The following is a 57,671-nucleotide window of genomic DNA, read 5'->3' as shown; positions in this document are numbered from 1 at the left end:
GGGAATCATCTTTGTCGTGGAATTATTGAAATATAAGATCGAGAATCGTGGCGATGTGGAGCAATTGACGAATGTTCCGATTTTGGGCGAATTGCCCTTGTGTGGTCATAAATCCTCCGATAAGGGAGCGATCGTGGTGCGCGAGAATAAGAACGACATGATGGAGGAGACCTTCCGAGGTTTGCGGACCAATCTGCTCTTTATGCTCCGGAAAGATCAAAAGGTCATACTTTTCTCTTCTACGCAGCCCGGAGAAGGTAAGTCTTTCGTGACTGGAAATCTCGCTGTCAGCTTGGCTTATTTGGGAAAGAAGGTGGTAGTGGTTGGTATGGACATCCGTAAGCCGGGCTTGAATAAGGTCTTCGATTTATCGAAAAGGCAGGAAGGAATATCTAATTATCTGATGGATCCGGAGGATAAGGATCTTTTTGATCTTGTGCAGCCTTCCGGCATCAGTCCGAACCTGGATATCCTTTTAGGAGGAACGATTCCCCCGAACCCGACGGAACTGGTAGCCCGTGATACCTTGGAGAAGGCGATAGAGCAATTGAAATCCCGTTATGACTACGTGTTGCTGGATACAGCCCCGATCGGTATGGTAACTGATACGGCCATAATAAGCCGTGTGGCCGACATGTGTGTTTATGTCTGCCGTGCGGACGTGACCCCGAAAGCCGCTTTCTGCTACATTAATGTTCTTAGGGACGAGCATAAATTTGACAAGTTGGCGGTAGTGATCAATGGAATCGACCTGAGCAAACGTAAGAACACCTATGGTTACGGTTATGGTAAGAAATACGGTTATGGCTATGGTAAACATTATGGTTATGGATACGGCTATGGGTATGGTTTTGAGGCGGAGAATAAGAAAAAGAAATAATAAGGAAATTTATAAAGAGTCATGAGACACGTATTATTTAGTCCCCCTGATATAACAGAGGCAGAGATCAGTGAAGTTGTTGATGCTTTGAAGTCCGGTTGGATAACTACCGGACCTAAAACTAAAAAATTAGAACAGCTGGTAGCAGAACGTTGTCATACCTCAAAAGCTGTTTGTTTGAATTCAAATACGGCATGTGCTGAGATAACTTTGCGTATATTAGGTATAGGAATCGGTGATGAGGTTATTGTTCCAGCCTATACTTATACAGCTACCGCAAGTGTGGTAGAGCATGTGGGGGCAAGATTGGTCATGATAGATTGTGAGCATGGAAAGTTCACGATGGATTATGAGAAATTAGAAGCGGCGATAACCGAGAGAACAAAAGCTATAATCCCGGTGGATTTGTTTGGTATTCCTTGTGGCTATGATACGATTTTCGATATAGTAGAACGGAAAAAGAATTTATTCCATCCAAATGATAACCCGATTCAAAAAGCCTTGAATCGAGTGATTGTTATGGCTGATGGTGCTCATTCTTTTGGAGCCTCATATAAAAAATTCCCAATAGGTTCTGTCGCCGATTTTACGAATTTCTCATTTCATGCGGTGAAAAACCTAACAACAGCGGAAGGCGGTGCGGTTGTTTGGAGAGATATTGAAGGGATAGATAATGATGAGTTATATCACCAATATATGTTATTGAGTCTTCATGGTCAGAGTAAAGACGCTTTGGCAAAAACGAAGTTGGGAGCGTGGGAGTATGATATTATTGGGCCATGGTATAAATGTAATATGACAGATGTCTGTGCGGGCATAGGTCTAGGACAAATAAAAAGGTATGATGAGATTTTGTCCCGTCGAAAAGAAATTATAGACCGTTATAATAAAGGATTGAAGGGGCTACCTATTACGGTGGTAACGCATTATACTTCAGATATTGTCTCTTCTGGACATTTATATATTATAAATCTGAATGACAAAGATGCCGAACAACGGAACAAATTTATAGAGAAAATGGCCGGATTAGGAGTTGCGACCAATGTACATTATAAACCGCTTCCTATGCACACAGGCTATAAGAAATTGGGGTTCAAGATAGAGGACTATCCAAATGCTTATAAGCAATTTAAAAATGTTGTGACATTGCCGCTTCATACCTGCTTGTCTGATGAAGATGTGGATTATGTGATTGAGTGTGTGAAGGAATGTTTAAAATGAGATCTACTAATAAAAATGATGGGAAAGAAAGTTCTAATATTGGGAGTTGCGGCAGTACAAATGGATGCAGTTAGCCAATTAAAAAAAATGGGATGTGAGACATTCACATGTGCAATGGCTAAAGATGGACCTGCTGCGGATTTATCAGATCATTTTAATTTGATTAATATATTAGATGAGGAGAAATTAGCAACTTTTATAGTTGATAATAAAATTGATGTGGTCTATTCAACAGGATCAGACTTAGCGATGCCTGTAGCATGTCGATTGAGTGAGAGACTTGGATTACCTCATTTTGTTTCTTCTTATGCAGCGAATGTTTGTAATCATAAGAACTTGATGCGTGAGAGACTAACATTGGAATGTGAAGGAAATATACCTTTTCAAGTGTTAGATTCTATAGATAAAATAGCAATTCAATATCCTGCTATTTTAAAACCATCAGATGCGCAAGGGCAAAGAGGTATTTTTTTAATTCGTTCACAATCTGAATTTGAGTCTCATTTTCAAGATGTGGTTAAATATTCTAGAGAGGGAAAAGTTATTGTTGAAAAGTACATCGAAGGGCCAGAGGTTTCAGTTAACGGTTATATGGTCAACGGAGTAATGCGATTCTTAATTGTTTCGGATCGGGATACTTGGCCGGAATATACCGGGTTGATACATAAACATATTGTTCCAAGTAAAGCCGTTTGTAATACAGCTAATTCTAAAATAAAAAGAATCGTAGAAGATGCTTGTAATCGGATTGGAATATTGAATGGTCCGGTTTATTTCCAGATGAAAGTAATGAACGGTCATCCGTACATCATAGAAATGACACCACGTTTGGATGGATGTCATATGTGGAATTTATTGGCTAGATCTACAGGGGTTAATTTGATGAAGTTAGTATTTGAGCATCTGCTATATGATGATATTTCAGAACTAAAATGTTTGAATTCGGATATTAAACCGATGGAGTTGGTTTTCTTTTGCCAAAAGCCAAAAACAATAATGGATCAATCTGCTTTCTTGATACCCAAAGATTCGGAGGACAGTTTTTTCTATTATGCGACAGGTGATAATATACGTCCGGTAAATGGACGTTTTGACAAGGTGGGGTATTTTATCCATAGTCTATAAAGGAGTTTTTGGTAATGAGAATTGCTATTACGGGAGCAGGTGGATTTATAGGCTCAAAAGTATTGGAAAAACTTGCTGATTATGATGAGATAGATATTCTTGCGTTGTCAAGAGTTCAAAATGATAGAACACTCTATAATAAAGTAAGATGGGTAAAGACCGATTATTCAGTAGATTCATTAAATAAAGTATTGAAGAATGTAGATGTGATTATTCATTTAGCGGCTACAAGAGGTACACAAGGCTTGATTTCCGATTATCATGTGAATGAGATTGTTACTGAAAATATTTTATTGGCAATGAATGAATTGAATATTAAGCATCTGGTTTTTGCTTCTTCTATTGCAGTTTATTCAGATACAACAAAAATACCGTGGCAAGAGGATATCAGTCTTTCTCCTAAAACTCTTTATGGGATATCAAAGGCATCTTGTGAATATCTCTGTGCTTTTTATACCCGTAAGTTTAAATTCCGATATACTATTTTGAGAATTGCTCAAGTTTTGGGATTAGAGGAAAAGCGTAAAGGCATGATGAATAATTTCATCGAATTTGCATATCAAGGAAAACAATTGATAGTGAAAGGTAAGAGTGTAGCTAAACGTCAATTTATTTATGTTGATGATTTGGCTGAGACTTTTGTTTTGTGTGCAATCAAGCAGAAAGAGGAATCAATCATTTTGAATGTTGGTATGCAAGAGGCTTATACAAATTTGTCAATTGCAAATACGGTAAATTCAGTATTTGAAAATACTAATTCAATAGATTATCAAGAGGATATAGATGAAAATATTGACTCCTCTTTTATGGATACTCATCGCTATGTTAGTTTTTTAGGCTTTAAGCCTAAAACAATGAAAGAAGCTTTGTATGAATTGAAAAATCGAATAGATTAGATGTATAAAAATGTAATTAAGCGTCTTATAGATATTATAATATCTTTGATGTTGATTCCTTTTATTTTGATATTAATAATCCCGGTGGCTTTGTTTATAAAATTAGAAGATCATGGTGATGTTTTTTATAATGCAGAACGCTATGGATGTAATATGAAAAAATTTAAAATGTTTAAGTTTAGGAGTATGAAAATGAATGCTCCTGATGTAAGGAATGCTGATGGTACTACTTTTAATTCTGAAAAAGATGTTCGATTAACCAAGATCGGTGGATTTTTGAGAAAAACAAGTATCGATGAACTTCCTCAAATATTTAACGTACTTTTGGGGGATATGAGTTTTGTTGGTCCAAGACCTAGCCCGATGGGTAATGAAAATACTTATACGGATTTTATAAGAAAAAAATTTGGTGTTAGACCGGGTATTACTGGATATAATCAAGCCTTAAAACGGAACAGTGCTACACTAGAGGAACGGTATAGAAATGATGTTTACTATGCGGAACATGTTTCATTTCTTTTAGATTGTAGAATTATTATTATGACATTAAAATCTGTTCTTCGTAGGGAAAATGTGTACAAAAATTGAATATTTTAAACATAAGTGGAATGATATCAGTTGTTATACCTACATATAATCGTGCTCAGACAATACGTATGGCAGTGGATAGTGTATTAAACCAGACATATCGAGATATTGAGTTGATTATTGTTGATGATGCTTCTACGGATGGAACCCAAGATGTTGTTACTCAGATCGCAGATGATAGAATTCGTTATTTGCGATTAGAGCAAAGATCTGGGGCCTGTAATGCGAGAAATATAGGAGCATTATCTGCAAGAGGAGAGTTTATCTCCTTTCAAGATAGTGATGATAAATGGCATCTTGATAAATTGGAGAAGCAATACCAATTTATGATTGATAGAAATTTGGATTTCTCCTTTTGTGGCATGACTCGGATTATGTTGGAGGATCCCAATAGGAAATATTATTATCCAAATGTAGATATGGATGATAATAAAGATTATTTTGATCAACTTCTTTATTTAAATAGAGTTGGTACTCAAACGATTATATGTAAGCGAGAATGTTTTGAAAAAATACGTTTTGATGTTACATTAAAGCGTTTTCAAGACTGGGATTTTGCGTTACAAGCTGCTCGAATTTATTCCATAGGTTACTTGAGGGAAAGTTTAGTGGACTCTTTTGTACAAAAAGATAGTATATCAAAAAGTAGTTTGGCCAATAAAAATGCATGGGAATCATTATATAATAAATATAAAAAGGATATACAAAAAAATCCGACTACTTATGCTAAATATTTGTTTAGATTAGGAAACGAAGTGGTTCTTTTTAATCAAAAAGTGGCTATGGAATATTATAGAAATAGTTTTTATATAAAGAAATCAAAGGAAGCCTTGGTGTTTTTTGTCTTGAGCTCACTGAGAATGAAATCAACTATAAGCAAGTTATTGGATTATCAGAAAAATCATCTTTTTAGATAAATAAGAGTAATGCGAAAATATTTGTTGGTATATCCAAATCGGGATTATGGTAGATTGATGTGGAGAGATTTAGAAAAACTCGATAATGTGGATTTTATTAATAAACCATTGTTTGTTAATAATGTGTTGATTGATCTGCTTTTTCGTATTCATTTTAGCTTTAAATTGAATATGAAAATAGAATTGCCATTAAAACTATTTTGGGAGAAATATTATTCTTTAGATCATTATGATTTTGATCAATCGAATGAATATGTGATTCTGTTTACAGATCCTTCATTGTGTAATTATAGAAATAATTTTCTTGAGAAGTTGAAGAGGAAATCTAATGTGACTATGGTTCTTGTCTTAATAAATTCATTTTATAGAATGAGACGTATTATTGAGCCTATGTTGAAGAATTTTGATTTGATATACACATATGATGAAAAGGAGGCAAAGTTATTTGGATTTTCTTATTATCCTACTGTTTATTCAATGGTAGATGTGGGTGATGTTGAAATGATAAAGCGTAAATGTTTTTTTGTGGGGGTTGCAAAAGATCGGCTGGAAAAATTGATCCGTATTTATGATAAATTGGAACTTTGTGGATGTAATCCAATTTTTTATATATCAGGAGTACCTAGGAAAAAGCAAAAAAGAAGGAAGGGAATTGTTTATAATACTTGGCTGCCATATAAATCAGTGTTGAAAGAGATTTTAAGTTCTGAGTTTATTGTGGAAATAATGGATAAAAATAATGCAGGAATTACGTTGCGTACTTTAGAGGCAATTTGTTATAATAGGAAATTAGTAACAGATAATGAGAAAATACTTTGTTCTCCATTTTATAGAGAACAAAATATTTATTTGCTAAGTTGTGGATCTGTTTTATTAAGTGATTTTTTAAAATGTGTAGATAAGGTGGATTATGGGTATGATGGGAGATATTCGCCTGTGTTATTTGTGGATAAATTAGATCGTTATTTGAATAAAATTTAATTTATATTTGTTTTATGATAGCACCGTTTTTGTTGTGTGTTTTTGCTGCTTGTTTTAGTAAGTTTGTTTATGGTAAATTATATAATCCTAGTACTGTATTTTTTTTGATTTGGATGCTGTTGCTGGCTTTTTCAAGATTAGGGTTGTTTGGCGTTCCTGTACCAAATAGTGATACGTATTTGTTGTTATTTATAGGATTATTCTCTTTTTTTGTTGGGTTTGTATCTGTTGATTTAAAGAAATGGTTTGGGAGAAAAAATATTTTTTTTAGAAAATTTGAAAGCGATGTAAAATATTCATATGTATTGAATTTTAAAATTGTAATTGTTCTATACTCTATAACATTTGTATATTTAGCTTATCAAGCGGTTATTGTTATTGGATTATTGCAATCAGGCCTAACCCTATCTGCAATTCGAGAGTTGTTTACTTCTTCAGATCTAAATTTGTTGAGACAATCAAATTATATGGTTGCTATACAAAATTTTATAGCGACACCTACTGTCTATTTAGCTATAGCGATACTCCCAATAGAATGGTTTAAAGGTAATAGAAATAAGATTTTTATTGTTTCAACTATTCTGATGATTATTGCTTGGGTTCTTACTTCTGGAGGTCGATCTGTTATTCTATGGATGGCTATTTATGTTATATATTTATATAAGTGGAAGGGTGTAAAGATAAAATTGAAAAAAGAAAATAGGAGAAAAATTGTACTGGTTGTTTTGTCTTGTATTATATCATTGATTTTTACAACGATATCAAGGAAAGGTGAAAATGTTGATTTTTTCTTTCAAATGTATCAATATTTCGTTGTTCCAATTGCTCATTTAGAATATAGAATAAATGAATTGAATGCTTCTTTTTTTAATGTTTATGGGTATGGTATGGCTTCGTTTTATGGTGTTTTTTATCCTTTTATGTTTATTTTAACGCTTGCGGGTTGGAAATATCCAATATGGTTAACTACTATACGTGATCTTTCATTTATGAACTTAGAAAATGTGGTGTTACTTGGGAGTGCTAGAATGAATGCATTTGTAACTACTTTTTTTCAATTTTACTTAGATGGTGGGATGTTTGGTGTTTTTGTTGGGGGGGTATTGTTTGGTTTTTTTGTTATGCATTTTTATAAAAAAGCGAAAAATGGTACAGATGATAAATATACGCTAATTTATTTATTATTGTTGCAAAAGTTGATTTTCTCATTTGTTAGATTCTATTTTACACAGCCCGTTCAAGGCATAAGCTTTTTAATGGCTTTTTTTGTTTATAAAAGAATTAGATTGTGAGGTGTTTAAAAATATAAATTGTAAAAATTTGCCAAGTTTAAGGAGAAATATAGTATATCAGTTCTTGTATGAATTGTTGATAGTTTTCATTCCTCTATTTACGATCCCCTATGTATCAAGAGTTTTAGGTGCTGAGAATATAGGACTTTTCTCTTATACATATGCAGTTGCTAACTATTTTGTTTTGTTTGCAAATCTTGGAATTAAAAATTATGGAAGTCGAACGATTGCTATGGTTCGAAATAATAAAGAAGAATTGAATAGGAACTTTTCTGAAATTCTATCAATTCACATTATTTTTTCAATAATTGTAATATTTGTTTATTTAGTGCTTTTGTTTTTTTTTGTAGAGGATAATCTGGTCATATTTCTTATTCAGAGCATTTATGTTTTTGCTGCAGTCTTTGATATTAATTGGTTTTTCTTTGGAATAGAGAAGTTTAAGCTGACAGTAGGAAGAAATACTCTTGTGAAAATTTTGTCTGTATTTTTAGTTTTAGTTTTTGTTAAGACACAAACTGATCTTTGGATTTATGCGCTAATATTAGCCCTTTCTGTTTTTGTCGGGCAGTCAGTAGTTTGGTTTGCTTTAAAGCAATATGTCTCATGGAGGAGGCCTTCTTGGGCTAATATGAAACAACATATTCGACCCCTATTTGTATTGTTTTTGCCGATATTGGCATTGAGTCTTTATAAGTATATGGATAAAATTATGCTAGGATCCATTTCTTCGAATGTTCAAGTCGGGTTTTATGAAAATGCTGAAAAAATAATTAATGTGCCAATGAGTTTGATAATGGCATTTGGTGTAGTTCTTATGCCTCGAATTGCAAATATGGTGACGAGTAAGGATAAAGGAGAGGTTTTTAAGTTAATTGACATGTCGATGGAAGCTGTTATGTTATTAGCAATAGCTATCTCTTTTGGATTGGCAGGTATTTCATTTGTGTTAGCCCCCATCTTTTTTGGTTATGAATTTGAAGAATGTGGAATTCTTATAATGGGATTGGCTGTGACAGTCCCGTTTATGGCTTTTGCCAATGTGATAAGAACTCAATATTTAATACCTTATAAAGAGGATAAAATATTTGTTGTTTCCTTGTTTTTAGGTGCTGCTGTTAATTTGATTGTGAATATAATTTTGATACCATATATGGCTGCAAGAGGAGCTGTTATAGGAACTATTTTTGCTGAAATTATTGTTTGTATATATCAATCGTATTTTGTTAGAAAAAAAATTTTCATTAAAAAATATTTGTTAAATACGATTCCGCCTATACTAATTGGGATAGTAATGTTTGTTTTTGTTTTTCAAATAGGAAATGTAATGAATATAAATATTGTTACATTAATACTTCAACTTCTGGTAGGTATGTTTATTTATGCTGTTGGTGTGTTTTTACTTATGTTAAAAAGTAGAACACGGTTGATGGTTTTGTTGAGAAAATTTGTAGTAAGATATTAGTCGCTTATTATATATATTATGAAACATTTTATTCAAGCTAAATTGCCTTTGATATACCAATCGATTGCTTATATTGAATATTATAAAGATTTTTTAAGAAACAAAAAAATGTCTTTGGCTGTTTCGAGAATGTCTGATGAGGAACTTAAAGCTTATGATGCGTGTCTTTATAAAAATAGGCAAGGTAAAGAACTGGATTGGGAAAACCTAAAAACTTATACTGAAAAAATGCAGTGGGCGAAATTATTCGATAAAGATCCTCGAAAAACATTGTGTTCAGATAAGTATAAAGTGAGAGATTGGGTCGCAGATAAAGTTGGAAGTGAGTATTTGGTCCCATTACTAGCGGTATGGGATAAATATGACGATGTAAATCTCGATATATTACCTAATCAATTTGTTCTTAAAACTAATCATGGTTCTGGAGATGCGGTGATTATTCGCAATAAAAAAGCGATAACACTTGCTAAAAAAATAGAGTTGAAAAGGAAATTGAAATTCTCTTTAGAGACGGATTATAGTTGTAGGTACTGTGAAATGCATTATAAGGATATTTCGCCTAAAATTATCGCAGAAGAATTTATAGATTCTAGAGGCTCTGATTTGGTTGACTATAAGTTTTTATGTTTTGATGGAGTGCCTTACTATTGTTGGGTTGATATGGATAGATTTACAAATCATACTAGAAATGTTTATGATTTGAAATGGAATATTCAAGCGTGGAATCAACGATCATATGGTAATTTTAAAGGTGTAGTAGATAAGCCGAAAAATTTCGATATAATGATTGAAATAGTAAAAAAATTATCTCGAGGCTTTTCTCATGTTCGAGTAGATCTATATAATGTTGATGGGAAAATTTATTTTGGTGAAATGACATTTACTAATGGTAGTGGATTTGAGGATATTTCCCCTATTGAAGCTGATTTGATGTTGGGGGATTTATGGAAAATAAAGGAATTGGACTTTTAGGGAAAGTGTTGGAATGATTTTTCTTTGTAAATGTATTTGTCCTGTTTTACCGGATCTTTATTTGTGAGGTATTCTGAGTTAAATACTAATAATTGAAAATTCATAATTATGAAAGGAATTGTTTTAGCCGGTGGCTCGGGTACCCGATTCTACCCAATCACTAAGGGAGTGAGCAAGCAGTTGCTCCCTATTTTTGATAAGCCGATGGTGTATTATCCTATCAGTGTGTTAATGCTGGCGGGCATCCGGGATATCTTGATTATATCAACGCCCTATGATTTGCCGGGATTCAAGCGTCTGCTTGGGGATGGCTCTGATTATGGGGTGCGTTTCGAGTATGCAGAACAGCCCTCTCCGGATGGATTGGCACAGGCATTTACCATTGGAGCAGAATTCATCGGTGATGACAGCATTTGCTTGGTGCTAGGTGATAATATCTTCCATGGTAATGGATTTACCTTGATGCTAAAGGAGGCGGTTCGTACTGCGGAGGAAGAGAATAGGGCTACTGTTTTTGGCTATTGGGTGAGTGATCCGGAGCGTTATGGCGTGGCCGAGTTCGACCAGGCCGGCAGTTGCCTGAGTATCGAAGAGAAGCCGGAGTGTCCCAAGAGCAACTACGCCGTGGTCGGATTGTATTTCTACCCGAACAAGGTTGTTGATGTAGCGGGTAGCATTCAACCGTCCGCACGTGGAGAGTATGAGATCACTACGGTCAACCAACGATTCTTGGAGGATGGAGCGCTGAAAGTCCAGACTTTAGGCCGAGGCTTCGCTTGGCTGGATACCGGTACGCACGACTCCCTGAGCGAGGCATCTACGTATATCGAGGTATTGGAGAAGCGTCAGGGGGTGAAAGTGGCCTGCTTGGAGGGTATTGCATACCGTCAGGGATGGATAACCGAGGAGCGTATGCGAGAGCTGGCGCAACCCATGCTTAAGAACCAATATGGGCAATATCTACTAAAGGTAATTGAGGAATTAAAGGAGACAGGAGATCCGAATTTAGGTTAAGATGGAGGTAATAAAGACAGATATAGAGGGCGTGGTGATCATTGAGCCGAAGGTGTTTGATGACGCTCGGGGATACTTCTTCGAGAGTTTCTCGCAGCGAGAGTTCGAGGAGAAGGTTCGTAAGATAAATTTCGTACAGGATAATGAGAGTATGTCCTCATACGGAGTGATGCGCGGCTTGCATTTTCAGAGGCCCCCTTTTACGCAGAGCAAATTGGTGCGTTGCGTGAAAGGATGTGTCCTTGACGTAGCCGTGGATATTCGCAAAGGAAGTCCAACTTATGGTAAGCATGTAGCCGTTGAATTGAGTGAGGATAACCATCGCCAGTTTTTCGTGCCCAGAGGGTTCGCTCATGGATTCGCGGTATTGAGTGAGATAGCTGTTTTCCAATACAAATGCGATAATTTCTATGCTCCGCAAGCGGATGGGGGCATCTGTATAAAGGATGAGAGTCTGGGCATAGATTGGCGGATACCAATGGATAAGGCCCTTCTCTCGGAGAAGGATATAAAGCATCCATGCTTGGAGGATTTTGACTCACCGTTTGATTATCATGTAAATTTATACCTTGAATTTGAATAAGATGAATATATTGGTGACAGGAGCCAACGGGCAGTTGGGAAACGAGATACGTATCATCACCCGGGAAAGTGATGACCACTATGTATTCACGGATGTGAATCAAGTGGAAGGAGTAGAGACTGTCTTTTTGGATATTACGGATTTGGAAGCGGTGAGGGTACTGGTTGCGGAGCGGCGCATCGACGTTATCGTGAATTGCGCCGCCTATACCAACGTAGATGCGGCGGAGAGTAATGAGGCGTTGGCCGAGAGGCTGAATGCCGAGGCCCCGGAAAATTTGGCCAAGGCGATGAAGGCGGTCAATGGTTTGTTGGTGCAGATCTCTACGGATTATGTGTTTGGCAAAGAGCCTTACAATGTGCCCTGCCAAGAGGATCAACAGGGTACGCCAACCGGTGTGTATGGTATGACAAAATTGCGGGGTGAGCAGAAGATCATGACTGTAGGTTGCAAGCATGTGATAATTCGTACCGCTTGGTTGTACAGTGAGTTCGGGAAAAACTTTTGCAAAACGATGATGCACCTTACGGCTACTCGGCCCCAACTGAAGGTGGTATTCGATCAGGCTGGTACACCGACATACGCTTACGATTTGGCGAAAGCCATAGCGGCAGTCTTGCGTGATTATGCGACGGACATAGCTTGCGCTATTTATGGCAAGAGCGGCATCTATCATTACTCCAACGAGGGGGTCTGCTCTTGGTTCGACTTCACGAAGATGATCGCCGAATACAATGGCACGACCGCTTGTGATATCCGGCCTTGTCATAGCGACGAGTTCCCCAGCCCCGTAAAACGTCCGTCCTATTTGGTATTGGACAAAACAAAAATCAAAGAAACATTCGGCGTTCGAGTTCCTTATTGGACGGAATCCTTAAAACGATGTATCACTAATTTAAAAAACAACTGTTAAGAATCATGGCAAAACGAAATATAGTAATCACCGGTGGTGCGGGCTTCATCGGCTCTCACGTTGTACGTCTGTTTGTAAACAAATATCCGGGATATAACATCATTAATTTGGACAAGCTGACCTACGCCGGCAACTTGGCAAACCTAAAGGATGTGGAGGACAAACCAAACTATAAGTTTGTGAGGATGGACATTTGCGACTTTGAGGCGTTCTATCAATTGATGCGGGATGAGCAGATCGATGGTATCATCCATTTGGCGGCCGAGAGCCATGTAGACCGAAGTATCAAGGATCCGTTTACATTCGCCCGGACCAATGTGATGGGTACTTTGGCTTTGCTCCAAGCCGCTAAGTTGTATTGGGAAAGCCTGCCGGAGAAGTATGAGGGTAAACGCTTCTATCATATCTCTACCGATGAGGTGTATGGAGCGTTGACGATGAACCATCCGGAAGGAATCGAGCCCCCGTTCATGACAGCGGCTTCCTCCGGTGAGCATCACTTGGCATACGGAGATGATTTCTTCTATGAGACAACGAAATACAATCCTCATTCGCCCTATTCAGCGAGTAAGGCAAGTTCAGACCATTTTGTACGTGCCTATCACGATACTTACGGCATGCCGACCATCGTGACAAATTGCTCAAACAACTATGGCCCCTATCAATTCCCGGAGAAACTGATACCCCTATTCATCAACAACATCCGTCACCGCAAGCCGCTACCGGTCTATGGCAAGGGCGAGAACGTGCGCGACTGGCTGTTCGTGGAGGATCATGCCCGTGCGATAGACTTGATTTTCCACAACGGAAAGATCGCCGAGACCTACAATATCGGTGGCTTCAACGAGTGGAAGAATATCGATATCATCAAGGTGGTGATCAATACGGTGGATAGTCTGTTAGGACGTAAAGAGGGTGAGGATATGGATCTTATCACCTACGTGACTGACCGTTTAGGCCATGACGTACGCTATGCCATCGACTCAACAAAGTTGCAAAAGGAACTCGGCTGGGAGCCTAGCTTGCAATTCGAGGAGGGTATCGAGAGGACTGTGAGATGGTACTTGGAGAAGCATGAATGGTGTGAAAATATTATTAATGGTGAATACCAAGATTACTATGTAGAAATGTATGGAAATCGTTGAAAAATAATTATAAAATGAGCTATATAGTCAACAAACAATACAAAATAGCCGTAGCCGGTACCGGTTACGTTGGTTTATCAATTGCCACTTTGTTATCACAGCATCATGAGGTGGTAGCCATAGACATAGTTCCTGAGAAGGTAGATTTGATCAATAATAAAAAATCACCGATTCAAGATGATTACATAGAAGAGTATTTGGCTAGTCATAAATTGAATTTGAAAGCTACGCTAGATGCGGAGATGGCTTATAAGGACGCTGATTTTGTGGTGATAGCGGCTCCGACAAATTATGATAGCCAGCGAAATTTCTTTGATACGTCCGCTGTTGAGGCTGTGATAGAGCAGGTGCTTCGTTTTAATCCAAATGCTTTTATGGTCATTAAAAGTACGATACCTGTTGGTTATACGATTTCCGTACGTGAGCGGTTTCATACAAAGCGTATTCTTTTTAGTCCGGAGTTCTTGAGAGAGTCTAAGGCTTTGTATGATAATTTGTATCCTAGCCGGATCATCGTGGGTACGGATTTGTCTGATCCGGAATTGGTAGATGCCGCTCATATTTTTGCTGAACTGTTGCAAGAAGGTGCTATAAAAGAAAATATAGATACCTTATTTATGGGGTTGACAGAAGCTGAGGCCGTAAAACTATTCGCAAATACATATCTTGCACTACGTGTTTCTTATTTTAATGAGTTGGATACGTATGCGGAAATGAAGGGGTTGGATACTCAATCGATCATAAATGGTGTGTGTTTGGATCCTCGTATCGGTAATCACTATAATAATCCTTCTTTTGGCTATGGGGGGTATTGTCTGCCGAAAGATACAAAACAATTACTCGCTAATTATGCGGATGTACCCGAAAATTTGATAGAAGCGATTGTGGAGAGTAACCGGACTAGGAAAGACTTTATAGCAGATCAAGTACTTCGTATGGCGGGTTATTATGCTTACGGGGAAGAGAATGAATGGAGTAGTGTACGGGAACATCCTGTTACGATCGGTGTTTATCGATTGACGATGAAGTCTAATTCTGATAATTTTAGACAATCTTCTATTCAAGGAATAATGAAACGAGTGAAAGCAAAAGGAGCTACTGTGATTGTTTATGAACCAGCCTTGTCGGATAATACTACATTTTTTGGGTCAGAAGTTGTTAATGATTTGGATCTCTTTAAAAAACGTAGTGCGGCTATTATAGCCAATCGATATGATGTGGAATTGGATGATGTGAAAAATAAGGTATATACACGAGATGTATATAGAAGGGATTAATCTAAATTAAGGTTAGCGTCCAAAAATGACGTATAGCATCATTCAACAGAAATATAGATCTTTGTTGCTGTAATTAAAACCCAATTAATATGTAGAGCAATAACAATTCTGAAATTTTTTTCCTCCGCTACAAATCCGAAGCGGTCACGAACAAGGATTCCATCCGATCCTTCTGTTTTAGAAATAAGGTACCGTATAACCTGTTTGAAAAATGGTTAAGATGTTTTCATAGGAGATGGGTTGAAATCCGTACATTTAAGGAGGCTGAACATCAACTGTGCCTGTCACATGTCCGGGCTAATATGTTAAAGCGTATGATCAAGGAGGTGAAAAGAGAGCCTTGGTCTTTACGGACAGTTTGGATTTCTTCTTTAGAAAGGAACGTGATTATAATGAAGAGAATCTTATTCTTGAAGAAAGAGTCTGATGATCACTTACTATGCAATGTAACAGTATGTTACACTTTGGTCGTGACGAAGGTGTAGAAATGGCAGCTGCATATCATGGTGTAATCAGTACTGTGAGGCAGCGGGGGAAGTGAGCTTGGGATTTCCTTGGTGAATATTTTAAAAATATTTTTAATGATTGTAAGGACTTTGTTAATCTCATACCCCAGAATATAGAGTTGGTATGTACTAATGGTTAAATTCAATGTTTTTAACATAAAATTAGGTAGGTGCTACAAAAGAGCCTATACATTGGTGCATGCTCTAATTAGAGTACCAACAAAGGTGTTGCGTGATTGCCATAAATTAATTAGGAAAGCACTATTGGCGGTTTACTTTTGTTTATGTGGAGTCGATTTTTAAGATATCTCCTCTTCTATGTCTTCAACTCCCATGGTGTCAATCATGGGAGTACATATCGCCGATATGCTTATCGGTATAACGCCAAAAAAGAAAGAGGAACTTCCATGGAAGTGTTTGCAAGAAATGAGAACCACAAAGGTGCGATGATGAATGTGTAGATGATAGAATAGACTGTAGAATCGATATAGAATAAAGATTTTGTACCGGTCTTCTTTCTCCCTTCGGGGAGGTAAGGAGGCCGGTTCTGTTTTTATGTATGCCTTGATGATCCATATATAAATGTGGGATTCGGCCTTCTGCGGCGCAGGGATAAATATTCCCCCTGTGATCGTGGAAATGAAAAATCTTATGAAAGATTTGAAGGGACTATTAGGCGAATTTCGGGGTTGGCCTACCGTTGAGTTGTTTAGTGTGCGTCTGGCCGGATTGTCGGCGGAAGATAGAGAAAGGCATTTGCTGGGGTTTTGTAAGCTGGCTTTTGGGCATTATGAAGAGTTGCCGATGGGATATCGGAGATTGGTGGATGGTTATTTGGATGGGGAGCGAGGGGAGAACTTGATGGTGTGGTATTTGACAAGGCATACGCCGTGGAAGAATGCCCGTTATGAGTTGCATCGACCGGACTTGTTTTTGCGGATGGCGAAGCTGGTGGAGTTTACGGATCGGGATGGGCGTTTGCCTTATTCTCATTTGGCGGCTTGTTTATGTATGGCGTTTTCCGTCCGGAGTTTATCGGATCCTAATTCGGAGGTCTTGCCGAAATCCTTGGCTAGCCGTTTGAGCGCATTGAATATATTACCAAGTGATATTTTGGAACTGGCGGGGAAGAGGGAAATAACGGATGAGATGTGATTCTTTATTGATAAATGTTAAATGTACGTGGATTGAAGTCGATGAAATTTGGTGTGTTTTTCGTTGATTTGGGAATGTGTGTGTTGGCTGCTAGGTCGTTAACTGTTTTGCGTCATCGAAGTCAGGCTTTGTGGCTATTATACCTTTGTCATGTGTTCGAAGCATGGTTACATTCATTTATTCATTAAAAACGTATAGTTATGGCATTGAAATTTAAATTAGTAATGAGAAAGAATCTAGGTGAGGATCACGAATCTATTCCTGAAAAGGTATACGCTCAAATGGTGTATGGAGATCTGGTTACTTTTGATGAATTTGCGGAGGAGGTGGCAGATAGCTCTGGTGTAGGTAGCGCTAGCGTGAAGGCGGTTCTGGATCGTATGAATGTGGTGTTGGTCCGTCATTTACAGCATGGCAGGCGTGTCAGTGTAGGTGAGCTGGGACTTTTCCGCTTTTGTTTCGGATCGTCGGGGGTACCGGATGAGAAGACGTTTTCAACGAACTTGATTCGGGAGCCGAAAGTACGGTTCTACCCGGGCAAGGCGCTACGCGTAGCCAAGAGCCGGACAAGTTTTGAGAAGACTGTGCTTCCAAATGAAGAAGATACGGGTGGAAACGGGAGTGATAGTGAAAGTCCGGATGAAATCTAAGAGCTATGAGGCGTTTGACGATTCAATTAATTGTTGCGATCCTGCTCTCAATGAGCGGGATCACACTTCTCTTCAGCGGATTCTGGATTGATCCGCAAGGATTGATCGATAACAGTGTACTGGTGGCTTTCGGTGAGATCAGTACGTTTGCCGGGGCCCTTTTTGGAGTGGACTACTCTTATAAATTGAAAATTAATAATTGAAAATTGAAAATTATGGAAAGACATGATAAAAGGTTAACAGAGCATTTTTGTTTGGATGAGTTTACTTATAGTGGTATTGCCGTGGACAATGCGATAAATAATCAGCCTCCTCCTTGTGCATGTCTAGCCCTTCAAAATTTGGCAGTTGGTTTATTGGAACCATTACGTCTATTGTATGGGGCACCGATTGCTATATTGAGTGGATATCGGAATGAGAAGGTAAATCGTCTTGCTGGCGGGGTCGTTACCAGCCAACACTTGAAAGGAGAAGCGGCAGATTGCTATGTTGCCGATGGGCCGGAAAAATTGTTGGATGTATTGCAATGTTCCGGTTTAGTATTTGACCAAGCTATATTATATGGACGAAGACGTTTTTTGCATCTTTCCTTAAAGATAAATGGAAATAACAGGATGCAAGTGTTAGTTTATATGCTTTGTGTTGTCTGTATGTTCTGTAGTTGTGGAGCGTTAGTTCTTTTTTAATAATAAAACTGTGTGGACTGAAAAGGATATGATATATTTGCCTCCTATGATTAAACTTGAATATCTAAAAAAGATACGTGTTCGTTGGATTATATTGGCGATTTTTCTTGTCGCAATATGGATCGTGATGGGAAATCCCAGATTAGGCGAATGGTATTCCCGTTCGATTTATCCATGGGTATCGGGTATGCTATCTCGTTTCTCCTGCTTGTTCCCTTTTTCCGTAGGGGATTGTTTTATTTATGGTAGCATCGCCGGGTTATTAGGGTATCTGTCGTATGCGATTATAAGGAGGCGGAGGATCGGGAGGACAATAAGGCATGTCGTGGAATATCTGGCATGGGTGTATGTCTGGTTCTATATCGCTTGGGGATTGAATTATTTCCGGGAAGATTTTTTCACTCGTACGCGAACCACTTATGTGCCTTTTTCCTCGGAACATTTCCAATCCTTCTTGGATGCCTACACGGATTCCCTGAACGCCTCATGGGTTCCGATAGAGACGATCGATCGGGAGGTCGTGAAAGAGGCGGTGCAGGAAGGATATCGGGAATTGCCTACTCGTTTCGGGCTTACCACTCCCGGAACCTATCTTCATCCTAAAACGATGCTGTTCTCCCGGTTGATGAGTGGAGTAGGGGTGATGGGATATATGGGGCCGTTTTTTACGGAGTTCAATTTGAACGGCCAGCTCTTGCCCGTGCAATATCCCGCCACCTACGCCCATGAGATGGCTCATGTGCTTAGTATATCCAACGAGGCCGAGGCTAATCTATACAGTTATTTAATATGCACGGGTTCTTCCGTGCCGGAAATCCGGTTCTCTGGTTACTTCTCTTTGCTGCCTTATGCGCTGAGTAACGCATATGTGGCTTTGGATAAGGACGCTTTTGAGGCATGGAAGAAAAGATTACGCCCCGAGATCAAGGACTTGTATAACGAGAAAGTCGCCTATTGGCAATCCTTATACAGCCCGTTGATCGGCGAGGCACAAGACGTGGTCTATAATCTTTTCCTGAAAGGCAATAAGATACCTACTGGAACCGCTAATTATTCGGAGGTGATCGCCTTATTGATCGCCTTGGAAGGAGAATGATTTATTCATCATTTAACTTCCTCCAAATAAAGCACCCGGCTCGAGTAATCATTCTGTTTGTGATAATCGACAATGTGATTATAAGGGATTTCCAGTCCGTTCGCCATGAGATATTCTCCGGTGAAAGCTTTACCCTCGAAGGCCAGAGGCTCGTTGTCGATCCGGTTCAGTTCGCAGACTCTGTATTTCTTGTCTGGGGATAATCCGTTCATCTTTACACGGGGTAAATGTTGGTTGACAAAATGCTCGGTCTTCCACCAATAAAATACGGCTTTGTCTTTCTCCGGTGAAGTGTACATCAAGGAAGCTACTCCCAAACGATCGTACGGAGAAACCAGACGGTAGATATCGCCGAATTGCACGACGGGACGGATCGTCTTATAATCGGCGATCGCCTTGCGGCAAAGTGTTTTCTCTTCTTCTGTCATATTCTTGGGTTGGATCTCCATGCCCAAACGGCCGCTCATCGCTACGTCGATCCGATATTTTAGGGGAATGACCCGGAATGTTTGATGGTTGGGGGCGGCGCTGATGTGTGAGGCCATGGCGATAGCCGGGAAAAAATAAGAAGTACCCCATTGCATATAGATACGCTGTAAGGCATCGGTATTGTCGCTTACCCAAAACTCATCGAAGTAAGGCATGACACCGTAATTTGCCCGGCCTCCACCGCTGGCGCAAGCCTGTAGGGTTAAATCCGGGTATTTGGCTCGGATACGCTCACAGACTTTCTTGAATCCTTCGTGATATTCGATATACATATGGCTTTGCTGATCCGAAGGCAGATATTGGGAGCCATGGTTCAGGATGCTCATATTGGCGTCCCATTTGATATAATCGATCTCCGGGTATGTTGTCATCAAGTTGTCGACGATACCGAATATGAAGTCTTGCACCTCGGGATTGGAGAGATCAAGAACGACCTGTGTACCGCCACGCCCCAGGACGATTTCCCTGTTTGGAGCTTTCAATACCCATTCCGGATGCTTCTCGTACAATTCGCTTGTCGTGTTGGCCATTTCCGGCTCGATCCAGATACCGAATTTAATACCATGCTTGTTGGCGTCGGCGATCAGGCCCTCGATGCCTCTTGGTAGTTTTCGGGCATCAACCATCCAATCCCCTAAGGACGAGTTATCTTTATTACGAGGATATTTATCGCCAAACCAGCCGTCGTCCATGACGAACAACTCGCCGCCCATAGACTGGATATCACTCATCATTTGGTCCATACCTTCTTGATTGATATCGAAATATACACCTTCCCAACTGTTTAGTAAGATTTTCCGGGCGGTCGCTCCATTCGCTATCTTATGTTTGCGTGCCCATGCGTGGAAATTTCGGCTGCTTCCGCTTAAGCCGTCCTTACTGTAAGTCAGCGCCAATTCCGGTGTACGGAAACTTTCTTTGGCTTTGAGGGTGTAAGCCGAGTTCTCCTCGTTTATTCCCGCGAAGAAATGGTGATAGTCGCTATCATCCGTATCGAAGAATAATTTGTAGTTACCGCTATAGCATAGGGCGGCGCCAATAACGGAACCGGTGTTTTCCTTTGGTTTTCCGTCTAGGGAGATCATCACTTCGGCGTGGGCGGTATGGGAGTTGCGGATACCATCCTTGTTTTTTATCATCTTGATGCCCGGTCGTAACGGTTCTTGTGCCAATTGAGCCTCGTTTGCCCATGAGCCGTATAAGTGGGAAACCCATACGTCTCCTTTCCGGATCGGCAGATAAGCGGAAGCGAAACGATTGAGGGTGATCGCTTTTTTCTCCTCATGCGTGATCTCTGTCCAAGTCTCGATGATATCGGCGTCCGGATAGGTTCTGTAACAGAGATTCATATAAAAAGGATACACTTTATCTTTTAATCGGATCGTTGTGATATCTGCCGTTTGCTCTTTTCGTGTATCTACTTTTATGACTTCCAGTTGAAGGGTCATATTCCCGTCGCCATGGGTAACGGACAATGCGCTTTCGGAGGGGCAATTCAAGCCGTAGACCGGATAAGCGGAAAATGTTTTCTGCTCGGTCTCGAGCAAGGTAGCCGCATCGGAAGTGGATAACTTGTCTCCATAGTAGATGAATCTTACCTCTCCGCCGACAGGTGCGTCTAGCAATAATGAGGTATTCCTCGTGGAAATCAATACGTCTTGTGCCCATAAACTAGTGGTCAATAGGAAGGCGCAACATAAATAACCGAATTTACTCTTAATGTTCATTTTATTAGTAGGTGTTAGATTTAAATTCAGGGGCAAAAGTAGGAGAGAGCCGGTAGGTTTCCTAATAGGATTTTATCAGATACTGTTACTTTTCTGCTTTAACTAAAATTTGTTTCACGCAGAAGAAACCTGTGCTTTCATTAATGAAAATTCCATATTGTCTAATTCGAAAGAAATCACTAACTTTGCGGCAATTTTTTAGAAGCAAGATAAATACATCGCGATATGAGTAAGAAATTTACCGAATATTCTAAGTTTGACTTGTCGAACGTAAATAAAGAGGTGCTGAAGAAATGGAAGGATGGAGACATCTTCCATAAGAGTCTTGAAACAAGAGAGGGACATCCTACATTCGTATTCTACGAGGGTCCTCCATCCGCAAACGGTATGCCGGGTATTCACCATGTTATCGCCCGTTCGATTAAGGATATTTTCTGCCGCTATAAAACCATGAAGGGATTCTTGGTGAATCGTAAGGCGGGTTGGGATACACACGGTCTGCCTGTCGAGTTGGGCGTGGAGAAGGCTTTGGGCATCACGAAGGAAGATATCGGTAAGAAGATTTCTGTCGCTGAGTATAACGCCGCTTGCCGTAAGGACGTGATGAAGTTCACGAAAGAGTGGGAGGATCTGACGCAGAAGATGGGTTATTGGGTGGATATGGAGAATCCGTATATCACGTATGATAACCGCTATATCGAGACCTTGTGGTATCTATTGAAAGAGCTTTATAAGAAAGGTCTTTTATATAAAGGCTATACGATCCAACCGTATTCTCCCGCTGCGGGTACGGGCTTGAGCACGCACGAGTTGAACCAACCAGGCTGTTATCGTGACGTGAAGGATACGACTTGTACGGCACAGTTCCATATATTGGACCCGAAACCGGAGATGGCACAATTCGGCGATCCTTATTTCTTGGCATGGACAACGACTCCTTGGACGTTGCCTTCCAATACGGCGCTTTGCGTAGGCCCGAATATTACTTATCTGGCTGTACAGACTTATAATCCTTACACGGGTATCCCGATGACTGCTGTTATAGCGAAAGATTTATTGTCTGCTTATTTCAATCCGAAAGCTGCGGAGCTTTCTTTGTCTGATTACAAACCGGGTGACAAGCTGGTTCCTTTCAGCGTAGTAGGTGAGTGGAAGGGTTCCGAGTTGGCCGGTATGAAATATGAGCAATTGATCCCATGGGTAAATCCGGGTGAAGGTGCATTCCGTGTGATCACGGGTGATTTCGTTACGACAGAGGATGGTACGGGTATCGTACATATCGCGCCGACGTTTGGTGCGGACGATAACCGTGTGGCGAAAACATTCGGGGTTCCTCCTTTGATGATGCAGGATAAGGATGGAAATATGCGCCCTATGGTGGATATGACCGGTAAGTTCTATAAGCTGGAAGACTTGGCTCCGGAGTTTGTACAAAATTGTATGAACGCTTCTGATTATGATCCATGGCAAGGAAAATTCGTGAAGAACGCTTACGATGATACGAAGACGGATAAAGATGAGACGTTAGATATAGAGATCTGCATGATGCTGAAGGCCCAGAACCGGGTGTTCAAGATCGAGAAGCATGTCCACAATTACCCGCATTGTTGGCGTACTGATAAGCCGGTATTGTATTATCCGTTGGATAGCTGGTTTATCCGCACGACCGCTTGCCGTGAGCGCATGATCGAGTTGAACAATACGATCAACTGGAAACCGCAGAGCACGGGTACGGGACGTTTCGGCAAATGGCTGGAGAACTTGCAAGACTGGAACTTGAGCCGCAGCCGTTATTGGGGTACTCCGTTACCGATCTGGCGTACGGAAGATGGTAGCGAGGAGAAGTGTATCGGTTCCGTGGTAGAGCTGTTCGGCGAGATCGAGAAATCGGTGAAGGCCGGCTTTATGGAGTCTAACCCTTATAAGGACTTCGCTCCGGGAGATTATACGAAGGAAAACTACGAGAAGATCGATTTGCACCGTCCGTATGTGGATGATATTATCTTGGTTTCCGCTTCCGGCAAGCCGATGAAGCGTGAGACAGACTTGATCGACGTATGGTTCGATTCCGGCGCTATGCCTTATGCCCAGATCCACTATCCGTTCGAGAACTTGAAGGAGTTCGATAATCGTCAGATCTATCCGGCTGACTTTATCGCTGAGGGTGTTGACCAGACACGTGGTTGGTTCTTTACCCTGCATGCTCTGGGCACCATGATCTTTGATAGCGTGGCTTACAAGGCTGTCGTGTCTAACGGTCTGGTATTGGATAAGAACGGAAACAAGATGTCTAAACGCTTGGGCAACGCTGTTGATCCATTCTCTACGATCGAGAAGTATGGTTCGGACCCGTTGCGTTGGTACATGATCACGAACGCTTCACCATGGGATAATATTAAGTTTGATATCGATGGTATCGAGGAAGTTCGCCGTAAGTTCTTTGGTACATTATATAATACGTATTCATTCTTTGCTTTGTACGCGAACGTGGATGGCTTCGACTACTCCGATCCGGATGTGGAATGGAGCAAGCGTCCGGAGATTGACCGTTGGATCCTTTCTCTGTTGAACAGCTTGGTGAAGGATGTGGATGGCTACTTGGAGGCTTACGAGCCGACTCGTGCCGGACGTGCTATCTCTGATTTCGTAAATGATAACTTGAGTAACTGGTATGTGCGTTTGAACCGCCGCCGTTTCTGGGGTGGTGGTATGACGGAGGATAAGTTGTCCGCTTACCAGACTTTATATACTTGCTTGGAGACAGTGGCTAAGTTGATGGCTCCGATCGCTCCGTTCTATGCCGATCAGTTATTCTTGGACTTGGTCGCTGTTACGGGACGTGAGAACGTTGAGTCCGTACACTTGTCTGATTTCCCGGTTTACGACGAGTCTAAGATCGACAAGAATTTGGAAGAACGTATGCAAATGGCTCAAGATGTTTCTTCTATGGTATTGGCTCTTCGCCGCAAGGTGAATATCAAGGTTCGCCAGCCGTTGCATACGGTAATGATTCCGGTTGTAGACGCTCATCAACAAGAGAGTATCGAGGCCGTGAAGAACCTTATCTTGAACGAGGTGAACGTGAAGGAGCTGAAGTTCGTGGATAATACGGCAGGTATCTTGGTGAAGAAGATCAAACCGGACTTTAAGAAGTTGGGCCCGCGCTACGGAAAGATCATGAAGGCGTTGGCCGCCACGATTCAATCGATGAGCCAAGAAGATATCAACGCTTTCGAGAAAGCCGGAACGTTTACCTTGATGGTAGATGGACAGGAGGCCGTTTTGGAGCGTACGGATGTAGAGATCATCTCTGAGGATATCCCGGGTTGGTTGGTCGCTAATGAAGGTCGCTTGACAGTCGCTTTGGATATTACCGTAACCGAGGATTTGCGTAAGGAGGGGCTGGCCCGTGAGTTGGTGAATCGTATCCAAAACTTGCGTAAGAGCAGCGGTTTCGATATAACGGATAAGATCCATGTATCCATTCTTTCTTGCGAGGAGATGGATGAGGCGATCCATGATTATAAGGATTATATCGCTAACCAAGTATTGGCGGAATCTATCGAAATCATGGATAATGCGATCAGCGACGCTACGGAACTCGATTTCGAGGACTTTAAATTGTCCGTAAAGATCGAGAAAGCTTAAAAATAGAATAGCATTTCTTGCGGAAGAATTAGGAATGAAATATAGGAAAATCGATAATTATATTATCTTTGCATGCAAAGAAGAAATAATATGATTTTATATTCATTCTTAATTCTTCTTTTTGATTGATATTTGAACGATTGTTGAACCTAAATTTTTTTAGAACCATGGCAGAGAAGACAAGATATTCAGACGCTGAGCTCGAGGAGTTCCGCGCTATTATATTAGAGAAACTGGAAATCGCGAAGAGGGATTACGAGCTTTTGCGATCAGGGGTTACGAATTCCGACGGTAACGACGTGGCTGATACGTCTCCTACATTCAAGGTGCTGGAGGAAGGCGCTTCTACGTTATCGAAGGAAGAGGCGGGCCGTTTGGCGCAACGCCAGATGAAATTCATCCAGAATTTGCAGGCCGCTTTGATCCGTATCGAGAATAAGACCTACGGTATTTGCCGGGAGACTGGTAAATTGATCCCGAAAGAAAGGCTACGTGCCGTGCCTCATGCGACTTTAAGTATCGAAGCAAAACAAGGAGGTGCAAAGTAAATGAGATATTCTAAAGGTTGGGGAGCAGTGTTAATCATAATACTGCTCCTTCTTCTTGACCAAGCGCTGAAAATATGGATTAAGACCCACATGCAGTTGCATGAGAGTATAGAGATAACTCCGTGGTTTTATCTCTATTTTACCGAGAATCCGGGTATGGCATTCGGTATAGAGGTGATTGGGAAATTATTCCTTTCCGTATTCCGTATCGTGGCTGTATTGTTTATCGGATATTATTTGTATAAGCTGGTTAAAGAAAATTATAAATTCGGTTTTATTGCCTGTATATCTTTGGTTTTCGCGGGGGCGGTGGGAAATATAATCGACTCGATATTCTATGGCGTGATCTTCGACCATAGTTTCGGGCAACTTGCTACTTTTATGCCGGAGGGAGGTGGTTATGCCTCTTGGCTGCATGGTAAGGTGGTGGATATGTTCTATTTCCCATTGATAGAGACCGTATTCCCTGATTGGGTTCCGATCTGGGGTGGACAGGAGTTCGTTTTCTTCCGTCCGATCTTTAATTTGGCGGACTCGGCGATTTGCGTGGGAGTTTTCCTTTTGTTAATATTTTATCGGCATACTTTGTCGGCTAGCCTTTCGAAAGAAGAGAAATAAATGCGGAGAAAATTACGGATATATGGTATGGCTTTATTAGCCACGACGTTGCTGGCGGCATGTAGTAAGGTTCCGGATGGTATTCTGTCGGAGAAAAAGATGCAGGGTGTCTTGACGGATATGTTGCTGGCTGAGGCCATGGTAAATGTGGATTATAATACTTATAAATCCGATACCATGAAGCTTGCCTTGTATGAGTCTGTATTCCGTAAGCATGATATTACACAAGCGGTGTATGATAGCTCGTTGGTGTGGTACGGCCGTAACTTGGATATTTATATGGAGGTCTACAACCGGGTCTTGGCCGATCTTAATAAACGGATCAATAACTTAGGGGATGTGCAGGCGGACGCTGCGCCGGTATCGAACCGGGATTCTGTGGATATTTGGCCTCGCCGTTCTTATCTGGTCTTGTCTCCTACCTCTGTATTTAATGGGGTGACTTTCGATATACGTCCGGAAACGAATTATTCCTCGGGCAGTAGTTTCGTGCTGGGCATGCGTGTCTGGGGATTGAATAACAAAATGGCTTATAAGCCGGAGGTACGTTTAAGCGCAGACCAAGGTGATACGACCTTGACGGTGAATAGTAAGATCACGAAAGATGGATATCACGAGACGATCTTGAAGACTATACCAACTAAGAAAGTAAAGCGTGTGTTTGGATATATCCGTATGGATAATATGGATACGACTTATTATAAGGTGTATATAGATAGCTTAAGCTTGATGAAATATAACTATGGTAAGGAGCTTGCCGAATTACCTAAGGATTCTATTAAGTAATCTCTCTATTTGTTTATTGTACTTATGAGAAGAATTGCCGCTCATTACGTTTGGTGTAAGCAGGTTTATCGTATGCATTATATCGAACTGGATGATAATGGTGTGTTTCATGGTGTTTACCCGTTGAATGAGGAGATAGCTGGAACCGCTTTTTATGATGGAGTGCTGGTGCCGGTTCTTTCCTCGGAACCGGCGATTGGTTTTAAGCAGGTGATGGGATCTTGGCCGGTGTTAACTGAAAAGATTACGCCGGGTTGTTCAGTCCATATATATCGTTTAAGCGGGATTCCCTTGGCGTCTGCGAAACTCGGCACAGACCACGGCTGTAGCGATGGCCACATTGAGAGACTCTGAGGTGTCTCTTCCTTCCGGATAGTTCGGGATATACAATTTTTCGTTTACAAAAGCCTCGATGGCGGGACGTATTCCATTTCCTTCATTACCCATTATCAAGATACCGTTTCCGGATAAGGTTTTCTCATATAAGTTTTCTCCGCCAAGGAAGGTGCCGTATAAAGGTATGGCTTGGGCAGATTGGGCCTGTAAGAACGTTTCCAGATCGGTGTAATGTATTTTTACGTGGGCGAGCGCACCCATAGTGGCTTGTACGGTTTTTGGACTGAAAACATCGGCGGTATCTTTGCTGCATACGATATGGGAAATACCGAACCAGTCCGCTAACCGGATGATCGTACCTAAGTTGCCCGGATCTTGGATTCCGTCTAATGCGAGAACAAGCTCCTTTTCCGGCGTTATTTCCGTTATATCCCAATTGGGGCGTTTAAAGATTGCGAGTACATCTTGGGGATTTTTCAGGAAACTGGCTTTACGAATATCATCTTCTTCCGCTACCAATAACTCCTTGGCCGGAATATCGCCTTGTGTAGCCATCCAAGATGGCTTGGCTATTAATAACTCACATTCAAAGGCCGGTAACATATCGGCTACCAATTTATTTCCTTCGGCTACAAAAACATTATTTTCATTCCGGAATTTCTTTAATTCCAGAGAACGGATGTATTTGACTTTGGTCTTGCTTAGCATCTTAGTTCTTTTTACAAAACAAAAGTACGGTAAATTCTTTAAATTCCAGTACATTCGCGATCGTAAAAAGCTTGGAATGATGAATCGATCTCTACGTATATGCTATTTTATCTGTATCGTACTACTGCTAGCCTCTTGTAGTACGACCAAGTTTGTGCCGGATGGGGAATATTTGCTGGATAAGGTGGAGATCGTGTCGGATAACAAGGATTATAAGTCTGCGGATTTAAAATCTTATCTTAGGCAGCAACCAAACTTCAAGGTGTTTGGTCTGATGAAGTGGCAGTTGTTTGTCTATGATTGGTCTGGTAAGAATGAGAAGAAATGGATCAATAAACAGTTACGTAGGATTGGTGAGCCTCCCGTGGTGCTGGATACGATGTTGGTGGAACAGTCCGCCATGGAACTAGAGCGTTTTTACATTAATAAAGGGTATGTCCATGCGGATGTATCAACGACGATCGATACGACACGCCATAAGAAAGCGGTTGTAACTTACCATATAAAGGCGAACGATCCATATAGGATACGCAATTACACGATGAAGTTCCCCGATCCGAAAATTGATAGTTTGGCACATCTGAAAGCGCCTCGCCGCTCTCCCTTAGCTTCTGCGTTCCGGTCCTCACAGGAAGAGTATAACCAATTAGTTAAGGAAGGAACTTTATTTGACCGGGATATATTGGACAAGGAGCGGGAGCGTATTACGACCTTACTTCGCTGGAACGGGTATTATGGTTTTAATCGGGATTATTTAGGATATATCGCTGATAGTTCTTTTAACCAAAATGTCGTGGATCTTGATATGTCCATGAAACCTTATCGGAAGGTGTTGCCCAATGGGTCGGTAGAGGATCAGCCGCATCGTCAGTATTATATTAAGGATGTAACGGTCTTAACCGATTATAATCCGATGGGGGTAGGAGAGGACGCTAGTTTCATGGCTACAGATACGATGCTCAGCGCAGGGGTGAATATCGTATATGGCCGGAACGGGAAGAGTATCCGTCCGAGCGTGCTCCGGAGGAGTACTTATATTCGTCCGGGGCAATTATTTAGTGAGAAGAATATAGAGCAGACCTATTCAGCGTTCGCTTCTCTAAGGGCTTTGAGGAATGTAAATATACGTTTTACGGAAGTAGAGGAGCGGGATACGATGAAGTTGGATTGTTACATTCTCACTTCTCCTGCGAAGATAAATACGGTGGGAGTGGATTTGGAAGGTACTAACTCGGCGGGTGATTATGGGTTTGCCTCCAGCTTGAATTATCAGCATAGGAATATCTTCCGAGGATCGGAGCTATTCTCGGCGAGGGTGAGAGGGGCTTACGAGGCGTTATCCGGAAATAAGGCGAATGGCTTTGGTAATTACTGGGAGTTAGGTGCGGAAGGGTCCTTGCTGTTTCCTCGTTTCTTGTTCCCATTCTTGAGTTCGGATTTTCGTAGGCGGCTACGTGCGTCAACTGAAGCGAAAATAAGTTACAACCTGCAAAAACGTCCGGAGTATACGAGGGCGATTCTATCTGGTGGTTGGAGTTATATTTGGCAAGATCGGGGCAATACACAGGCACGCCATACCTTTAAGCTTGTAGACTTGAATTATGTGTATTTGCCGGATAAGAATATGGACTTTATCAATAGCTTGCCGGATTATATGGTGTTGTATAACTATACGAACCATTTTATCATGAGTTCGGGATATACTTATTCCTTCAGTAATTATTCTCCCCAGAATCGTTTGAGAAACACGCATTCCCTACGTGCGTCGGTCGAGGTCGCAGGGAATTTGTTGAGTGCCTTTTCGCATCTTACGGGGGCGAAGAAAAATGATGACGGTTATTATGAGTTGTTTGGTACGGAATATGCGCAATATGTGAAATTGGATTTCGATTTTAGTAAAGGAATCGTGCTTGACAGTCGTAACAAGTTAGCTTTCCATATAGGAGTGGGAGTGGGGATGGCTTATGGTAACTCAAACTATTTACCTTTTGAGCGTGCTTATTTCTCGGGGGGAGCGAATAGTGTCCGGGGATGGTCTGTACGAGAGTTAGGTCCGGGTAGTATGGAAGTTGACAGCACGACTTCTTTCGCTCTTCAATCGGGGGATATCCGCTTGGATTTGAACTTGGAATATCGAACGAAACTTTTTTGGAAGTTTGAATTGGCGGCTTACATAGATGCCGGAAACATATGGACCCGGAATGTATCAGATGAACGCTATAAGGCTGGAAACTTTGATTTCTCTCGTTTTTACAAGGAGATCGCTGTTTCCTATGGTTTGGGACTTCGTTTGGACTTTGATTTCTTTCTACTACGTTTAGATACAGGCTTCAAGGCTTATAATCCTCAGGAGAAAAAGTCTAGGCGTTGGGCGATAACCCGTCCTAATTTCAAGGATAATTTCGCCTTGCATTTTGCCGTTGGTTATCCATTCTAAATTCAATATGTAAAAAAGTGTACTAAAAGTTTGCAAGGAAAAGAAAAATCCTTACCTTTGCACCACGAAAATAAGGATGGTCAGGTAGCTCAGCTGGATAGAGCAACAGCCTTCTAAGCTGTGGGTCCTGGGTTCGAATCCCAGCCCGATCACGAGGGAGACTCTTTTAGAGTCTCCCTTTTTTTGTTATAATCAGATGCCAGTTTTTTTCTTTTGCTTGTTTTGATCGTTGTTTATTGATCTTTTATGGAAAACTTTGAGTGTTATCTATCGGTTATTATATAGAAGATTTCGAGATAGAATTTCATAATTTTGTTTTTGATGGGATAAGGGCTATTAAGCAGGATTCCTGTATTTGAGATTAAACAGATTGTAAATATTTAAAAAGTAGATAAGATGGAAACATTTGACGATATCATTAAAGGGGATAAACCTGTATTGGTGGATTTTTTTGCGACATGGTGCGGCCCGTGTAAGGTGTTGAGTCCGACGGTCGAGGCATTGGGGAAGGAGTTGGCGGGACAAGTGCGTGTCCTTAAAATTGATGTAGATAAGAACGAGGCACTTGCCACACAGTTGAGGATCCAATCCGTACCCACTTTGATCATCTTTAAGAAAGGTGAGATCGTATGGCGCTCTTCCGGCGTGATGGATCACGGAAGCCTATTGCGGAAGGCGCAAAGCTATATCGATTAAAAGCCGTTCATCGGGATCAATACCGTTGGGATCAATAATAGGAATCCTAGGATCACTAGGACAAGGATGAATTTCCATGCCCATTTGAACCATTTATCATACGGAATACGGCTTACTCCTAGAACCGCTATCAGAACACCAGATGTGGGAGTTATCAGGTTCGTGAAGCCATCGCCAAACTGAAAGGCCATGACGGTGGCTTGCTTGGATAAACCGATCAACTCCGAGAATGGGGCCATGATAGGCATGGTGAGGGCCGCTTTGGCACTTCCGGAAGGAATAACTAAATTGATAAGCGTTTGAATAACGTACATCATCCCGACCGTAGCTACTTGTCCCAAACCTTCCATCCCTTTCGCTAGGTTAAAGAGAATCGTATCGATCACTTTACCGTCTTGCAGGATTACGATAATACCTCCAGCTAAGCCGACAACCAAGGCGGCGCTCATAATATCCTTGCAGCCCTCTAAGAATAGTTTCACAAGCTCATTCGGATCGCGTCCATTGGCAATTCCCGCCGCTATGCCCAAGGCGAAGAACAAGGTCGCTATTTCCATAATATACCAACCGTAGCCCATTACGCCTGTTATCAAGAAAAAGATCGTGAAGAATAAAAGGTTCAATATATATAAGTGCACGGTTTTCCGTAGGGCAAATATCGAGCTGATCACGAACGCTACGCTAAGAATCGGAATTAAGGGTAGTCCCTTGATTACGCTATTTCCTATTTTTAAGGATGTCTGGGGGTAATAGAACGAAAAGATAACGAGTACGATAGCCAATAGGACGAAACTGATCCATGCGGCTTTCGGGGTTCTGTATACGATTTCCAAGGAATTGGTACTATGCAAATCTCTCCAATATTGATCATCCTCATAGACTGGTGACAATTGAGGGTTCTTTTTTACCTTGGCGGCATAACGCAATATCCATGTGAAGCCTACCACATTGATAATACACCAGCAAACGATGCGATACTCGATACCGGAGAAAAGAGGAATCCCCGCCAAGCCTTGCGCTATACCGATCGTGAAAGGGTTTAAAATCGCCCCGGCGAAACCTAATCCCGCCGCTATAAAAACCATACATACGCCAGTTATGGAATCGTACCCCATAGATATCGCCATCGGGACCAAGACCAGACAAAAAGCGATGGTTTCCTCACTCATCCCGAATACGGCTCCGAATAGGCTGAAAAGTAGCATGATAGCAGTTAATAAGAAATTGTCCACACCTATTTTACGAAGGATAGGGTTGTTCTCCATTTTGCGTGCTTTCCGCAGGAAACTGACTGTTCCGATATCAAATGCCTTACTGTCGTTCACGATCCAGAATGCACCACCGATGATAAGGATAAAGACAATGATATCCGCCTTGTCTACAAATCCTTTATAAAAGGCGGAGAGTACTTCCCAAGTCTGAGGTACGCTTTCCACGGATTCATATACAACGGTTCGCTCTCCGTCCGGGCTGATACTTTCCGTATATTGCCCACCGGGAATAACCCATGTCAATATGGCGCAAAATAAGATGATGTAAAAGATAATTACGTATGTGTGGGGTATTTGTCTCTTTTTCATGATTCTGTTTTTTCGTCTTCTTCTGTTAATATTCCGATCTCGGGAAGGATAGCTCGGGCCTCACGGTCACTAAGCGTATCTACGTCTTTGAGTTTACGTTGGATGGCACGGGTACGGGTACCTAAAACCTCTTCTATTTGCCCGCTGGCGGTTTGCAAGTTCTTTTGGGCTTTCTCGAGCATACCGCCTACTTTCTCGAATTCTTTTTTCACGGCCCCTAAGATCGTCCATACCTCCCCTGAGTGCTTTTGGATCGCCAATGTACGGAAGCCCATTTGTAAACTGTTTAGTATGGCCGCTAGGGTAGTGGGACCTGTTACGACTACCTTGTAGTTTCGCTGCAAGTCCTCCAATAAAGCGGAACGGCGTACGACCTCGGCGTAAATGCCCTCGAACGGCAGGAACATAATGCCGAAATCGGTCGTGGCGGGAGGCGCCAGATATTTGTCCGAAATATCTTTAGCCATCTTCTTGATCGTTGTCTCCAATAATTTTCCGGCTGTCTCGATCGCTTGGGAATCTGCGGCATCGTAAGCGTCTAGGAGCTGTTCGTATACATCTTTCGGAAATTTAGCGTCTATGGGAAGGTATACGAATTCTCGGGCATCATCCCGCCCGGGGAGCTTGACTGCGAATTCAACGACAGCGTCCGAACCTTTCCGGGTACGCACGTTCGCCTCGTACTGCTCGGGGGCCAATAACTGCTCCAATAACATACTGAGTTGGATCTCCCCGATATTTCCCCGGGTCTTAACATTACTAAGTACCCGTTTTAATCCTCCTACATCCTGCGCTAAGGTTTGCATCTCGCCCAGTCCTTTTTGTACACTTTCTAATTGTTCGGTGACTAAACGGAAAGATTGCCCGATACGGTCGTTCAATGTCTTTTGAAGTTTCTCGTCTACGGTGACTCGGATTTCTTCCAGTCTTTTTTCCGTGTTATCCACTAATCTCTGCTGGCGTTCGTCCAAGGCGGCGAATTTCTCTTTCTGCAACCTGTTAAAAGAATCGATACCACGTTCGAAAGCTTCCCTGAACTCGTTCATGGAATGAGCCAGTTCTTCTCGGTTATCTTTCGCTACCAAACGGCTTTCTTCCCGGTTCAGGCGGAAGTCTTCCCTAAAGTTTTTCTCGATACGGTCGAACGAGTGTTGTATCTCGTTTAGCAACTTTTCCAGGTCTTCTTTGTTATTATTTAGCTGTTTAGGACGCAAAAGGATTTGCATCACGATGATTATAAGAAGTCCGCCGATAATAATCCAATCCATCTGTTTTTGATTTTGACGTCAAAGATAGGTAATCTGTATTTTGCAACAGTGGTTAAATAGAGTTAAATAAAAGAACATTGTTTATTTTCGTTTGTTTTATCGACAGAAAGCTGCTTATATTTGTGCAGCCAACTTAAGTAAGACTATTAAATTTACATACAAAGATGGCAAAAGTAACATTAAAAGGTAACGAGATTCATACGAACGGCGAGTTGCCGAAAGTTGGGACAGAGGCTCCGGACTTCAAGGGTGTAAAAAGTGATTTATCCGAATTGTCGTTAAGCGACTTGAAAGGAAAGAAAGTGGTGATAAATGTTTTCCCGAGCTTGGATACAAGTGTATGTGCGGCCTCGGTAAGACGCTTCAATAAAGAAGCCGCTTCGCATCCGGATACGGTAGTATTAGCTGTTTCTAAAGATTTACCTTTTGCGCATGGACGTTTCTGTACTACGGAAGGTATTGATAAGGTGATTACATTGTCTGTGTTCCGGTGTTCATGTTTTGAGGATAAGTACGGGATGCTTCTGGTAGACGGTCCGCTGAAAGGGTTATTAGCCCGTGGCGTGATAGTGGTCGATGGAGCTGGTAAGGTGGTTTATGAGGAACTTGTTCCCGAGATTACTACCGAGCCGAATTACGATGCGGCTTTAGCTGCATTGAAATAAATGTAGTAGATTATTGTTTTTCATTGGTTAAAGTTAAGGGTTAGTGTAGGAGGCCGTCGGATGTGAATCCCGCGGCCTTCGTTTTTGTGTGAAGAGGCTAAAGTTTTCCTTCCAGCTCGTCGACGATTTGCCCATCGAAGAGATTGATGATACGGTCGGCGTAGGTCGCATCATGTTGCGAGTGTGTCACCATGACGATCGTAGTCCCTTCGGCATTCAGTTGACTGAGTAATTTCATAATTTCAAGACTGTTTTTAGAGTCGAGGTTTCCAGTCGGTTCGTCCGCCAATATCAGCATCGGTTTACCTACGACGGCGCGAGCGATGGCGACACGTTGCTGCTGGCCGCCGGAGAGTTGCTGCGGATAATGTTTGGCACGTTGGCTGAGGCGTACTTTGCGCAGGATGTCGAGTACTTGTTGTTTGCGCTCAGCCTTGGGGATGCCGAGGTATTTCAATTGGAGGTCTACGTTTTCCTCGACTGTAAGCTCGTCAATGAGATTGAAGCTTTGGAAGACGAAACCAATGCGTCCCTTGCGATAGCGTGTACGGTCTTTCTCCTTTAGGTGTCCCACCTCTTCGCCTTCTAATAGATAGCTGCCCTCGTCCGGGTTATCTAGCAGGCCGAGAATATGCAGCAGGGTTGATTTGCCGCATCCGCTGGGTCCCATGATGGCGATGAACTCGCCCTTTTTCACTTCCATGCTTATGCCATTGAGCGCGATGGTTTCTACTTCTTCCGTCCGGAAGTTTTTGCTGAGGTTCTTTATTTGAATCATGACTTGTCTTGTTTTTGTGAGAATGTATACCTATTATAGAATGTTGCTTTTATTCGGTCCGGATACTTTTGATGGGGTTACGGCGGGCGACTTTTAGGGTTTGCCCGATGATTGACACGAAAGCGATGGCTATGGTTGCCAAAACTGCCGCAGTTATGAGATACCACGGGAAGGCGATGCGGTTATAGAACGACTCTAAACTGATTTGAACCGCTTTCACGCTGATGGGCAGGGCGAAACAGGCGGCAAGCAACGAGAGTGCCATGAATCGTTTGGAAAGTTCCCATACCGCGCCACTTGTCTCGGCTCCCATCACCTTGCACAAGGCGATCCGTTTGCTTTGCTGTTCGGTGTAGCTTATCGACATGGCCAGCAGTCCCAAGGCAGAGATGAGGATGGAGATGGTCATGAAGCAAAGGACAAGCATCAACGTGTTCTTCTCATGGGTTAAATCCTTGTCCATATAATCGTCGATATAATCGGCTTCCAAGTCTTTCGGCATCCCGATCACTTCATTGGACACTTCCCTGCAAGTGCGGCGGATGGCGGCTAAGGCTTCCGCCCGATCGCCTTGTGCCTTGACGATTTGATGGATGATGTAGCCTTGTGGGTTCAACACCATAACGGCTCCATGCGAATCGGGTTGGGGTGTGTTCAACGCGCCCAGCGAACGATAGTTGCGGATGACACCACAGACGTTGTATCGATAGCCGCCCTTGTCGCTATTTTTTCCAAAATGGGGTCTGCCGGATGAAAGCTGGTAACGACGGCAAGTCTCTTCCGTTACCCAAACCATGCCGGGCAGTGGGTCAGACCAACGTTCTACCACTTCGAAGCCCAACAGCCGGAATGCGGCGCTGTCCATATCCGAAAGGTGGAGCCACGAGTATCCTTCTTCTTCCGATTGCAGTACACCATCGTGACCAGTGAAGAAAGGCAGTCTTCGTGCCAATGCTACTTCTGTCACTTGGGGTAATGCCTGTAAACGTTTCTGGAGGATGACTTGCTTGTCGTAGGTGTGTCCCAAGTCCCATGTCTTGACGAATACTAGGTCTGTATTATAACCGGTCGGCAGGGTGGCAAGGTGGTATATTTGGAAGGCCATGGTGAGTCCCAAGGTGATGAGTACCGTGCTGATGACATTCTGCACGATGATGAACAAGCGGCTGAACAGTTGCTTGTTGTGCATGCGGAAATTTCCTTTTACGATATCTATCGGACTGTATTTGTAGGTGATGATGGCTGGTAACAATCCCGATATGCCGGCGATTCCTACCCATAGTAACAGCGAATAGGCTACCATCGCCGGTGAAGAGACCAAAGCGATCCGGGTGGAGAGCAAGTACTCGAAATAGGGCTTTGTGATGACGGCAACTAAGCAACCGCCGATGAAACAACCGGTTGTGAAGATGGCGGACTCTGCGAGGTAGCGCAATACGATTTGCCCCGCCGAGTCACCCATCAACCGGCGGGTTGCCATTTCATGGGCTCGTTTGCTGGTTTGCGATACAGTTAGGTTGATGTAATTGAAGATAGCCGAGAGGAGCAACACGAATGCCAACGAGAACAAGATTTGTACCTGTTTCCGTGTCCCTTTACGGAAAGGGCCGTATTGGTTCAGGGGAGAGAAATAAATCTCGTCCATGCGTGTCACCGAAGAACCCCAAAAAAGCCTGTTCGTGCTGTTGTCTTCTTTCCAGTATTCCCAATAGCCTTTATACTTATCGAGTAGTTTACGGGTAACAACATCGGGAGTTACCCCTTCTTCCAACGTAATGAGTATTTGCGTTGAACCATAACTGTCCATCCATGCATAATCCTTTTCTGCCAGTTTGAAAGGAATCAAGATGTCTATCGGTTTCAACAGCTCTGTCGAGCTGAAAGCCGGGAGAACCCCAATGACCCGTAGCGGTGTCTGGTTCAAGTACATCACGGTACGGCCGATCGGATTTTCATTCCCGAATACTTTGTGGGCGAATGGCTCGGAGAGGATGACCTCGTCTGTTCCGATCAGTGCTTTGTTGCGGTCGCATCCGATGAGCGTATAGTTGAGCATCTGGAAAAAATTAGGATCTGCCGCGATGCCGTTTACTTGATAATATTGGTTGTCTACCATGAAGTCGGCCGCTTCAATATGGATCAGGTGTGTCCACTCTTTTATTTCCGGAATGGAAGGGAACAATTCCGGGGCAGTCTCGGTTGTCATACCGATCCCATCTCCATAGCCGACAGCATATAATTGGTGAGAGTACGATTGATTGTTACCGATATTAAATTCGGTGTCAGCATACGAGGTCAGAAGGATGACAACTCCCAGTGCGATAGCTAATCCGAAGAACTGGATGGCTGTGTAGAGTTTGTTGCGGTCGAGAAAGGTAAAGTACGATTTCATATTTTGCTTGTTTTTGATACAAAGGTATAGAGCGGTTGGCATCTGGCAAGGGCTTGGATGCCCGGTTGCGGTAGTTTGTATGAAAATCATACACCCGCTTGTATGATATTCATACAGCCTTTTTCCGTACCTTTATCCCCGATAAAAGAGATAAAGGAAAACAAACGAATCGGATATGGCGAATTACGGGACAATATTGGTGGTAGATGACAATCCGGCGATTCTTACGGCGGTCAAGATCTGCTTGGCCGGTGAGTTTGACAGGGTATTGACACTCGCTTCTCCCGACACGCTTCTTACGGTATTGGCACAAGAGGTGGTGGACGGGATTTTGCTCGACATGAACTTCACGCAAGGGGGAAACTCCGGACAAGACGGCTTGCTTTGGCTTCGGGCGATCCACAAGAAGCATCCGGCTATCCCGGTGGTACTGGTGACGGCATATGCTGATATCAAGTTGGCGGTGCGTGGTTTGAAGATGGGGGCGGCAGACTTTGTTGCCAAGCCGTGGGATAATCAAGAGCTGATCCGTGTCTTAAAAGATGCGATTGATGCCGGGCGTAAAGTGGTTCCATTGGAACAGGTCGAGGCGGAACATGTGAGCAAGGTGGTGGAGTGTTGCCACGGCAATATCAGCCGGGCCGCCGAATTGTTGGGAATTACCCGGCAGACGTTGTATGCTAAAATAAAAAAGCGATGATGTTGATAGGCACTTTGGGAGTCGTTGTCGTTCTCTTTATCGGATGGTTCTACCGCCATCAGGTATTGTTGAGAGACCGGGCGCATCTGATGCGTGAGGCGATTCGTAACCAAGAATTTACGTTTCGTCTTCCTGTGAAAGGCCTGTTCTTCGGGGAGCGGGCGTTGCAAGAGGCCCTTAACGAGACGGGCAGGGACATCGGGCAGTTGCTTGCCCGCAATGAGGTGGAATCGTGGCAACGGCTGACCCGTGTGCTTACGCATGAGATTATGAATGCCACTACGCCTATCGCCAGTATCAGCCAGGCCTATCTGGAGCATCCCGCGATTGCCGGGACGGTTTACGAGGAGGGGATCCGTGCCATTCACGATACCAGCCGGGGACTTGCCCTGTTCGTGGACAGCTACCGGAAACTGGCGGAACTGCAAGAACCTGTTATCGGAGAGGTCTATTTGAATGATTTTATGGAAGGGATCCGGGCTCTTTATCCCGATTTAGAGTGGCATCTTTCCATCCCTTTGTCTGCTACGATGTGTACGGATCAGAATATGTTGCGGCAAGTGCTGATTAACCTGATCCGGAATGCTTGCGAGGCAGGGGCTACGACCGTGGATGTGCGTTGGAAGAAGGGGTTGTGGGTCAGCAACAATGGTGCGCCTATTCCGGTGGCTATCGAACGGGAGATTTTTATTCCTTTCTTCACGACTAAAAGGACGGGTTCCGGTATCGGCTTGTCGCTTTCCCGGCAGATGATGGTGCGGCAAGGCGGGGATCTTTGTTTGGCGCAGCGCTCTGTGCCGGGTTATCAAGTGACGTTTATAATTTCTTGCGTAGGATAAATTTAGGATAGGATATGAATCGGAAAATACTTCAGCTGGCCATACCTTCTATCGTCTCCAATATAACCGTGCCTTTGTTGGGCCTGGTGGATGTGGCGATCGTAGGGCATCTGGGATCGGCGTCGTACATTGGGGCGATCGCCGTGGGCGGGATGCTGTTTAACATGATCTATTGGATATTCGGCTTTCTCCGGATGGGGACAAGTGGTATGACCGCCCAAGCCTACGGGAAACGGGACTTGACGGAGGTCGTCCGGACCTTGCTGCGGGCTGTCGGGGTAGGGCTTTTGATCTCCCTCGGGCTTTGGATCCTTCAATCCCCGATCCTGAGGGGTGCGTTTGTTTTGATCGACGCGACGGAGGAGGTGAAGCGATGGGCCTCTCTTTATTTTAATATCTGTATTTGGGGAGCGCCGGCCGTATTGGGTTTATATGGCTTTGCCGGTTGGTTCATCGGTATGCAGAATTCTCGTTTCCCGATGTTTATCGCTATCACGCAGAATATCGTGAATATTGTGGCCAGCCTATGTTTCGTGTTTGTGCTGGGTATGAAGGTGGAAGGTGTAGCGCTGGGAACACTGATCGCCCAATATGCGGGCCTCTTCATGGCGTTTGCTCTTTGGTTGAAATATTATGGGCGTCTGAAAGCGTATATCGATTGGGACGGTCTTTGGGGTGGGGAGGCGATGCGTCGCTTCTTCTCGGTCAATAGTGATATATTTTTCCGGACCTTGTGCTTGGTCGCTGTTACTACCTTCTTTACCTCTACAGGTGCGAGACAAGGGGATGTGATATTGGCCGTAAATACCTTGTTGATGCAGTTGTTTACCTTGTTCTCTTATATAATGGATGGTTTCGCTTATGCGGGAGAGGCATTAGCCGGCCGGTTTATTGGGGCTAAAAACGATGTGGGGTTACGTAAGTGCATTCGTTTGTTGTTTCTGTGGGGAATTGGCCTCTCTTTATCATTCACGATTCTTTATGCGTTTTTGGGAAAGGATTTTCTGGGACTGTTAACGAACGATACCTCGGTCATTGAGTCTTCCGGAGATTATTTCTATTGGGTATTGGCGATCCCTTTATGCGGATTCTCCGCTTTCCTTTGGGACGGTATCTTTATCGGGGCCACGGCTACACGCCAGATGCTTTACTCGATGCTCGTGGCCTCGGCTACTTTCTTTATTATGTATTACCTGTTTTATCGATCGATGGGAAATCATGCGTTATGGATGGCTTTCCTTGGATATCTCTCCTTGCGAGGTGGTATGCAATGGATACTTTGGCGATATAGGAAAATTACAATGCCCATTATAAGCAACTGACAATGCCCATCGTAAGCGGCTTATAATGCCCAGTATAAGGAGCTTATAATGCCCATTGTAATAAATAAAGAAAGCGAGGCTTCTATCTGGTTGATAATCAAGTCTCGCCTTCTTTGTTATGTAGAATGATAGTTGTTTATCGTTGTCTGTATGAGATCAATTCTTCTGGGTTGAATCGTCCGATATAACCCTGATGTTTCTCAATCTCAGCCTCTACGTAATTGGTGTAAACAACCGCGGACTTAGCGAACAGCTCCGGCGCTTTCGTCGCATCTTGGATCAATAGATGAGCCATGATGATATCAGCGGCCATCTCCATCAAGCGGCGAGCCACGAAATCGAGTAATTCCTGATCTTGAGACTCTTTTACTTTCGCCATGCTAGCCTCGAACTTATTAGCCATCTCTACTAAACGAGCCTTCAGCGGTTCCATCTCGGCAGAGCAAGGGATCGCCTCGAATTCACGGATGGTAGCTAGGTAAGACCCGTTTGTCACGTAACGTATGGCCGCTACGGTCTGCAATTGCGTCGTGCCTTCATAGATGGAGGTGATACGGGCATCGCGGTAGATACGTTGGCAAGCATACTCCATCATAAAACCGGAACCTCCGTGTATTTGGATGCAATCATAGGCATTCTGGTTGGCGTATTCGGAATTCATACCTTTTGCCAACGGGGTGAAAGAATCCGCCAATTTGGCGTATTGCTTCTGTTCCTTACGCTCTTCCGGAGTCAGTTTACGCTCACGGGCGATGTCGTCCAGTGCCTTGTAAATATCAACGTAACGAGCGGTTTGGTATAACAACGCACGTCCGGCATCCAGCTTCGCTTTCATGATGGCGAGCATGTCGTAAACAGCAGGGAAGTCGATGATTGCCTTACCGAACTGCTTGCGGTCTTTGGCGTAGGCCAATCCTTCGTTGTAAGCGGCTTGGCTGAGGCCTACCGATTGTGCGGCGATACCTAGGCGTGCGCCGTTCATCAAGGCCATCACGTATTTGATCAAGCCCAGTTTGCGATCGCCACAAAGCTCTGCTTTCGCGTTCTTGTAAACTAACTCGCAAGTAGGAGAGCCGTGGATTCCCAATTTATTCTCGATACGGCGTACGTTTACGCCCCCTTCCCGTTTGTCGTAGATAAACATGGACAAACCACGTCCATCCTTGGTACCTTCCTCGGAACGGGCCAATACGAGGTGAAGATCCGCGTCGCCATTCGTGATGAATCGTTTTACGCCGTTCAACCGCCAGCAATTCTCTTTCTCGTCGAAGGTAGCCTTTAGCATCACGGATTGCAGGTCGGAGCCAGCGTCCGGCTCGGTCAGGTCCATAGACATGGTTTCTCCTGCGCAGATACGTGGGATGAAACGGCTGTGCTGATCCTCGTTGCCGAACTCATATAAGGTTTCGATACAATCCTGTAATGACCAGATATTACCGAAGCCGGCGTCAGCCGCCGCTACGATCTCCGCGCACATGGTGTACGGCGTGATCGGGAAGTTCAAGCCACCGAAACGGCGAGGCATCGTCATACCGTTCAAACCGGCTTTTACCATCGCGTCGAGGTTCTGCTTCGTGCCGGAAGCATATTCCACACGGCCATTCGCGCAGTGAGGACCTTCGGCATCTACGCCTTCCGCGTTAGGGGCGATAATCTCTCCGGTGATCTCTCCGGTAATCTCCAGCACCTTATCGTACGAGTCTATCGCATCGGCATAATCTTGCGGCGCGTAGTCGAACTCTTCCTTGTCTCTGTACTCGCGTTCCTTCAGCTCGCAAATACGTTCCATCATCGGATTGTTCAAGTGATACTTGAGTTCCGGTATGTCTGTATAATAATTAGCCATCTTTACTTACTGTTCTTTTTGTAATACTTAATCATCTTAGGAATCACCTCTTCTACCGTACCATTGATTACGTAATCGGCGATCGTGTTGATCGGGGCGTTCTCATCATTATTGATCGAAATGATGATACCGGCGTCTTGCATGCCGGCGATATGTTGGATCTGCCCGGAGATACCGCAAGCGATATACAATTTCGGACGCACCGTGACACCGGTCTGACCGATCTGACGGTCGTGGTCGCAGAAACCGGCATCGACAGCCGCACGGCTGGCGCCTACCTCGGCGTGAAGCTCTTTCGCCAAATCGAACAATAAATTAAAGTTCTCCTTGGAGCCTACGCCATAACCTCCGGCCACTACGATCGGAGCGCCTTTCAGGTTGTGCTTCGCTTTCTCTACATGACGGTCGATCACCTTCACCACATAGTCTGTCTCGGGGACATACTTCGCTACGTCGTGGCGGATCACTTCGCCTTTATAGTTCTCGTCAAGGACTTCCTTTTTCATCACGCCCTCACGAACGGTCGCCATTTGCGGGCGGTGTTCCGGGTTGATGATCGTGGCTACGATGTTACCACCGAACGCCGGACGGATCTGATATAATAAGTTCTCGTAGGTGATACCCGCTTTCTTATCCTCGTGCGAGCCGATCTCCAAAGAGGTACAATCGGCTGTCAAGCCGCTTGTCAAGGCCGAGGATACACGAGGACCCAAGTCGCGACCGATCACCGTAGCGCCCATTAAGCAGATCTGCGGTTTCTCCTCCTTGAACAAATTAATCAAGATGGAAGAATGGGGAAGTGACGTATAAGGGAACAGACCCGGAGCGTCGAACACATGAACCTTGTCGACGCCAAACGGCAATACTTGTTTCTCTACACCCTCAAGACCGGAGCCGGCAACAATCGCTTCCAGCCCACAGCCTAATTGATTGGCTAGTTTACGACCTTTGGTCAGAAGCTCAAGACTTACATCGGCAACGTTCGTGCCTTCTATCTCACAATATACAAATACGTTGTTCATAATCTTATCCGATGGTGTGGTTAGCTAACAGTTCGACAATCAAATCCTCTACATCTTGGTCGGAACCGGAGATCGTCTTGCTTTCCTTGGCCTGGAAGACGATGTTCTGGATCGCTTTTACCTTCGTCGGCGAACCGCTAAGGCCGCATTGAACCAAGTCTCCATTCACGTCGGCCACGCTCCATTCCTGGATATCCAGATACGGGCGGGTCTTGTACAATTCCGGGTAGCGAACGGTCGGTTCTCCATCTTGGTGACAGGCGGGTTGTGCGTTCCGTTCCTGTTTGCCCATGGCGTATTTGTACTTCTGTACCAACTTCGCGTTACGAGGACGGCAGGGAGCGGCGGAACCATTCACGGTGATTACGATCGGAAGCGGACCTTCCACGGTCTCGACACCCCCGTCGATATGACGTTTTACGGTGATACGTCCGGCCTCTTTATCTACGTTCAGGATTTCCTCGGCATACGTGATCTGGGTCAGTCCCAATTTCTCGGCGACTTGCGGACCTACCTGTGCCGTATCGCCGTCGATCGCTTGGCGACCACCGATGATAATATCATAATCGTTGATTTTCTTGATAGCCGTGGCAAGCGCATAGGATGTGGCTAGCGTGTCGGCTCCGGCAAACGCACGGTCGGTCAACAAAAAACCGCCGTCAGCACCACGATACAAACCCTCGCGGATGATTTCGGCGGCACGTCCCGGGCCCATCGTCAGCAGCGTAACTGTTGTCCCGGGGTAAGCGTCTTTCAAGCGTAACGCTTGTTCCAACGCGTTCAGGTCTTCCGGGTTAAAGATCGCAGGCAAGGCGGCGCGATTGATCGTACCGTCCGCTTTCATGGCGTCCTTTCCCACGTTTCGTGTATCCGGGACCTGTTTCGCTAAAACAATAATTCTTAAACTCATTTTATATAGGAATATTAGATTTTTATATTGATATAATACTTCTACTTATTTATTAATCTTGCGTTGCAAAAGTAATCAAACATTCTTTATAACAAAGAACTTTGTGAAGGAATTTGCACACTTCGCGCATGTTTGAGCAGAAAACACTAGCATGTGATGACAGCCTCCTTCCGGGATTTATGACAAAAGTACTGTTTGTATCGGGAATACTAAGGGGCAGGCCATTAAAGAAACTATCGGTATCGGCATGTGGCGTAAGCACTATCGGTGTGGGCTTACGCCACTACTGTTTTGGCCCGATGCCTATACCGGTGTTTGCCGGCGGCGGTTGGGGGAGGGGGGGAAATGAGAAAGCCCCGATGCCGCAAAGGGCACCGGGGCTTTCTGCTTGTTTAAGATAATTAGGTAGATTGATTTATCGAACGATTACTTTCTCCGTATGGGCTTGCTCGCCGTCGCTGGCGTGGATCATGTAGATACCGGCGGGCAGGTCGAAGCTGTATTGCGTCGTGTTCACGGAGAACTGACGCACTTGCGAACCGTTCAGGCCGAATACCTTGATCTCCTTCACCGGCCGGAGGGAGGAGACGATCACTTGTCCGCGTCGTGCGGAGTAGATCGAGATCGTGTTCTCCAGCTCGGATCCTAGCTCGCTATCGCGAAGGAAGTAACGTCCGTGGCTGTCGCCGGCTACTTGCAGGCTGTAGCTATCGTCTTCCAGTTTCACGCTCTTGCGTGTATGGGCGTCGTAGAGGTAGAGCGGCTCGGCCAGGCGGCTGAGTCCCTCGATGGTCAGCGTCACCTCGTCGTTGGTCTCGTTATAGACACCGAGGCCGATGTTTCGGATGGACTTCACGGCGTTCACCTGCGCCGCCTTGCTGCCGGATACGGTGTAGACCATCGGTGCGTCCAGCTCGGAGTCGAGGAGTACGACCGCGTCCTCGTCGGCCTTATAGCCGTTGTCGGCCTTGTCGTAGGTCAGCAGGCTGGCCTTGCTCTTCACGTCGCCGCGCTCGGCGGTCAGGGTGATGACCGGGTTGGTGGCGGAGGCGGATTTGGTGGTCGCCTCGGTCGCGGATGCTCCGGTTGCCGACATCATGGCGGGGGTGAAGGTGATGTTCGCATCTGTACTTGCCTTTGCTGCGTCGCTCTTCAGCTCCACGAAGAATGCTTGCATCGGGGCTACCGTGCCATTCGTGTTTCCACCCTCAAAGTCTACGTCCGGTGTGCCTACCGAGGCATCCGGTGCGCCGTTTGCCAATGTCCAGTATTTGGGGGCTAATACCTCTTTATTTACATCCAAGAAGGTTTCCATATTCAGATACGTCATGAACGGGTTTCCTACCAAGAAGTGGGTACCGTCACCATCTACGTCCTTATCCAATGTAAGTATATAGGAATCATTTGATGATAATTCAACCAGTCTTCCGGAGTTAGCTTTGGAAGTGTCATCCGCTCTTAAAACGGATGCTTTCGTAGCCTCCTCATATTTATAGTCTGTAACAGCGTCCGCTTTCGGAAGGCGTACCAAGGCTGTTCCATCACCTCCATTTCCGGCAGGTACATCCTCCACGCTCAAATAGAAACCTTTACCGATCGTGTAAGGAACACTTACGTCATTGTATTCGATGCTCCAGTTGGATTGAACGGCTGCTACAGATTCTCTGTTTCCTTCATTGTCCGTCGCATATTCGATCGCCTGATTCCACGCCTTTTGATAGAAGGCCGGGGTCCAGCGGCTGTAGGAGTCCGTATTATACTCGATATCCTTGAATGCTTCCGTATCTTCCTTACCGTTTGCTTTAGGAGCGTAGATATCCCCGGCGTACACGTCTTGCAGCGGGGAGGCCATCCAGCGTTTCGCGTTGTTGGCAATCTCGAATTCTACCCAAGCCTTCACATAATCCAGCCGGTGTTGATTCATCAACTTCGCTTCCGGCTTGAAGTAGATTTGGTCTACCTTGTTGCCGTAGTAGGGAACGACTTCTATGGAATTGCCGGCTCCTGTGTTGTTAACGGCCATGTCGTATTGGATATTGGTGGTTGTTCCAAGATCCAATGTTCCACCATTCTCTGGGGATAAGTTCAATATCTTATTCTCCGGAATCGTGATCTTCGTGAAGTACAGCGGGGTAAAGGCGTTCGTCACGTCATCATCACTGTTGGCGTCTGTTTGGTCTTTATTACCCATATACAAATCCGCTTTCGTGGATTGATTCCAGTTGTTATCGTTATACCAAACGGCATCGGCCTCACCTTCCCAAGTCAGGTACTCGGGAACGATCTTGATTTGCAAGTAAGCCGTTCCCTCGCAGGAGCCCTCAATAGGCTGCGTAGCGTCCTCGTTTTCATATTCGCCGAAGGGGATGTATAAGGAATAGGTTTCTCCTTCCTTGAAGAGGCCCTCAACCTCCGATTCAGTCATATTAAATTTCAACGTCAAGCTATTTCCGTCCCCGGACTCCCTGTTTTGGGCAAAGAGCGAGATTAACTCTCCCACTTCCTCATAAAGATCTCCACTCCTTTGCAAGAAGACTTTCTTTTTTTCAAGACTATTGAGCGCTCTCAATACATGGTTCTCTCCTTCTACGCCAAAATCTATCTTGTTTTGGATCGGGATCGTCAATTCACGACTATTGTCCTTCAAATTGACAAGTCCCAAACGCAACGGGACGTTGGTCAAGCTTACAGCGGTGTAATCGACATCGGGGAATCCGACATTCAATTCCGGCACATCCGTACCCTCCGCCAAGGGAATCCATTCTCCTTCCGCGCAGAAACTTCTTGTCAAGACAGTCTGATTTCCCCCCGCGTCCTCTCTTATAGACTCGATATCCGGAATATAAGGCATGGCGTAAACTTGCTCCACAAAGCGGAACTGTACTTCTCCATTTCCCGAGGCCAGCAAAGGTTCGTATCCATTGCCGCCTAAAAGTCTTATCAATAGACTCTTTTCTTTGTCATCCAATGATGAACGAGTTACGTCATCCACATCAAATCTTTCGGTAGACTCATTTTCCGGTAATCCTTTCCGCAGTTTGCCGATAATATCTTGCAGATCTTCTAAAGGCAAATTTCCAATTCCTACATCCTGACAAATAGCAGCAAACTGCTCCTCTGTCCCTAAGTACCAATCAAAGGTATAACTATGATTTGGATATGCCTCCTCGAAAGAGACCAAATCAGGACTTACGATATTACCGACCTCGTCAACTCTCGCTACCCGTAAGTTGGCATTCACTGATTGAATACTGCCTACACAGGCGATCACGTTATCATCCGTCTCCGTTTGCACGGCGATCGTAGTGGAAGGCATCACATAGATTGTATTCTTCAAAGCGCACTCGCTATCCAGATCGAGGACCTGCTCTTCCTCACCATTGGCTGTCGCGATTTGTCTCGCGCTAAACAATACGACATAGTATTCACCGCTAGCGACCTTCTCCTCGTCTCCGTCTTTATATTTCTCTCCGGCGAAACGCAGGTCGGTATTATGCACGTCAATCTCGCTCAGATACAAGATCGTGTTGTCTTCACTGCGCCACGGACAGCGGATGCGAGGGATTTCCAAGCAGGCGTATAGATCTACTACGGCTTTCTCGTATTCGTCTCCTAATCTTTTTTCCACACCATTTATAGTGACTGCTGCGTTGCTTATAATTGCGTCCGTCTTGAAACTATCGTCTTTAATCCTTTTCGGATCCTCGGCACCATCAGCTTCACTACCAGTAGATGGTTCCAATACACATAACTCTCCGATCAACTGCTCCAACTCTTTCACATGCCCATCGTCTGCGTGATCCTTCCAGTAATCACGTTTCACATCCTCCAGGAAATCGTTCATGGCACGTATGTTCATGATGATCTCGCTTCTCTTGGCATCCTCGGGGTTGTCGGGGATCATCGGACCATCCGCTCCTACGGAATTCATATCTGTCTGTACGGCCACGCGCATGGTATATTGCAAGCCCAAGTCTGACAATTCTGGATTCGATGTCAAGTCCTTGTTAAGCACGATCCAGTTGCCTACTTTACCGTTGCTTTCTTTCTCCGTAAAAGCGAAGTAGACATTACCGACATTCGAGTGCAAGATATCGTCCACCGGCGCATAAGGATCGTTGCCCATCAAGCCGTAGCGGTATTTACGGTAATCAGGATTGCTCAATTCGTTCTCATCAATGGCATGCAAATCGATATCCCACGTCATGTTACTCTGTAGCGTTTGGTAGTCCGTGCTAACCATCAGCACGGAGGATTCGCAAGCGTCCTCGCGCTGAGAGGTGATGGCCGGCAATGTCTTGAATACGGAGATCTCGTCGATACCGAAGTCGGCACCATTGGAGCTCTCACAGTTGCTGGATATTTCCAGGACGAATTCATCGGATGTACCGATCTCTGTATTCGAGAAAGAGAATTTGAAGGAGACTTGTTGCCATTGAGCGGTAGTACCATCATCCGCTGTAGATAATGCCCCGCTATAATATTTGGCCAAGATCGTTTCCGTACCGCTATCTTTGTCTTTTCCTTTTAGGGTAAATCCTATATTAGCCGGTGTTCTGCCGTTACCCTCTGTTACGTCACAGACCCAAGCGTTTACGATAAGACTCGTATTCGGGCAAAGTCCGCTGATTGGTATTTTAGCGATAACACCGGGTATTTCCGAGGCGTCTATATACATGAAATAGCCGGATTCACTTCCATTGGTCTTTTCCCACAGACGGTCAGTAACCCTCCTGTTGTACTGTTGTGGAAAGTAATCCGTATAATAGGCGCCATTTACCTCAGTCGCACCTTGGCTTGGTTTGGTAGTGCTTGTACTAGCTCTTGAAATCTCCGGATAGTTCAACGTTCGATACAGAGCGTATTCACCCTTCATAACCTTCAATTCGTTACCTCTGTACGCATGCATCTCCGGGTGGGCGAACGCGTAATAGGAATCGATAGCTTTACCATCCTCTGTCGTGAATGGTTTAGACGTGAAATTCTCTGTCAAATTACTGCGTAAATAGCTCTCAACATTTCCCGTTAAAATCTCGTTTTCTTTTTCGAAAGAGATATGCTCTATTCGCTGATAGAGGGCTGTGTTACCCAATAACTCATCCTCGAAGCGATGCTTATACGCATTCTTTTCAGCTTCACTGAGGTTATTCAAAGCTTCTTTCGTCATGGCACCAGCCCTCTTTTCCAAGGAGATGTTAAGGAAAGAGACGGGATACCATTCACCGTTTCTTGAGTTGCTAACCTCTGCCAAGATACAGGCTCTTGTTGTATTGTTATTAAAGGATACTTCCGTAATGTTGCTTCCGTTGTTGCCTATCGAAGGAGTAGCAGTAGTCCACGTTCTTCCATCGTACCTATTGATCGTCCAACGAACGTATAGAGCTTGAGCTGATCTATTACCATTTGGAACGAAATAGTTCCGCAATTCTTCCGGCAAACGAAAATTTGATGTGGCACCTGCCGGTAAATAGATATCATACGCATTTAATACATACTTTGAAGGATCTGAGGCTTCCCGCAGTGGTTCAAGATTATTCTCTCTGATACCTAACTCTTCTAATGCAGATTGCTTTTCTCTTAATGCATCAACCCTCTCACTCGCATCTTTTATTTTAAACACGTGACGGATACCGATCGCTCGAGGGCGGATATAGCGATCCCTACCAGAACTTCCTGTTTCCGCTCTGACCGAACTGGCTTCATAAACAAGTTTCGTATCTGCATTTACTTGCGCTTGCGTAAAATTACACGTTACATATCCGGCGGAACCTGTAGTACCGGTTGAAGTGGTTGCTAAGCCATTGGTATACTTAGTCAAATTATCATTGGATATACCGTTAATTGTCTTATTTCCGTTTGCATCCTCAACAGACCATCGGATATATCCGTACATCCCTGTATTGTCACCGTCATCTTGAGTACGTACTTCTATATTCTGATTAGGAACTACATACAATATCTCCTCGATGGTATTATCCGGAGTTATACCTTCGTCCTGAATCTGCCCCATCGCCACCTCGGTTCCCCCGAGCAGGAGCACGCAGGACAAGATGAGTAGCTTGCCTATATTATATAATGTATAGTGTTTCTTCATGAGTTACCTCCTTCCTTATTTTTTAGGGTTATGGTGTAAGGTAGGGCGATTTCCCGATTTCCATTTGTTTGGGGATCTTGCTCTACGATAACCAAGGTTAATTGGATAGTCGCTTCCGCCGCGATGGATAGCTCTTGGGCGGTGACCTTGAAAGAACCTTCTGCCGCGTTCTCCTCCGGTAATTTAAAAGCTTTTTTACTCTTGTCTAACCAAGGAGCGTAAGTGTTATCCTTCGGTGTATTGATAAGCAAATTCGTATGCTCGCTCTCTTCGCCATTTGTCAGCAAGACGGCACTTGAATAGATCTCACTGCCTACGAAGTTGTCTTTATAATGCTTGAACACCGGGCTGATAAAGCTGGATACGTTTGTTAACCTATAAGTAATCGTGATATCGCCGGCATGATCTGTCTCATACGCTCCTTGCGGAACGATGGGGCCCGATGGAAAATGGATGGATCGCGGTAGGCCGCCGATCGGCATGTGCTGCTGGTCGAATTCGATCACGATATCAGCGTCTGTCACGTTGACCGGGATCTGTAGCCAATCGTTGCGGCGGATGAAGTCGATATCGAATGACTGGGGCTGGTCGTTACGGCCGTCTATCTTTGTGGTGATCGTTAAGTCTGAGTTGCCTTGAGAGGCGGTCTCGTTGACATATGAGGTATAAGTCACTGCGCCTTCGTTGGCGATCTCGACCGCTTCGCCTTCCGTTACGAAAACTTTGGACATTGTCTGTCCCCATGCATCTTCGGGGAATTTTGGCTTATAGCTTTCTTGCACATCCGCTTGTAGCAAATTTCGCGGGTTTCCCGCTTCGTCTATATCGTAAGGAAACAAGAATATAGGCTGTTCGTCAGCGCGCAATCCATCTAAGGAAAGTCCGTTTAATGTGATAGGGCTGCTTTGATAATTCGTGACGGTAAGTGTCACCTTGCCTATCAGGCGGATCAAGGGGATCGCCAGTTCCGGTGTGTTTTCGCTGACTTCCACCTCGTAGCCGTAACTGGTCATGGGGATGTAGTTGCTTTGCTCGTCGAAACGGGTCATGGGGGGAAGGGATACGCCTTTGTCGGTAGGAAGCGTTCCAGCTTCGATAGCCTCGATCACTTCCTGCGCGTTTGTCAAACTCCTTAGGTTCGCGAGGGCGTAGATCTTGTATTGTCCGGCCGGGAGCTCTGCCTTGACGCTGGTCTCGGAGAAATCGGCCGGGTTATCAGATTGAGGATCATCCGTCATGTACTTATAAAAGTCCTTATTATCAGTGCCGTTTCCTTTTATAATCAACCACCAGTTCAGGATATGACGCTCGAAATTGTCATGGTTGGGGTCAGCTTTCGTATAAGTGGGCAGCGCGTTCTCCTTGCTTCGCAAGTTGATGGTCAGGGTGTATAGCTTGCCGTCGGGTATGTCCGGGCTGTTGCCGCCGTTCTCGTCGGAGCAGGCGGGCAGGAACGACAGAAGCAGTAGCGTGAACGCCACTGCCGCTGTCTGGATGGAAAAATATCGTTTGTTTCTCATTCTTGTTTACGTGTTTTTAAAGTTCGCCATTGTTGAGTCGGATCACCCAGTCTTTCACCTGTACCTTGTAGCAGGCGTAGCCTACGATGGGCACCTCGGGATCGGGGATTTCCGGGTCCGGATCGGGTGTCGGGTCCGGATCAGGCTCCGGATCGGGATCGGGATCGGGGTCCGGATCGGGGCAGTCCGGGCAAATGATAGGCGTGAGGAAGAATACGATGGAGTACTCGTCCTGCCGGTCCAGGTATTCCTGCGCCGGTATGTCGTGCCCCTCCATCTGGGTGAGCAGGAGGTATTGGTTGAGGTTGACGTTCAGCACGTCGTTCTTCCAATCCTTGTGGCGCACGATGAGGCGGTAGTTCTCGCCGGCCATGAGCCGCATGGTGTTCAGCTCGGCCACGGCCACGTACTGGTTGGCGGGCTTCCCGTTGATCTGGTCGTCCGCGGATCCGGCGGCGATGTCGACGCTCTCCGTATGGTAGGGCAGGTAGGAGATCGTGTCGTCGTCGAGCAGGGTATTGTCATAGTCCATGTATCCGTTGTCGGCCACGATCCGGAAGGAGAAGTCCTTCACGTCCATGCTGTATCCCTCGGTATCTTGCAAGACGACGCGCAGCTTGTTGGTGTTCTTCGCCAACGATATCTCTTTCTCCTCGTGGCGGTCGCCGGTGATGACCAGCGTGTCGAGCGCGTGCCAGAGGGGTGTCAGTTCATTGGGTTGGGTAGCGTCGGCCTCCCGTAGCGTCTTGACGCGAATCTCCTCGATGGTGGAGGATTCGGGGGTGAGCTCGGGCCATTGGTAGGAGCTCTCGTCCAGTCCGGCCCAAGTGAGCACTTGGTAAGTACCGGGCTCGAGGTCCATCGCGATGCTGTTCGCTTTCAACTCCGCTCCCTCGATATCTTGCCGCCGGATAAAATTACCCTTGTTGTCGCAGATAAACAATGCGGCTTTATCCACCTCGCGTTGGAAGGCGTCGGCAAATTTCATGTTGTAATCGTACACGAGGCGCAGCCGGTACTCGCAAGGGGCGATGGAGTCATCGTGGATATAGTCGCACGCGGCGAGTCCCGTCAGCGTCAGCGCGCCGATCGATTTGATTAATAAATTGGAGAATCTGTTCATATCTGTTTAAACGTTGTTTGTTTACTGCCAAAGATAATTTAATGTCCACCGGGGGGCCGCCCTGCCGTCAATCGCTGATGGGAAGGACGACAATCCCAACCGTGCTATAGGGTCATGTATGTAGGAAGCGGGGATTTCCCCGGTGGCATATATAGGTTCCTCCCTTCCGGCGGAGGGCCGGAGGGGAGGAATAGGATTACAGGCTGACGCCACTGTTGGAGCGAACCACCCAGTCTTTCACGTTAAGAATGACAGTCAGTTGCGCGTCTCCGCTCTCGTCCGGGTCTGTCGGATCCGGGACATCCACCTCGGAAAGGCCTAATCCTTTGATCTCGGAAACAGAGATATCATAGATATTGTTACGAACGATGTCAAACTCCATCACGCCCATCACATGCTGATCGTCATTATTCTCATGACGGATCCAGTACGGATAGTAGCAAACGCCATTGGTATAGACTTTCACGAGCTTATTGATCTCGACCATGTCATTGCCTCCATTTTCATCCATGAAGTCCTCGAATGATTTAACGCCTGTTACTGTATTCATCTTTTTATCACCGTCCGTCTCTGCCTCTACGGCTGTTTTCAAGGCCTTCAAATAACCGAACGGATCCGCTGCCGAGGCTAATGTCTTAGAGTTTTTGAAGTCGGAGACTGTCATATTTCCCAATCCTGCTGTCGTGAAACCGTCGAAGAAGATATATCCCGGGTGCTGTTTGCCATCTCCTATCTCCTCCGCATAGATACGAGCCAAGGTGTATGCGAATACCGATTTGTAATCCTTGAAAATATCGTCGTTATAGGTATAGAATGTTTGAGCGGTTTGCTTAGCTATATCTGTCTCTTTGCTGACATTAGTTGCTTCCACGCTACCATCGGTTTCATCTACTACCATCCACTGTTTTGGATAATAAGTGGCTTGGAACAAGGCACCGGTAGAGTAACCGTTCAAGGACGCGGCCTTGGAAGTGGTATTCTCGCGTGTGTATAGATAAGTCAGGTCATCCGCCTCTCTTCCACTCAGCGGAATGATATTTTTTGTCTGTTCATTCTGCCACCCGCTCCAGATCGCACCGATGGTCTGGTATGTTTGGCCACTCGCCACGCAATATGCATAGTCGTAACTTAGTGCCTTAGGCGTGAAACCGGTTTCCGTCGCGGAGTTGATAGCGGCAAGGTTTGTTACGTTCTCTGCTGTCTTCGCACGAGTCCAAGGATCGATCACGAAGCGCACAGGTAATAATTTATTGGCGTTTACCTCCTCATCGCCTAGATACTCGTCTTTTGTGGCATCAGAGAAATCGCTCAAGTCGCCAGTTGTCGGATCGAACTGGTTGTTCTCCTCTGTCACGCGTTTCAGCAAATAAGATCCGCTACTCAATTGGTTGAAGATAGCTACATTATTCAGGACAACCCTGTCCGTTGTCGCGCCTGTTGGGTTATAAACAAAAGTTGAGTTATTGTTATATTCATTGACTCTTACTTTAGCGGCCAAGCGTTCTACGAATACCTCAACCTCCGGAACATTGTCGGAGCTACGATCGGGGAAGGTGACGGTAGATTCATGATTTTGGTTGTCTTCCAAGGTATGGGAAGACATGATAAAACCACTTTCGGTTTGAAGATCGTTAATCAAGTAGTTGGCCAGCTGGTTACCTGTACTGATTTGATTTGTTCCCGTACCTATCGCCGGCAATTTGTCAGAACCACCCATGTTCGTGATAGCGATTACACCGTATTTTTTTCCGGCGAAACTGGCGGCTTTGTCGCTCATGGTTACCTCGATCGTGGCTTGCCAGCCATGGTTGGTCTCAGTAAGGTCGGTTCCTCCGGTTGTCGGATGGGTTGCGTCCGGATTTTCCTCGGATCCCGTGGCCGCGGTATATCCTTTCGCTACAAGGGTACTCGTGCTCTTGAAGTCGAAATCAGTCGTACTCCCACTATTTTCAAATAAATAGATTGTCAAGTCCTTGATATCACTTTCATCGATATCTCCCTTTTCGAAACCATCGCCATCCTCGCCATTACCGGCTTTCGTAGTGATACCGGCATTGATCTGTACGGCTACGAGTGCGCTTTCACCTAACGCCTCGCCATTCCCGTTGTTACCGTTCGGCCCGCTCTCCAGATCGTCCGAACAAGACACCGCCGCGCAAGCGAAGGCGAGTGCCCATAATGTACTTTTCAGTTTCATGTTGTTTAATTGTTAGATAGTTAGATTGTTTAATTAAAGTTAGTATGTTTGTATGTAATAGTCTTCCGAGGTCCGCGGCAGATCTCGGAAGACATCCGCGGCGGGTCAATCCTCCACCTGCTCCAGGTTGGCCCGGGCCTGCTCGCCCACCCGCGCGTCGTTCGTCTGCGTGCGGAAGATGGTGGCCGCCCGGTCGGTGTCGCCCTCCAGCCAAGCGGCTACGCCCTCGGCCAGCCTACGCTCCGGTCCCTCTTGCGCCTTCGCCAGGTAGCGGTGCGCCGCGGCGGTGTCGCCGTTCAGCAGGGCGGAGTTGGCGGCGTTGAGGTTCGACACGGGGTCGTCCGGATACATGCGCACGGCAATCTCGAACACCTCCTTGAACTCGGCGCTTCCCGTCTCGTAGGTCTGCGCCACGCGGAACATCTCGTCGAGGCTCAGCTGTTTCGGGTCGTTGTAAATCAACTCCTTCGCCTCCTCCACGCTGATCGGACGGATGGTGTAGCTCACCTTATAGTCCGAGTGGCGCAAGGCGGGGTAGATCTCCTTTACGAGGTAGCGGTAAGGCTCGCCCCCGTCGACGCCCCTCAGCTTCTCCTCGCGACGGTCCGGGTCGTCGATGGAAGCGTCCCGGATCACGTCAAGCAGGGCCTCCCGGGCGGGCATCGAGGAGCGTTCCACGCGGGCCTCCAGCCCTTGCCAGTCCTCCGCCTCGTAGCTCGCCTCGGTGTCCGCGCCGTCCAGGCCGTACCGCTCTCTCACGTAGGCCAGCAAGGCTTCGGAGCGGCCCTTGGCCAGACGTTCGTTATTGGCGTATGAGCCTTCGGGAGAGGCATATCCTTTTATGCTGACACCGGTGATGGTGGCGTATTTATCGCCGCGCACGGACTCGATGGTCTCTTGGATCGCCGCCAGCTCGCGCGAGTTCTGGCGGTAGTCCGGGCGGATCTCCGTGCGGTTCACGGGGAAGTCGAGGAACGCGCTACCCTCCTTCGCCCGGTTCTTCACCTCCACCGGCGGCGCCACGTAGGCCATGAGCGGCCGAGGGGTCCGGTTCAGGTGGATCGGGAAGAGCGCGCTCCGGTCGTTCTTGAGGGCCTCCCATCCGCAACCGCACTCGTCGATCGCCAAGGCCATCTCGGAACCGTCCATCCAGCGGGCGTAAGGCACGCGGGCGTGGTAGTCGAAGCGTTGCTCGGTACCGTTCTTGCGGCGCACAGCGAACTCCCCGTCGGTGGCGATGTCGCGCCCCGTGCGCTCGTATAAGATCTGGCGGTTACGCCCGTTCACGATCAGCGCGGGCAGTCTCCTCAGGCTGTCGCCCCGCTGGATGACCGGCGTGTAGGTGACGGACCGGTTGGAGCGGACCACCAGGTCGCTCAGGTTGAGGGTGAGGTCTACTAGCAGGTAGTCACCGGACCGTTCGATGAGTTTTTTCTCTACGCGCAACGTGTTCTCCTGCGCGTACGCGTTCGCCGCCGCCAAGGATCCGGCCAGCAGCAGAGCTATGGGTAAGAATCGTCTTTTCATCAGTTCGCGTGTTTTAGAATAAGTAGATCAAGCTGACGGCCGCCTGCGTAGGGCCGAAGTAGTGCTTCTTGTTGTCTTCCGACTTGTTGCCGCAATTCTTGCAAGGGAACTTGTCGTAATTGAGGTAGAGGTATCCTACGCCGAGCGTGGCCTCCAAGTTCCAGTGCTCGTGCAGGAGCCATTGGTATCCGTAGCTGACGCCTACGCCTGTTCCCCAGCCTTGGCGACGCTCGTTCTCGAGGTCGAGAACCTTCAGGTCGGCGAAGTTATAGGCGATAAAGGGTACGTGAAGCCCCAGGAAATGCCCTTGGAATGACTCGCAGAACCAATAGCGCAACTCGGGGTGCGCCCGGAAGTGTTTCATCGTACGGTCGTAAGATCCGTCGTCGTTCTTCCCGTCGAAGGGGTTGAGTCCCGCCTCCAGGTCCAGCGTCCAGTGCCGTGCCAGCCGGAACTCGGCGCCGAGGTTGAAGGTACCGCCCACTCCCCAGTACGGGAGATTGGTCTTGATGGCCGCCACGGCGCCCTTGTCA

45 protein-coding genes and 1 tRNA gene (2 of these 46 cut by a window edge) are annotated in these 57,671 nt (G+C 45.1%); 31 read left to right on the top strand and 15 right to left on the bottom strand.

Annotation, left to right across the window (positions count from 1 at the left end):
* From DW033_RS11885 to DW033_RS11790, 20 genes are all read left to right on the top strand, one after another.
* A protein-coding gene (locus DW033_RS11885; RefSeq protein ID WP_122297437.1) for a polysaccharide biosynthesis tyrosine autokinase crosses the window boundary here: on the top strand, positions 1 to 880 show its 3' end. 1,568 nt of this gene lie to the left of the window's left edge; 880 of the gene's 2,448 nt are visible here — the last part of the coding sequence; the start codon falls outside the window, past its left edge; its stop codon occupies positions 878 to 880.
* 21 nt (positions 881 to 901) lie between these two features.
* The gene (locus DW033_RS11880) at positions 902 to 2,101 is read left to right on the top strand and encodes a DegT/DnrJ/EryC1/StrS aminotransferase family protein (protein WP_005865220.1); all 1,200 of its coding nucleotides are present in this window, start codon (positions 902 to 904) and stop codon (positions 2,099 to 2,101) included.
* An 18-nt stretch (positions 2,102 to 2,119) separates the two neighbouring features.
* The gene (locus tag DW033_RS11875) at positions 2,120 to 3,226 is read left to right on the top strand and encodes an acetyl-CoA carboxylase biotin carboxylase subunit family protein (RefSeq protein ID WP_005865222.1); all 1,107 of its coding nucleotides are present in this window, start codon (positions 2,120 to 2,122) and stop codon (positions 3,224 to 3,226) included.
* A gap of 14 nt (positions 3,227 to 3,240) precedes the next feature.
* A complete protein-coding gene (locus tag DW033_RS11870; protein WP_005865224.1) occupies positions 3,241 to 4,122 on the top strand; it encodes an NAD(P)-dependent oxidoreductase in 882 nt (293 codons plus the stop codon).
* Positions 4,123 to 4,710, top strand: coding sequence for a sugar transferase (locus tag DW033_RS11865; RefSeq protein ID WP_005865226.1), 588 nt, complete (start codon positions 4,123 to 4,125; stop codon positions 4,708 to 4,710).
* A gap of 20 nt (positions 4,711 to 4,730) precedes the next feature.
* Positions 4,731 to 5,627, top strand: coding sequence for a glycosyltransferase family 2 protein (locus DW033_RS11860; RefSeq protein WP_005865228.1), 897 nt, complete (start codon positions 4,731 to 4,733; stop codon positions 5,625 to 5,627).
* Positions 5,628 to 5,636: 9 nt separating this feature from the next.
* The gene (locus DW033_RS11855; protein WP_057327103.1) at positions 5,637 to 6,608 is read left to right on the top strand and encodes a hypothetical protein; all 972 of its coding nucleotides are present in this window, start codon (positions 5,637 to 5,639) and stop codon (positions 6,606 to 6,608) included.
* 14 nt (positions 6,609 to 6,622) lie between these two features.
* Positions 6,623 to 7,900 (top strand): O-antigen polymerase, encoded by a 1,278-nt coding sequence (locus tag DW033_RS11850; RefSeq protein ID WP_005865232.1) that lies wholly within the window; start codon positions 6,623 to 6,625, stop codon positions 7,898 to 7,900.
* A complete protein-coding gene (locus DW033_RS11845) occupies positions 7,875 to 9,365 on the top strand; it encodes a flippase (protein ID WP_227793695.1) in 1,491 nt (496 codons plus the stop codon). Before DW033_RS11850 ends, DW033_RS11845 begins: the two co-directional genes overlap by 26 nt.
* A gap of 18 nt (positions 9,366 to 9,383) precedes the next feature.
* The gene (locus DW033_RS11840) at positions 9,384 to 10,337 is read left to right on the top strand and encodes an ATP-grasp fold amidoligase family protein (RefSeq protein ID WP_121961067.1); all 954 of its coding nucleotides are present in this window, start codon (positions 9,384 to 9,386) and stop codon (positions 10,335 to 10,337) included.
* Positions 10,338 to 10,445: 108 nt separating this feature from the next.
* Complete coding sequence (gene rfbA, locus DW033_RS11835; RefSeq protein ID WP_005865238.1) at positions 10,446 to 11,351, top strand: glucose-1-phosphate thymidylyltransferase RfbA; 906 nt, start codon at positions 10,446 to 10,448, stop codon at positions 11,349 to 11,351.
* A gap of 1 nt (position 11,352) precedes the next feature.
* Positions 11,353 to 11,934, top strand: coding sequence for a dTDP-4-dehydrorhamnose 3,5-epimerase (rfbC, locus tag DW033_RS11830; protein WP_005865240.1), 582 nt, complete (start codon positions 11,353 to 11,355; stop codon positions 11,932 to 11,934).
* A 1-nt stretch (position 11,935) separates the two neighbouring features.
* Positions 11,936 to 12,847: a dTDP-4-dehydrorhamnose reductase gene (rfbD, locus tag DW033_RS11825; protein WP_005865242.1), complete on the top strand. Its 912-nt coding sequence runs from the start codon at positions 11,936 to 11,938 to the stop codon at positions 12,845 to 12,847.
* Between the two features lie 5 nt (positions 12,848 to 12,852).
* Positions 12,853 to 13,992, top strand: coding sequence for a dTDP-glucose 4,6-dehydratase (locus DW033_RS11820; protein WP_005865244.1), 1,140 nt, complete (start codon positions 12,853 to 12,855; stop codon positions 13,990 to 13,992).
* Between the two features lie 14 nt (positions 13,993 to 14,006).
* Positions 14,007 to 15,269 carry a nucleotide sugar dehydrogenase gene (locus DW033_RS11815; protein WP_005865246.1) on the top strand — a complete coding sequence of 421 codons (1,263 nt, stop codon included), beginning with the start codon at positions 14,007 to 14,009 and terminating at the stop codon, positions 15,267 to 15,269.
* 1,157 nt (positions 15,270 to 16,426) lie between these two features.
* Positions 16,427 to 16,930, top strand: a complete 504-nt coding sequence (locus DW033_RS11810; RefSeq protein ID WP_008778517.1) for a hypothetical protein — start codon at positions 16,427 to 16,429, stop codon at positions 16,928 to 16,930.
* Between the two features lie 200 nt (positions 16,931 to 17,130).
* Complete coding sequence (locus tag DW033_RS11805; protein ID WP_005865250.1) at positions 17,131 to 17,580, top strand: HU family DNA-binding protein; 450 nt, start codon at positions 17,131 to 17,133, stop codon at positions 17,578 to 17,580.
* A gap of 5 nt (positions 17,581 to 17,585) precedes the next feature.
* A complete protein-coding gene (locus DW033_RS11800) occupies positions 17,586 to 17,783 on the top strand; it encodes a hypothetical protein (RefSeq protein ID WP_005865252.1) in 198 nt (65 codons plus the stop codon).
* 12 nt (positions 17,784 to 17,795) lie between these two features.
* Entirely contained in the window at positions 17,796 to 18,266 is a 471-nt protein-coding gene (locus tag DW033_RS11795) for a D-Ala-D-Ala carboxypeptidase family metallohydrolase (protein ID WP_005865254.1), read from the top strand.
* Between the two features lie 46 nt (positions 18,267 to 18,312).
* Positions 18,313 to 19,362, top strand: a complete 1,050-nt coding sequence (locus tag DW033_RS11790; RefSeq protein WP_008778516.1) for a DUF3810 domain-containing protein — start codon at positions 18,313 to 18,315, stop codon at positions 19,360 to 19,362.
* An 8-nt stretch (positions 19,363 to 19,370) separates the two neighbouring features.
* Here the strand turns inward: DW033_RS11790 and DW033_RS11785 are convergent, their stop codons facing one another.
* Entirely contained in the window at positions 19,371 to 21,578 is a 2,208-nt protein-coding gene (locus DW033_RS11785) for an alpha-galactosidase (protein ID WP_048927734.1), read from the bottom strand.
* A gap of 225 nt (positions 21,579 to 21,803) precedes the next feature.
* Between DW033_RS11785 and ileS the strand changes: the two genes are divergently transcribed.
* The 4 genes from ileS (at position 21,804) to DW033_RS11765 (ending at position 27,178) form a co-directional block, all read left to right on the top strand.
* Positions 21,804 to 25,226 carry an isoleucine--tRNA ligase gene (gene ileS, locus DW033_RS11780; RefSeq protein ID WP_005865260.1) on the top strand — a complete coding sequence of 1,141 codons (3,423 nt, stop codon included), beginning with the start codon at positions 21,804 to 21,806 and terminating at the stop codon, positions 25,224 to 25,226.
* 167 nt (positions 25,227 to 25,393) lie between these two features.
* Positions 25,394 to 25,774 (top strand): TraR/DksA C4-type zinc finger protein, encoded by a 381-nt coding sequence (locus DW033_RS11775; RefSeq protein ID WP_005855535.1) that lies wholly within the window; start codon positions 25,394 to 25,396, stop codon positions 25,772 to 25,774.
* A complete protein-coding gene (locus tag DW033_RS11770) occupies positions 25,775 to 26,392 on the top strand; it encodes a lipoprotein signal peptidase (RefSeq protein ID WP_005865261.1) in 618 nt (205 codons plus the stop codon).
* Positions 26,393 to 27,178 carry a DUF4296 domain-containing protein gene (locus DW033_RS11765; protein ID WP_008771662.1) on the top strand — a complete coding sequence of 262 codons (786 nt, stop codon included), beginning with the start codon at positions 26,393 to 26,395 and terminating at the stop codon, positions 27,176 to 27,178.
* A 276-nt stretch (positions 27,179 to 27,454) separates the two neighbouring features.
* Here DW033_RS11765 and DW033_RS11755 read toward each other — a convergent pair whose 3' ends face one another.
* Positions 27,455 to 28,222, bottom strand: coding sequence for an RNA methyltransferase (locus tag DW033_RS11755; protein ID WP_005855539.1), 768 nt, complete (start codon positions 28,220 to 28,222; stop codon positions 27,455 to 27,457).
* 76 nt (positions 28,223 to 28,298) lie between these two features.
* Between DW033_RS11755 and DW033_RS11750 the strand changes: the two genes are divergently transcribed.
* The 3 genes from DW033_RS11750 to trxA all read left to right on the top strand — a co-directional run bounded on the left by DW033_RS11750 (position 28,299) and on the right by trxA (position 31,355).
* Positions 28,299 to 30,659 (top strand): BamA/TamA family outer membrane protein, encoded by a 2,361-nt coding sequence (locus tag DW033_RS11750; protein WP_005865267.1) that lies wholly within the window; start codon positions 28,299 to 28,301, stop codon positions 30,657 to 30,659.
* A gap of 78 nt (positions 30,660 to 30,737) precedes the next feature.
* A tRNA-Arg gene (locus DW033_RS11745) sits at positions 30,738 to 30,811 on the top strand.
* A gap of 244 nt (positions 30,812 to 31,055) precedes the next feature.
* On the top strand, positions 31,056 to 31,355 hold the full coding sequence (gene trxA, locus DW033_RS11740) for a thioredoxin (protein WP_005855547.1): 300 nt from the start codon (positions 31,056 to 31,058) through the stop codon (positions 31,353 to 31,355).
* Here the strand turns inward: trxA and DW033_RS11735 are convergent.
* Positions 31,352 to 32,935, bottom strand: coding sequence for a YfcC family protein (locus DW033_RS11735; protein WP_048927735.1), 1,584 nt, complete (start codon positions 32,933 to 32,935; stop codon positions 31,352 to 31,354). The genes trxA and DW033_RS11735 overlap by 4 nt on opposite strands.
* A complete protein-coding gene (locus DW033_RS11730) occupies positions 32,932 to 34,203 on the bottom strand; it encodes a DNA recombination protein RmuC (RefSeq protein WP_048927736.1) in 1,272 nt (423 codons plus the stop codon). The genes DW033_RS11735 and DW033_RS11730 overlap by 4 nt, the downstream gene beginning before the upstream one ends.
* A gap of 164 nt (positions 34,204 to 34,367) precedes the next feature.
* Between DW033_RS11730 and tpx the strand changes: the two genes are divergently transcribed.
* Positions 34,368 to 34,868: a thiol peroxidase gene (tpx, locus tag DW033_RS11725; RefSeq protein ID WP_005865275.1), complete on the top strand. Its 501-nt coding sequence runs from the start codon at positions 34,368 to 34,370 to the stop codon at positions 34,866 to 34,868.
* Positions 34,869 to 34,965: 97 nt separating this feature from the next.
* On the opposite strand, the gene DW033_RS11720 is transcribed toward tpx, so the two are convergent.
* Positions 34,966 to 35,646 carry an ABC transporter ATP-binding protein gene (locus DW033_RS11720; RefSeq protein WP_005865277.1) on the bottom strand — a complete coding sequence of 227 codons (681 nt, stop codon included), beginning with the start codon at positions 35,644 to 35,646 and terminating at the stop codon, positions 34,966 to 34,968.
* A gap of 49 nt (positions 35,647 to 35,695) precedes the next feature.
* Complete coding sequence (locus DW033_RS11715) at positions 35,696 to 38,038, bottom strand: FtsX-like permease family protein (protein ID WP_048927737.1); 2,343 nt, start codon at positions 38,036 to 38,038, stop codon at positions 35,696 to 35,698.
* A 175-nt stretch (positions 38,039 to 38,213) separates the two neighbouring features.
* Here DW033_RS11715 and DW033_RS11710 point away from each other — a divergent pair, with 175 nt between their 5' ends.
* The 3 genes from DW033_RS11710 to DW033_RS11700 are packed head-to-tail and all read left to right on the top strand — an operon-like array spanning position 38,214 to position 40,899.
* On the top strand, positions 38,214 to 38,738 hold the full coding sequence (locus DW033_RS11710; protein WP_036613417.1) for a response regulator: 525 nt from the start codon (positions 38,214 to 38,216) through the stop codon (positions 38,736 to 38,738).
* Positions 38,735 to 39,577 (top strand): PAS domain-containing sensor histidine kinase, encoded by an 843-nt coding sequence (locus tag DW033_RS11705; protein WP_008771670.1) that lies wholly within the window; start codon positions 38,735 to 38,737, stop codon positions 39,575 to 39,577. The genes DW033_RS11710 and DW033_RS11705 overlap by 4 nt, the downstream gene beginning before the upstream one ends.
* 14 nt (positions 39,578 to 39,591) lie before the next feature.
* On the top strand, positions 39,592 to 40,899 hold the full coding sequence (locus DW033_RS11700; RefSeq protein WP_048927738.1) for an MATE family efflux transporter: 1,308 nt from the start codon (positions 39,592 to 39,594) through the stop codon (positions 40,897 to 40,899).
* Between the two features lie 136 nt (positions 40,900 to 41,035).
* Here the strand turns inward: DW033_RS11700 and DW033_RS11695 are convergent, their stop codons facing one another.
* The 9 genes from DW033_RS11695 to DW033_RS11650 form a co-directional block, all read right to left on the bottom strand.
* Positions 41,036 to 42,745: an acyl-CoA dehydrogenase family protein gene (locus DW033_RS11695; protein WP_048927739.1), complete on the bottom strand. Its 1,710-nt coding sequence runs from the start codon at positions 42,743 to 42,745 to the stop codon at positions 41,036 to 41,038.
* 2 nt (positions 42,746 to 42,747) lie between these two features.
* Entirely contained in the window at positions 42,748 to 43,767 is a 1,020-nt protein-coding gene (locus DW033_RS11690) for an electron transfer flavoprotein subunit alpha/FixB family protein (protein ID WP_048927740.1), read from the bottom strand.
* Positions 43,768 to 43,771: 4 nt separating this feature from the next.
* Positions 43,772 to 44,677: an electron transfer flavoprotein subunit beta/FixA family protein gene (locus tag DW033_RS11685; protein WP_048927741.1), complete on the bottom strand. Its 906-nt coding sequence runs from the start codon at positions 44,675 to 44,677 to the stop codon at positions 43,772 to 43,774.
* Between the two features lie 415 nt (positions 44,678 to 45,092).
* Positions 45,093 to 50,771, bottom strand: a complete 5,679-nt coding sequence (locus tag DW033_RS24510) for a T9SS type A sorting domain-containing protein (protein ID WP_083434121.1) — start codon at positions 50,769 to 50,771, stop codon at positions 45,093 to 45,095.
* Positions 50,768 to 52,291, bottom strand: a complete 1,524-nt coding sequence (locus DW033_RS11670) for a hypothetical protein (protein WP_122382768.1) — start codon at positions 52,289 to 52,291, stop codon at positions 50,768 to 50,770. Before DW033_RS11670 ends, DW033_RS24510 begins: the two co-directional genes overlap by 4 nt.
* A 16-nt stretch (positions 52,292 to 52,307) precedes the next feature.
* Positions 52,308 to 53,414, bottom strand: coding sequence for a FimB/Mfa2 family fimbrial subunit (locus DW033_RS11665; protein WP_122382767.1), 1,107 nt, complete (start codon positions 53,412 to 53,414; stop codon positions 52,308 to 52,310).
* A 196-nt stretch (positions 53,415 to 53,610) separates the two neighbouring features.
* On the bottom strand, positions 53,611 to 55,611 hold the full coding sequence (locus tag DW033_RS11660) for an Mfa1 family fimbria major subunit (protein ID WP_048927744.1): 2,001 nt from the start codon (positions 55,609 to 55,611) through the stop codon (positions 53,611 to 53,613).
* Between the two features lie 105 nt (positions 55,612 to 55,716).
* Positions 55,717 to 57,138, bottom strand: a complete 1,422-nt coding sequence (locus DW033_RS11655) for a DUF3868 domain-containing protein (protein WP_053093251.1) — start codon at positions 57,136 to 57,138, stop codon at positions 55,717 to 55,719.
* 13 nt (positions 57,139 to 57,151) lie between these two features.
* Positions 57,152 to 57,671, bottom strand: the 3' portion of a protein-coding gene (locus DW033_RS11650) for a DUF3575 domain-containing protein (RefSeq protein ID WP_044545715.1). The gene runs 74 nt beyond the window's last position; 520 of the gene's 594 nt are visible here — the last part of the coding sequence; the start codon falls outside the window, past its right edge; its stop codon occupies positions 57,152 to 57,154.

The sequence above is a fragment of the Parabacteroides sp. AF39-10AC genome (genome assembly GCF_003635405.1).
In the GTDB taxonomy this organism is placed as follows: Bacteria; Bacteroidota; Bacteroidia; order Bacteroidales; family Tannerellaceae; genus Parabacteroides; species Parabacteroides distasonis.
This window is presented reverse-complemented; position numbering and strand designations above follow the sequence as displayed.

What these genes read in the sequence shown, in the direction of transcription:
- DW033_RS11755 (WP_005855539.1), bottom strand. Translation starts at nt 28,222, where the DNA reads ATGCTAAGCAAGACCAAAGTCAAATACATCCGTTCTCTGGAATTAAAG.
- DW033_RS11660 (WP_048927744.1), bottom strand. Translation starts at nt 55,611, where the DNA reads ATGAAACTGAAAAGTACATTATGGGCACTCGCCTTCGCTTGCGCGGCG.
- DW033_RS11820 (WP_005865244.1), top strand. Translation starts at nt 12,853, where the DNA reads ATGGCAAAACGAAATATAGTAATCACCGGTGGTGCGGGCTTCATCGGC.
- DW033_RS11750 (WP_005865267.1), top strand. Translation starts at nt 28,299, where the DNA reads ATGATGAATCGATCTCTACGTATATGCTATTTTATCTGTATCGTACTA.
- DW033_RS11775 (WP_005855535.1), top strand. Translation starts at nt 25,394, where the DNA reads ATGGCAGAGAAGACAAGATATTCAGACGCTGAGCTCGAGGAGTTCCGC.
- DW033_RS11785 (WP_048927734.1), bottom strand. Translation starts at nt 21,578, where the DNA reads ATGAACATTAAGAGTAAATTCGGTTATTTATGTTGCGCCTTCCTATTG.
- rfbC (WP_005865240.1), top strand. Translation starts at nt 11,353, where the DNA reads ATGGAGGTAATAAAGACAGATATAGAGGGCGTGGTGATCATTGAGCCG.
- DW033_RS11805 (WP_005865250.1), top strand. Translation starts at nt 17,131, where the DNA reads ATGGCATTGAAATTTAAATTAGTAATGAGAAAGAATCTAGGTGAGGAT.
- DW033_RS11690 (WP_048927740.1), bottom strand. Translation starts at nt 43,767, where the DNA reads ATGAACAACGTATTTGTATATTGTGAGATAGAAGGCACGAACGTTGCC.
- DW033_RS11700 (WP_048927738.1), top strand. Translation starts at nt 39,592, where the DNA reads ATGAATCGGAAAATACTTCAGCTGGCCATACCTTCTATCGTCTCCAAT.
- DW033_RS11880 (WP_005865220.1), top strand. Translation starts at nt 902, where the DNA reads ATGAGACACGTATTATTTAGTCCCCCTGATATAACAGAGGCAGAGATC.
- DW033_RS11790 (WP_008778516.1), top strand. Translation starts at nt 18,313, where the DNA reads ATGATTAAACTTGAATATCTAAAAAAGATACGTGTTCGTTGGATTATA.
- rfbD (WP_005865242.1), top strand. Translation starts at nt 11,936, where the DNA reads ATGAATATATTGGTGACAGGAGCCAACGGGCAGTTGGGAAACGAGATA.
- DW033_RS11710 (WP_036613417.1), top strand. Translation starts at nt 38,214, where the DNA reads ATGGCGAATTACGGGACAATATTGGTGGTAGATGACAATCCGGCGATT.
- tpx (WP_005865275.1), top strand. Translation starts at nt 34,368, where the DNA reads ATGGCAAAAGTAACATTAAAAGGTAACGAGATTCATACGAACGGCGAG.
- DW033_RS11800 (WP_005865252.1), top strand. Translation starts at nt 17,586, where the DNA reads ATGAGGCGTTTGACGATTCAATTAATTGTTGCGATCCTGCTCTCAATG.
- DW033_RS11855 (WP_057327103.1), top strand. Translation starts at nt 5,637, where the DNA reads ATGCGAAAATATTTGTTGGTATATCCAAATCGGGATTATGGTAGATTG.
- DW033_RS11765 (WP_008771662.1), top strand. Translation starts at nt 26,393, where the DNA reads ATGCGGAGAAAATTACGGATATATGGTATGGCTTTATTAGCCACGACG.
- DW033_RS11850 (WP_005865232.1), top strand. Translation starts at nt 6,623, where the DNA reads ATGATAGCACCGTTTTTGTTGTGTGTTTTTGCTGCTTGTTTTAGTAAG.
- DW033_RS11770 (WP_005865261.1), top strand. Translation starts at nt 25,775, where the DNA reads ATGAGATATTCTAAAGGTTGGGGAGCAGTGTTAATCATAATACTGCTC.
- DW033_RS11810 (WP_008778517.1), top strand. Translation starts at nt 16,427, where the DNA reads ATGAAAGATTTGAAGGGACTATTAGGCGAATTTCGGGGTTGGCCTACC.
- DW033_RS11795 (WP_005865254.1), top strand. Translation starts at nt 17,796, where the DNA reads ATGGAAAGACATGATAAAAGGTTAACAGAGCATTTTTGTTTGGATGAG.
- DW033_RS11695 (WP_048927739.1), bottom strand. Translation starts at nt 42,745, where the DNA reads ATGGCTAATTATTATACAGACATACCGGAACTCAAGTATCACTTGAAC.
- DW033_RS11865 (WP_005865226.1), top strand. Translation starts at nt 4,123, where the DNA reads ATGTATAAAAATGTAATTAAGCGTCTTATAGATATTATAATATCTTTG.
- rfbA (WP_005865238.1), top strand. Translation starts at nt 10,446, where the DNA reads ATGAAAGGAATTGTTTTAGCCGGTGGCTCGGGTACCCGATTCTACCCA.
- DW033_RS11655 (WP_053093251.1), bottom strand. Translation starts at nt 57,138, where the DNA reads ATGAAAAGACGATTCTTACCCATAGCTCTGCTGCTGGCCGGATCCTTG.
- DW033_RS11730 (WP_048927736.1), bottom strand. Translation starts at nt 34,203, where the DNA reads ATGGATTGGATTATTATCGGCGGACTTCTTATAATCATCGTGATGCAA.
- ileS (WP_005865260.1), top strand. Translation starts at nt 21,804, where the DNA reads ATGAGTAAGAAATTTACCGAATATTCTAAGTTTGACTTGTCGAACGTA.
- DW033_RS11705 (WP_008771670.1), top strand. Translation starts at nt 38,735, where the DNA reads ATGATGTTGATAGGCACTTTGGGAGTCGTTGTCGTTCTCTTTATCGGA.
- DW033_RS11870 (WP_005865224.1), top strand. Translation starts at nt 3,241, where the DNA reads ATGAGAATTGCTATTACGGGAGCAGGTGGATTTATAGGCTCAAAAGTA.
- DW033_RS11720 (WP_005865277.1), bottom strand. Translation starts at nt 35,646, where the DNA reads ATGATTCAAATAAAGAACCTCAGCAAAAACTTCCGGACGGAAGAAGTA.
- DW033_RS11860 (WP_005865228.1), top strand. Translation starts at nt 4,731, where the DNA reads ATGATATCAGTTGTTATACCTACATATAATCGTGCTCAGACAATACGT.
- DW033_RS11735 (WP_048927735.1), bottom strand. Translation starts at nt 32,935, where the DNA reads ATGAAAAAGAGACAAATACCCCACACATACGTAATTATCTTTTACATC.
- DW033_RS11840 (WP_121961067.1), top strand. Translation starts at nt 9,384, where the DNA reads ATGAAACATTTTATTCAAGCTAAATTGCCTTTGATATACCAATCGATT.
- DW033_RS11685 (WP_048927741.1), bottom strand. Translation starts at nt 44,677, where the DNA reads ATGAGTTTAAGAATTATTGTTTTAGCGAAACAGGTCCCGGATACACGA.
- DW033_RS11715 (WP_048927737.1), bottom strand. Translation starts at nt 38,038, where the DNA reads ATGAAATCGTACTTTACCTTTCTCGACCGCAACAAACTCTACACAGCC.
- trxA (WP_005855547.1), top strand. Translation starts at nt 31,056, where the DNA reads ATGGAAACATTTGACGATATCATTAAAGGGGATAAACCTGTATTGGTG.
- DW033_RS11670 (WP_122382768.1), bottom strand. Translation starts at nt 52,291, where the DNA reads ATGAGAAACAAACGATATTTTTCCATCCAGACAGCGGCAGTGGCGTTC.
- DW033_RS11875 (WP_005865222.1), top strand. Translation starts at nt 2,120, where the DNA reads ATGGGAAAGAAAGTTCTAATATTGGGAGTTGCGGCAGTACAAATGGAT.
- DW033_RS11665 (WP_122382767.1), bottom strand. Translation starts at nt 53,414, where the DNA reads ATGAACAGATTCTCCAATTTATTAATCAAATCGATCGGCGCGCTGACG.
- DW033_RS24510 (WP_083434121.1), bottom strand. Translation starts at nt 50,771, where the DNA reads ATGAAGAAACACTATACATTATATAATATAGGCAAGCTACTCATCTTG.
- DW033_RS11815 (WP_005865246.1), top strand. Translation starts at nt 14,007, where the DNA reads ATGAGCTATATAGTCAACAAACAATACAAAATAGCCGTAGCCGGTACC.